Here is a 47,737-nt window from a genome sequence, read left to right as displayed (position 1 = left end):
GCCAACGGCCTTGAGCAGGTCGCCGCCGACCTCGACTCGCAGGGCCACCACGACGCCGCCGACATCCAGCGCGGAGTAGCCGCCCAGAACCGCGAAGTCGCCGACGCCGCCCGCACCTCCAGCAGCGCCCTCAACCGCATCTACTGACCGGAAGGACTCGACCGAATGGCCACCGAACTCGTCCACCGCTACACCTGCACCGTCCACGACGGCGACGGCTGTGACGGGCACTGTCTCGTCACTCCAGAGCTGTTCCTTGGCTGGTTCGCGAACGACATCACGCCCGTCTCCGAACAGCCTGCGGCCACCACGCTGGCGGATTTGGCGGCCCAGATGGGATGCGCCGCCGGGCACTTCGCGGACGCGGGCATCAACCAGGCCGACGACTGGGAGACCGCCGCCACCCTGGTCGGCTCGGCCGCCGACGCCAACGGCATCGAACAGCACAGCCTGCTGAAACAGGCCAGCCGTCTGCTTCACGGTCACACGGACGCGGTCGACGAGTACCTCGACATGGTCTGACCGCCCCGGGGGCTCGGCACGGTGCCGACACGGCCGGGCCCCCGCCCCCCAACCATCTGGCCGCCGCCGAGACCCGCCCACCACCAGGGCGGGTGTCGACCCCGACCAGCCGGCCGGGACAACCCCACCACGGAGGACCACATGAACCCCAGCACCATCCGCAACAACGGCGGCGACGACGAGACCCCCCGCATCCCCCTCGACGAAGTCTGAGCCGCCCCGCCCGGCCGGACCCCATCCGGCCGGGCACCACCCCGCTGGACTCGCCGGAAGCCCGCCGGCCGACCCCCCCCCCGGCCGGCGGGCGCCCCGCAAGCCCAGCACCCCCACCACCCCGCACCACCCGAGAGGAGCCGACCCCCATGCAGACCACCCAGGGCCTCCAGCGCGCCGCCCGCGAATACCGGGCCGTCGCCGACCGCCACGAAGCAAACGGCCGCCACCGCCTCGCCCGCAACTTCCGCGCCCACGCCGCCGACTGCGACCGCCGCGCCGAAGAACTCCGCCCCAAGACCGGCACCGAGTTCGCCAAGGCCCACGGCAACGACTCCAGCACCTGGACGGCCGCCGACTTCGAATCCGAGCTCGTCTTCGCCGAAGCCGACGCCCAGGTCGCCTACGCGTTCATCCAGGCCCGCCTCAGCGCCAAGACCGCCACCCCCCAGCTCACGCCCGCCGCCTGACCACCGAAAGGACCACCGCCATGGCCCGCAACCTCGACGAATTCGCCGCAGACCTCAACAAGGTCACCGCCCAGGTCATCGCCGCCGCAGCCGAAGGCGCCAAGGCCCGCGACCTCAGCGCCGCCATCCACAACGGTGACGCGGCCGAAGCCCGCCGCATCGCCTCCACCATGTCCACCGCCCAGCTCCAGCGCATCCAGCGCAAGAACTCCTGACCTAGCCCGCCCGCCGCTCCGACGTACCGAAAGGACACCGATTCCGATGACCACCGCCCCGGCCGGCCCGCAGCCGCCCACCGCCCCCGTGTACGGGGCCTGGCAGCCCCTGCCCAACGCCGGGGCCACCCCCCACACCGCCCCCAACCCCATGTACGACAAGCTCCTCTACGGCAAGAGCCCCTCCGACTGGGCCATCCGCATCGTCCTCGTCCTCGTCATGACCGCCGCCCTCGCCGTCGGCACCTGGTCCATCTACACCCTCCTCACCCAGCAACTCGCCGCCCCCCAGCCCATCGCCATCCTCGGCTGCGGCATGTTCGACATCGCCGCCCTCTTCTTCGCCCTGCTCTCCCAGAAGTACGCCGTCACCACCGACAGCGGCCTCGCCCCCCGCGCCGCCATGCTCGCCATGATCTGCACCAGCGCGTGGGTGAACTGGCAGCACGGACAGCTCGAGCAGTGGGGCACGGTCGGCTCCGTCATCCTCGCCGCCGCCCCGATCATCGCCGAGCTCGCCTTCGAGATGTTCCACCGCTACGCCCACCGCGAGACCCTCCGCCAGCTCGGCCGTGTCGCCCAGACCCTTCCCGTCCTCGGCAAGTGGGCGTGGCTCGCCCACCCCTGGCGGTCCCGCAAGACGATCGACGCCCACATCAAGGCCGCCCTCACCGAGCACGAGGCGGTCGCCAAGCGGCGCGAGGAAGTCTCCGACCGCCGGGCCCGCCTGATGGTCCGTCTCCCAATCGCCGCTCCCGAGGTCTCCCTCGACGCCTTCGAGACCACCACGGTCTCCCTCGAGCGGCTGGAGACCAGCCCGCTGGAGACCGGTCTCCGCGAGACCAAGTCTCTGGAGACCAGCGAGACCCCGGTCTCCCGCAACCGTGAGACCGCCGAGACCGAGACCGTCCGCGAGACCCGAGGCCGGTCTACCGAGACCGAGACCACGCGCCGGGACAGCGAGACCGAGACCGGTCTCCCGGTCTCCAACCTCCGGTCTACCCCAGAGACCACCGTCCGCGAGACCACCGCCGCCGTCACTCCGATCGGAGACCGCGAGACCGAGACCAACAAGCTGCTGGACCTCATGAGGTCTCGCGGCGGGGCGATGCAGGTCTCCCTCAACGACGCGATCGAGACCACCGGGCGCCCCAAGGCGACCGCCGCGAAGCGACTGAAGACCGCACGAGACCAGTACCTCGCAGAGACCGCCTGAGACCGAGACCAGGGAGACCAGAGACCGTGACCGAGACCCGCAGCACGCCGCGCCCGCGGACGGACACCCCGCCCGCGGTGCCGACGCGCGTCCCCGCCCCCGCTCCGGCGGTCTCCCCGGCGCCCGTTCAGGCACCGCCCGGTCTCCTCGACCCGCCCACCTGGGGGCAGCGCCTCATCCCCCGTACGGTTCGCGACGGCCTCGAGGCCCTCGGCTGGTGGCAAAACCCCATCCCGCAGAAGCCGTCCGCCCACCTCCGGCAGGTCCTGGCCGCGCTCGAGAAGTACGGCTGGTGCAAGTCCCTGGACGTCGCCCCGACGGGCCGCATGTGCATGCGCGGCGCCCAGAGCATGCTCCAGCGCGCCGGACACGTCACCCCCGCCGCCCGCGAACGAGCCGTCCACTACCTCCAGCTTTCCCTCCGTGAAATCGGCGTTGACCAGCCGTTTTTCCACTGGAACGACCTCGACGAACGCACCTTCACCCACGTCCGCCAACGCATCAACCGGGCCATCCACCTCGCCGAGACCTACGGAGAATGACCATGAACGAGTACAACGACCCCAACCACGCCTTCGACGGCATCGTCAACCACAGCTTCCAGGCAAACCCGCAGGCCAACGCCCCGCAGGCCTCCTACACCGACCCCCACCCCTACGGACCCCCGGCCCACGGACGCCCGGTCAAGACCGGGCTCACGCCCCGCGGGAAGGCCGGCATCGCCGTCATCACCGCCGTCCTCGCCGGCGGCGGCCTCCTCGGCTACCAGCACTACGCCGCCACCCAGGCCGCCAACGAGGTCAAGGCCAAGGAACTCGCCATCCAGCAGGCCCAGATCGACCTCCAGCGCCAGAAGGCCCTCGACAAGGCCAGCAAGGAAGCAGCCAAGACCGTCAGCGTCCAGGAAACCGCACGTCAGAAGCAGATCGACGCCTGCGTCCAGGACAACAAGCAGCTGGTCGGCAAGCAGCTCGGGCAGACCCTCGCCGGCGTCATCTCCGACTGCCAAAACCAGTACCCGGCCACCAGCACCGCGACCGGCAACGACCTCCAGGAGACCGCCTCCAGCCAGCCCACCAGCAGCGGGGGAGGAGCCGGCGAAGGCCTCCTCATCGGCGCCGGCGTCCTCGTCATCGGCACCATTCTGTTCGTCCGCAAGGCCACCAAGCCCGCCCCGCAAGCCGCCCCAAACGGCTACGTGATCTACCCGAACCCCTACCAGCAGTGACCGTGAGTAGTTGCTTCCTGCTTACTGCTGACCAAGGAAACATCCACAACCCCCACGTGGAGACAGTCGGCAACAGCGGAACGCGGATTTTCCCAGCAGGCAGCAACAAGGCAGCAACTACCGAGAGTGAGGACGTTTTCTGATGGCGAGTGACACGGTTCCAGCCTCTTCCGGCGCCCCCGAGCCGCCCGCGCACACGCCTACCAACGGCATTCCCCAGCCCGCGGCCGCGGGAGGCGGATGGCTCGCCGGCGCCCTCGCCGCCGTCGACCCCGCCCGCCCCACCTTCGACCTCACCCCCCAGACTGCCGCCGACGGGCACGACAACGGCGCGTCCATGCTCGGGCCGGGTGGCTCCAGCGCCGACTTCCACGACGGCGGCACCCCGGCAGCCGACGGCGGCACCAACAGCACCAGCGCTGGCGGCCACGACAAGGGCGTCCTGCGCGCGTTCGCGCACGCGGCGATCGAACGCTGGCGCCAGGGCGGCCAGGCCCGCCTCAAGGCCCTCGACATCCAAAAGGAGAAGGCCAAGGCCCTCCAGGTCAAAGAGGCCCGCACGAGCACCGTCAACCGCTCCGAAAAGCTCGTCGGCGGCACCACCGGCACAAACACCAGCAACAACGCGTCCAAGGGCAGCGACACCAAGACCTCGGCTGTGAAGAAGGACCACGTCAGCGGCGGCAAGTCCAATGGCAGCGGCACGGGAGGCGGGGCGGGCCGCGGCAACGGTTCGGCAGGCGGCCGCGGATCCCACGGGTCTGCGGGCTCCGGTGCGGGCAAGCAGAACGCCGGGCACACCGACCCCAAGAACGCCCCGGGAAAGGGCGGCACGGGCGCCACGGGCTCGAAGAACGGACCCGCCGGAAGCAGCGGCAGCAGCGGCTCGGGGGCGGGCAAGGCCGGCCCGCAGGGCAACGCCGGAAAGCCCGGCAAGGACGGCAAGACCCCGGCCGGCGGGGGCCCGAACGGCTCCGCAGGATCCACCAGCCCTGCCAAGCAGCCCGGGGCCACCGGCAAGGACACCAAGCCCCCGGCCAAGACGCTCCCCAAGGACACCACCCGCGAGCGGCCCTGGGAGAAGACACCCAAGACCTCCGACCCGAAGAAGACCCCCAGTACGCCCGGAGGACCGGGCGGCCCCAGGGGAGGTGCGGGCACCAACACCGGACCCGGGAAGGCGCCCACCCCCGGCCGCGACAAGCCCGTCGACCTGAAGAAGAACCCCGACACCAAGGGCGGCGACAAGACCACCACCAAGCCCGGCACCGGCAGCACAGACCCGAAGAAGGCCCCGGAGCCCGGAAAGACCGACCCCAAGCATGCCTCCGCCCCCGGTGGGACGACCGTCAACACCCAGTCCGCCCGCGAGGCCGGCTACCGCGACGGCACCCGCATCGGTCGTGTCGAGGCCAAGGTAGGCGCCTGGCGAGACGGAGTCGCAGACGGGCGCAGCGACATCAAGGAGGCGGCCGCCAAGGAGAAGGAGCGTCTCGACAAGGCCCGCCAGCAGCGCAAGCAGACACCACCCGCAGCACCCACCCCCACGCCCACCCCGGTCCCACCCAAGCCGACCATCCCCCCGAAACCGTCCACGCCCCCGCCCCCGCCCGACCCGCGCACCATCCTCATGAAGCCGAAGGAGACGCCGGTGACCGCACCCCCCGCCACCCCGGTGCAGGTGAAGAACACCAACCCGACCCACCTCGAACTCGGAGGCGGCGCCGACCGGCAGTTCATCTCCCGCGGCGAAGTCCGCAACCTCGCCGGCCACCAGCGCAACCTCGCCGGACGCAAGGAAACCCTCACGAAGATCGCCGAACGGGCCAAGACCTACCAGGCGCACGCCCAGCAGCAGACCAAACAGATCACCAACTACCTCGAGCAGGCCCGCAGCGCCAAGAAGAAGGGCGGCGAGAAAGTCATCGCCGAACTCGCCCGCCTCGAGGAAGCCTCCAAGCTGCAGGAGGCCAAGGCCGCCGAGGTCGTCAAACGCGCCGACCGCGCCGCCGACGCCTGCTCGGCCGTCTCCGCGAACCTCGACGTCCGCTACGCAGGCATCTACCGCGCGGCCGCCGACTCACCCGACGGCCCCGCCGAACTCAACTACTACCGCGACCTGGGATACGCCCATGCCTGACCTGACCTTCAGCGGCCTCCAGGCCGCCACCAAGAAACTCGCCCAGGACGTGGCCCGCTCCGCCGACGCCATCCGCACCGAGGAGAAGGCCATCAACGCCGAGGCCGACGGCACCGCCCGCGACGCCGAAGCGATTGCCGCGATGCGCGTCGACAAGGCCAGCGTCAGCGAAAACCACGAACTCGCGAAGATCATGCGCGGGCTGTCGGCCGCGGTCATCGAACACGCCTCCGCCGCAACTGGCACGGCCAGGCAGGCGAAAGCCGTGAACGACCAGAACCAGGCCAGCCACGCCCAGATCAACGAGGAAGTCCACCGCTCCCCGGTCGGTGCCGAAATCTACGACGTCGACCGCCGCTGGGTCATGGCCGAGTAACCGGCCCGCCCCCTCCACCACTCGCCCCACCCCATCCCGACCGACAGGAGAACCCCGCACGATGAGCACGCAGGCCACCACCACACCGCGCAGCCCGGCCACCGAACGCGCCATCGCGGCCGCCACCAGCGCAACCCCGGTGGCCGTCGGCGTCCTCGCCCCCTTCTGCGACAGCGGCGCCTCCGCCTTCCTGGGGCTCGCCTACGGCGCCGCCACCACCCTCACGTACGCCAACTACACCAACCGCATCTCACCCGCCCTCGCCGCACACCTCCCGGCCACCGACATCCTGTACGCCCACCGCACCACCCTCGGCATCTCCACCCTCACCACCGGCGTGGCCTACGCCCTGGGCACCCTCGGCGGCGCCGCAGTCACCGACGCCCTCATGGCCGGCTGGCTCGACCCCACCAACCCCATCCCGTTCATCGAATCCCTCGCCTGGTGGGGCGCATGCCTCCTGGTCCCCTACAAGCTGCGCCGCATCCTGTGGCCCCGCCGGATCCGCCGAGCCCTCCGCGGCGCCACCGTCCCGCCCAAGCCCCAACTGCCGCCCGACGTCGCCGACATCCACGCCCGATGGGGCCGCTACATCTCCCACCCCGCAACCGGCCTCCACAAAGGCCAGGTCCTCACCGTCACCCACTACCTGGCAGGCGTGCGCTGGCAGGGCACCATCACCGCACAGACACCCGGCCAGCCCGTCAACGTCACCCGCGAGACCGTTTCCGGCGTCTACAGCAAGGACCCCGCCTGGATCCACATCAAGCCCGGCGCCCACGCAGGACAGGCCCACATCACCGTCAACCTGGCCGCACCCGCAGAACTCGACACCTCCACCCTTAAGGGCGCCTGGACCAAGTGGGCCGCCCGCGTCGGCGGCGTCATGGCCGACACGCACCTCGAAGACGTCCGCCCCGACCCCCACACCGGCGGCGAAGTCGCCTACGTCATTGCCGGCGAATCCCTCAACAAGCTCCCCGTGCCCGACCGCGCCGAACTCGCCGGAGCACTCCGCAAAAACACCCTCCTGTGCTCCTACAACCCCGTCAAAGGCGAGCCCCGCAAGGGAGAAATCCGCATCATGAACCACAACCCCCTCCAAGAGGGCGTGCCCTTCCCCGGCACCCACGTCCTGAAAATCTCCGAAGGCGGCTACGTCCAGGTCGGCCGGCACGTCTCCGGCTACCCCGCCCGCATCCAGTTCACCGACCCCGTCCTCGGCGCCAAGCACCTGTTCATCGCGGGCGTCACCGGATCCGGCAAGGGCGGCCTCGTCCAGATCGTCGCCCTCGCCGACCACGTCAACGGCCACGCCATCCTCTACGCCGACCCCAAGGGCTCCTCCAACCCCGACGTCGAGGACATGGCCTGCTACAGCGGCCTCGTCGACGGCGTCATGGGCACCCTCCGCATCGCCTACGCCCTCCTAAACTGGCGCATGGAAGAGTCCTCCCGCCTGCGCATGAAGAACTTCCAGCCCACCCCCGAGCGGCCCTGGGTACGCGTCATCCTCGACGAAGCCCACGTCCCCCTGTCCGAATGGGACGAACACAAGAAGGAAGCCGGCATCATCGTCGAAGCCCTCGCCGCCAAGGCACGCTCCCAGGGCATCATCCTCACCATCGTCAACCAGGCCGTGAACGCCGACAAAGTCGGCGGCTCCACCGCCCTGCGCATGAACGTCATCCAGGGCGGCAGCCTCGTCATGCTGCGCTCCGACTCCGGCCAGCAGCACCTCGTCACCACAGGCTTCGAAGGCGTCGACCCTGGCGACATCCCCGCCGCCTGGGACGTCGACCGCCCCCTCGTCTACGACGAGACCATCCCCCTCCAGGACCCCAAGGCCACCTTCGGGCTCGGCTACACCCTCGGTCCCGGCGGAGCCGCCGAAATGATGCGCACCTTCATCCTCGAGTCCGCCGCCCCCCACATCGACCACGACCGGATCGCCTACCCCGCCGACTGGCCCGACTGGGACAACCGGAACGACATCGCTGCCACCTCGATCCTCGACGACGGTGAAGGAGGCGAAGACGGCGAACTCGGCACCCTGTTCGGCGGCTTCGAACTCACCAAGAAGCCTGAAACCGCCCAGGACAAGATCCTGAAGGTGTTCCAGTCCATGAGCGACCCGCTCGGCCAGGAGACCACCTACATCCATCGGGACGACGTCAGCCGCATGGCCGGCATCGAAGGCTCCACCCTCAACCACAGCCTCGGCGCCCTCACCAAGGCAGGAAAGATTCACCGCCAGCCCAAGGACGACACCGGAAGGGACGTGCGCGGCATGTACGGCATCGGCGCAGGCCCCGCCACCACCACCGACCAGGAAGACGAGGACAACGCCTCATGACCAAGAAAATCACCATCACCGACACCCACGGCACCACCACCGAAACCACCGTCTCCGACGACGACGCCGCACGCCACTACGAGAACCTCCCCTTCGAAACCGACCACATCACCATCGTCACCGTCACCAACGACTAACCCCCCGCCCGCGGCAAGCGGGGGAAGGCGGCTCGGACAAACCCTGAAACATGCGGCAGCATCAACACCAGCAGCCCGGATGCCAGCCAAACCCCAAACGCCGGCACCCGAGCACACCACGGCCCCCTCCGCGCCCCCCGTCGCAGAGGGGGCCGACCCACACCCGGAAGGACCCCATGAGGACCAAGACCCGGAAAGCCCGCATCGCCCTCCTCATCGCCCTGGGCTGCGCAGCACTCGCCATGGTTCCCTTCTGGGGCGATCCGAACACCCCGGTCGCCATCGCCGCATTCACCGCCTGGGCATGCCTGATCATCGCCATGTGCAAGGTCAGGTAACCCGGACCGGTCCACGCCGGATTCGCGCGCGTGAGGCGCAGCAAGCCGGAAGTTACCGGCTGGTTCGAGTGCGACCTGCGGAAACGTGGCACCCGGCGGGCACACTGAGGGGGAGGGGAGGTGATTCCCGTGCCGGGAAACCGAGGAAAGATGCGAAGCCAGGCGCAATGGCGCTTCCTCTTCGCGTCGAAGAAGCCGTTCGCCCGCAAGTGGGCTCGAGCCCGTAAGCGCACGTACGGCAAGAAGACCGACTACCGGACGCTACCCGCGCGCCGCGGCGTTCGACGCCGCTGAACCGCGCAAGCCCCCGCCCACCCACACCGTCAGGCCGCCGCCCCTTGCGCCTGCTTCGGGTCGGGTTCGCCGTCGCCCGGTTCCCCGTCCGCGGAGTCTTCCGGCGCGCCGTCCGCCGGGTCCGTCGATGTCGGATCCTCCGGGGTCTGCACGCCGCTGGTGCCGAACGGGTCGCCGGCCGGGATCGGATTCGCCGCAGCCTTGTCCGCCCGGATCCGCGCGACTTCCTCCGCCACATCCTCGTCGTCCCACTCCGGATGCAGCTGCTTCACCTTCATCCACGTCGAGATCGCCCCAGCGGTCTCGAGGAACGACAACGTCCTGGCCGTGGCCTCGGGGTCCGGCTGCACCGCCTGCGGCCACGACGCGGTCAGCTCGACCGTCGGGTCGATGCCCTTCGCCCCGCAGTGCACCGCATCCACCCACAGCATCGTCGTCAGGACCTCCAGCAAGGCCGGCCGCTGGTACAGGATCTTCAGGCCGCGGGTGGTCAGGGACTGCTTCTCACGCGCCGCGACCTCCGTGGCCGTCACCGCCACGTTGCCCTCGTCCCCGAACGACTGCGCCGAGTACCCGGCACTTGAGAGGATCTGCCCGCGCAGCGCGTTGCAGGTCCGCTCGTGCTCCTCCACCCTGATGGCGAACTGGTTCATGGCGATGGACGTGGCGCCGGAGCCGTCGTCCAGCATGTTCAACTGGACGAACACCTCGCGGTCCACGTCGAACAGGCCGCCCCCGCCCGGGCCCTCCGTCTCGAGCATCGACTGCGGCACCATGATCCGCGCCTTGCCCAGTCGCAGATCCCGCATCCACGACGTCCAGGCCTCATCGAGCGACCCCATCAGCGGTTCGATCCCCGCGAAGTCGGAGCGGCCGAACGGCTTCGCCTCCGGCACGTGATCCCACGCCCGGTTCGGCCCCACATTCGGCATGTACGACACCAGCAGCCGCTCCACACCCGTCGCCTGCCGGCCCATGTCGTCGACCCGGCCGATCAGATACTCCGTATCCGGATGATCGTCGAACGCCATCATCATCCCGAGCTTGTCCGGACCCCCCTTGTACAGGCCGTACTCGATACTCCCCGGCTCATGCCGCTCCAGCAGCCGCCACACCTCCGTCCCCCCGTTGATGGAGTCCAGCTCCCGCCACACCGTCGCCGCCGCCAGCAGACCCCAACGCCACTCCGGCACCACCGCATCCGGCGCCAGGACATCCAGCCACGGCCGCGGCCGCAGCGTCGTATCCCACACCACCCGCACATACACCCCCGACAGCGCCGCCGCCTGCTCCGCGCCCTCCCGCATGCTCGCGTGCCCGCGGTCGTCCAGATACCGCTTGATCTGATCCGTCGTCGCATCAGCGACCGTCACGTCGGAGGTCGAGTCGGTGTCCACCGTCACCGTGGGGATGTCCGCCCACAGCAGGTTCGCGGACAGCTCGGCGATGTCCGCGGCGATCGGCACGTGCAGCTTCGCGTGCGGCTGCCCCGGCGTAATCGGCTCCCCCCAGAACATCCGCGCCAGCCCACCCACGATCCCGCCACGGAACTGCGACGGCTTGTTCAGATCGAAGAACGCCCGCGCCTGCGGATTCTGCGCGTACGAGTTCGGGCCCCCGTACACCTGCGCCAGATGCGCGGTATCCCCGCCGTACCAGGCCCGCCACACCTCCATATCGGCGAACGGATCGTGGAACTGGATCGGAGGCCAGGGCGTGTTCCCGGACGGCGGCAGCGGCATGATGGCGGTTCCTTCCTACGCGGCCATGGCCAGCTGGCGCTGCCACAACGCTCGAGTGGTGTACGTGACGTACCTGGTGGAGTCGATCCCGTGGTCTGCGACCTTGATGGGCTTGTCCTCGCCCTTCTCCGCCGCCTTGTCGTCCCAGGCGTAGCCAGGCATCTCATTGATGAGGCCCTTGCAGGAGGAGTGCACGAGGAGCTTCCCCGCGGACAGCAGGCTGGACATGGTGCGGATACCGTCCAGGACCGCGTTGTTCGCCGGAGTCGGAGTCAGCCTGTCGCGGCGCAGCTGCGCGCTGAACGAGGCCGCAGACGGGTCCACGGTCACGAACTGCGGGCGCACGGCGCCGATCCCGGGAACGTCCGCGAGCCAGTGCCGCAGGCGCTCCGAGTACTCGAGGTCCGTGAGCTGGCGGCGCTGCTGCCGGCCGTCGTAGCGCCACTCCGAGGCGATGTACAGGCGCCGGTCGCGACCAAGGCCCATCAGCGTGGCGTGGAACGGGTTCGTCTGCCCGTAGTCGACGCCCACGCCGATCCACTTAGCGATCTCCGGCAGCGTGTCGGTGATGTGCCGCTCGTCGTCCCACATGTCGAAGACCGCGCCCTCAGCGGCGATCCACTCGCCGAGGACGAAGCGACGGAACCAGAGCCCCACAAATTCAGCTCGAATCGCGGCCACGTACTCGGGGGCCAGGGATGGGTTGTCGTCCAGCGTGTAGTGCCAGTAGCGGATGCCGAGTTCGTCACGGCGGTCGATGAAGTCCCGCTTCAGCCAGTGCGCGGGAGAGCCCGGATTCGTAGAGGCGAAGAGCTTCGCGCCAGGAACGGACATACGCCCCAAAAGTTGCGTCCAGAACTCTTGTGGAACAAGTGTCGCTTCGTCGACAAGAGCCCCAGCGCAGGTCATGCCACGCAAACGCTCCTCGGCCCGGATATCGTTCGCCCCGATGACGCGCACCGACCGGCCCAGAATCGTCGCCGTCGGCGCACCGCGCGTGTAGTGCACGTGCTGCGCCAGCGGTCCGAACAGGTTCGGATCCTGCAACGGGATGAACACGTTGGACGCGGCCGTGTTTGTCGTCTTGGCAACCACCGCCAGTTCGCCGCCCAAAGGGGCACTCGCTACGTAGATCAGCCAACGCAGGAGGGTTGAGATGGTCTTCCCGGCCCGGATGGACCCGGAAGCGATGTTGATTCGTGCCGTGCTGTTGGCGACGAAGTCCATCTGCTTCCGGGACATCCCGAGGTCGGCGACGCTCATCCGGCGAGCCTGTCGAGCATGAGCGTCAGGACGGACCGGCTGCGCTTCTTCGAGTTGCACGGCTTGCAGACCGGGGCCAGGTTGCTCCAGATGTCAGAGCCGCCCTCGGCGATGGGTGTGACGTGGTCGATGGCCACGCTGGCGGCACCGCAGTACACGCAGGGATCACTCTTGATGATCTGCCGGTATGCGGCCGACTCACTGTGATCGGCGTCCGTCATCGTGGCGTTATTCAGTGCGAGACGCGCCTTGCGTTCCACCGCGTAGAAGTTGGGGGTCGGCTTGCAGGCGACGCAGTGCCGAGTACTGGCCCTCCCCGGGAACGTGCCCTGGCAGCCTTCGCAGGTGAACTGCGGGGCGAGGACCCCATGCCGCCGCAGGTAGGCATAGTGATTGGGGCACAGGCCCTTGGCCCGCTCGGGGGTTTCGCATCCGTCGACCGAGCAGACAGGCTGGCGTTCATCGCGGGCGACCTGGTAGTGCCAGCTGCAGAACCCTTTGGCGACGTGCTTCTTGCTGCAGCCCTCGACGCTGCAGGACCTCTTGCCGGGCGGCCGCGTGTCCGCAGGGCGGGTAGTCCTGCTACGGCTCGTAGGCCTGCGCCGGGTGGCAGATTGCTGCGCCCTCCCCTGATGCCAGTGAGACGGGCAGAGCCCCTGGTCTGCCGAAGGTAGTCCGCAACCGTCGACCGTGCAGGGTGGAGTCGGAGGGCGCTTCCGGACCGGCTTGTCGATGCTTCCGTGGGCCAGCCAGCGGCCATAGTGCAGGGTGCACCATCCACGGGCGTAGTGGATCCGTTCGCACCCGGGCGCGCTGCAGGTACGCTTGGTCATGTCGGCACTCCTCGAAAGTGTCGTCCACGCCCCGGGACTGTTAGCGCAGCCGCCGGGGTTCCGTATGGGGTTTGTGCACCCAATTCTACTGGTCAGGACGGGTGTTGGCAGGCGAACGATCACAGCCCACCGTCCTCCGGGCCGTCGTTTTCGTCGCTCTGCTGCACGATTGCCGCGATGCCCTCGGCGAGCTTGCCGAGCATGGACTTGGCGTCGTCAGCGCCGCTGCCGACTTCGGCCGGCACCAGCTTCAGGACTCGGTCGATTGCGATCCCTGCCGTCGACATCAGCGCCCGCTTCTCCGCTGCTGGCGCCTCGTCGAACTCGTGCTCCTCGTATGTGTTGTCCTTGCCGCCGAAGGAGTACACGGTCGTCGGCTCCCACAACTGCTTGCGCAGCTTCTCCGCATCCCCCAGCAGATCCTCAGCCAGCAGCGACTTACGCTCGGCAATGTCCGCCATGCGCGCCTCGGTCGCGGCCTGGATCTTCGTCCGGTCGAAGGTGAGGCCCAGGAACTCGGCCGTACGGGACACCGACACGGGTGGCTGGCCGATCTCGCGGGCGATCCGGTTGCGGCCATAGCCGAGGGAGTGCAGTTCGCGAATCTTGTCGTGGAACTCTTCGGGAAGAGGCCAGGGAGCGGGCATCATGCGGTCCTTCGGGCTTGGGCGGGGATCGTGGCGCGCAGGCCTGCGCGGGCGCGCTGCTGCAGCAGGACGGGCAGCGACGGGCCGGAGGCGCGCCAGGAGGGGTGCCACGGGATCACCGTGCAACGGCAGTGCGGATGCCTTGGGGGCCCGGCGATCGGGGTGAGGAACACCGTGCGCTCGGGGGCGAGAGACAGGCCGCCGGGGAACATGCCGCCCGGCCGGATCGAACGGCCCGCATACGCCGCGCAGGCCGGGCAGGCGCCGGGTTCGGCCACCCACAGCATCCGCACCCCGGGGCCGAGGTAACGGGCCACGACCAGGGCGGCGTTGGCGGCCGCGGAGGTGATGGCGACGGCGACGCCGGCGGTGATGCGGGTGACCGCCCGGCGGGCCCGCGTGAACACCGACTTGAGGCCGCCGAGCCCGTAGGCGGTGAGCGCGGCGGTGGTGAGCAGGGCGAGGGCGTGGGAGTGCTCCTCCTGCACGGCGGCCGGGATCGCTCCGGCGGCCCGGTCGGCGGGGGCTCCGGTCTCCGGGGGGATCGGGGGAGGGGCAACGCCGCGGAGCATTCCGACGATCCTGGAAGCGTGCTGGATACCCAGGGAGGCGGCGGTGAACGCGGCGCGCTGCGCCTCGGCCATTGCGTACGCGCCCTGTCCGTGGAATGCGGCGGCGAGGGCTTTGCGGATGTGCTCGATGAGCGCTGCGAGTTCGGCCGGGTTCGGGATGTGCTGGGTGGCGGTGGTGGCCATGGTCCAGCGGGTGGTGGCGTCGGCCTGCGCGTCGGCGAGGGCCTTGGCGAGGGGGCGGGCCGCGGTGGCGGCGTGGCGGTGCTCGAGGGCGCGCAACTGGGCGGGCTGACGCTGTGCGGTGTCGGCGATGCGTTTGGTGGACTCCACCACACCACCCCCTCTTGATCCGTGAAATCAAAGGCTAGCTTGCGCTTACACCTTTGATTGTGCAGCATAGGGTCTGGGTTTGGGTTAGCATCCATGCCAACGCGCAAGCGGCCAAGGTGCCGCACCCTGCGCGCAGGCAGCCCAAGGAGGCCCCGATGACGACCCCCGCCCAGCCCGGAAGCACACCGACGGACCCCGGCACCCAGCCGGCCACCCCGCCCGCGCCCCAGGCCCCCGCACCGACTCCGCCCGAGCCGGCCGCACCCGCAACACCCCCGGCACCTCCCGCTGAACCCGCTCCGGCCACCGAGCCGCCCGCCGAACCAGGGGCCAAGGCGCCCAAGTTCGAAGGCGACTTCGACCCCGCGCGGTTCGAGAAGCTCGTCGAGAACCTCCGCGGCGACGTCGCAGCCGAGAAGGCCAAGCGCGAAGCCGACGCGAAGGCGCTCAAAGAGCAGGCCGAACAGCAGCAGGCCGACCTGATGAAGAAGGTCGCCGCCGCGTTCGGCCTCGACACCGGCGGGCAGGAGAAGCCGCCCACCCCCGAAGAGCTCACCGCGAAGCTGGCCGAAGAGCAGTCCCGGACCAAGGAGTTCGAGGCCGCCGCCCGCCAGACCCAGGTGGAGCTCGCCGTCTACAAGAGCGCGGGGAAGTACGGCGGCGACCCGGATGCCCTCCTGGACTCCCGGGGCTTCGCCCAGGCCATCGCCAAGCTCGACCCGTCGGCTCCTGACTTCGCTGCCAGCGTGGAGCAGGCCGTAAAGGCGGCGGTGGAGGCGAACCCGAAGCTCGGCCAGGCCAAGCCCGCCGAGCCGAAGCCCGCAGTCCCCGCGGGGGGTGCGCCGATGGACGGGGCCCCGGGTCAGAAGCGGCAGCTGGGTGCCGAGGACGTCAAGCGGATGACACCCGAACAAATCACCAAGGCCGTAGCAGAGGGACGCCTCAACGCGTATCTGGGCAGCGGCCGGTAGGCCACTAGGAGCCTCCGTTGTCGATCAACAACTTCAAGCCGGAGATCTGGTCAGCGCAGCTGCTCATGGCCCTCCGCAACAGCCTCGTCTACGCCCAGCCTCAGCTCGTGAACCGCAACTACGAGGGCGAGATCAGCTCTCACGGTCAGTCGGTGCACATCACGACCATCGGCGACCCGACGATCTTCGACTACGACGCGGGCGACACGATCAACTACGAGGACGTCGAGACCGCGGGTACCGACCTGGTCATCGACCAGGCGAAGGCCTTCGCGTTCAAGATCGACGACGTGGACAAGGCGCAGGCCCTCCTCGACCCGATGCAGCAGATGGCCCAGAACGCCGCCTACGGCCTGCGCGACAAGGCCGACGCCTACGTCGCCAGCCTCTACACCGGCGTCGCCTCCGTCAACGTCATCGGGTCCACCGGCTCCCCGATCGACACCCACACCACCCCCACGAACGCCTACGACAAGGTCCTGGTGCCGCTCCGCACCCGTCTGAACCGGTCGAACGTGCCCAAGGAAGGCCGCTACGTCGTCGCCTCCCCGGAGTTCACCGGCTCCCTCCTCGAGGACTCCCGGTTCGTGAAGGTCAACGAGTCCGGCACCGAGGAAGGCCTCCGCAACGGCATCGTCGGCCGAGCCGCAGGGTTCGACATCCTCGAGTCGAACAACACCCCCGTGCCCAGCGGCGACACCCAGGTCATCCAGGCCGGCTACCCGGGCGCCATCACCTACGCCGACCAGGTCCTCGAGACCGAGGCGCTGCGCCTGCAGTCGACCATCGCCGACGCGATCCGCGGCCTGCACGTGTACGGCGCCAAGCTCCTGCGCCCCACCGGCCTCGCCATCGCGTTCATCGACCCCGCCTAAGCCCCCCAGGGCACTCACCACCAGCTCAGCGTGCGCTGATCCCCTAGGAGGCTCCCCATGGCGCGCACCGCCCTCAGCTACACGTCTTTCACCCCCAACAGCCACACCACCGACGTCGCCGGAACCACCATCGACTCCACCCTCGTCACCAACGGAGTCGTCATCAACGGCGTCGACCCCGAGCACACCGTGCTGCGGGTCACGAACACCGCGACCGGTGCGAAGAACCTCATCGTCCGCACCGGATCCGGCACCCAGTCGTGGATGGCCGGGCAGGGCGACCTCACCGTCTCGGTGGGCGCGAACACGGGCAAGGAGTTCATCGGCCCGTTCACCAGCGCCCGGTTCCAGCAGGACGGCTCCACCCTGTACGTCGACTTCGAGTCCGGGTTCACCGGCACGATCACGGCGTTCAAGATGCCGAAGGCGTGGAACTGACCCATGGCCTCCCGCGAGTACGAGGGGACAGGTGGTCTCCGGCTGACGCTGGATGACCCGCTGTCCCCGGAGATGGCGAAGCAGGTGGCCACGGGCCGCCTCCACCCGGTCGACGGCAAGAGCGTCGACGTGCAGGCCGGGAACAAGGCGCTGGTCGTCGTGGACGGCAAGGACGCCGACACCGTGAACCGGGTCGGCGACCACCGTCGCGCCCCCGGCGAGAAGCCCGGCGAGGACGCGCACCCGGGGGAGTGGGCCACCTACGCGGTCGCTCTCGGCATGAACGCCACCCACGCCTCCACGCTGTCCGCGGCCCAGATTCAGGACTGGGTCGCCGAGCACGAGGCCAAGCTCGGCGAGGGTCAGGAAGCTCCGGTGCCGAACGAGGACGCCGAAGCCGCGGCCACCCCCGCCAGCGAGCTGCCGGACCGTCCCGCGAAGAACGCGGCCGTCGCCGACTGGCGCGCCTACGCCATCGCGCTCGGCATGGACCCCGACCAGGCCAAGGACGCCACCAAGACGGAGTGCCAGGACTACGCGCAGGTTGTCGAAGACGCTCGCGACAGCGCCCAGCCGGCCGGCGACAACGAGGCGGGGGAGTAGCAGACATGGCGTACGCGACGGTCAGCGACCTCGAGGCATGGCTCACCCCCGAGCCTGCCCCGGCGAATGCGTGGAGGCTGCTTGAGCAGGCCTCCGACGCGATCGATGCCGCGCTGATCGGCGCCATGTACAACCCCAACGACCCCCAGGTGCAGGAAGTCCTGCGCAAGGCGTGCGTGCGGCAGGTGCACTGGAAGATGGAACGCGGCGACGAGACCGGCGCGGAGAGCGACATCCAGTCCATGTCCGCCGGGTCCCGGTCCTTCACCCGCCGCACCGTCGGCGAAGGCGCAGGCGCCACACCGAAGATCGGCCCGGAGGCCGCGACGGTGCTGCGTAACTCCGGGCTGCTGACCATGTGGCCTCTGGTGAGCGGCTGATGCCCGGGCCCATCGGACGCCAGTCCGTCACCATCCTTGAGGCCGCCCTCGTCGACGGCGACTACAACACCCAGGTCCGCGACTGGGACCACCCCACCCGGACCGCCATCTCCGGCTGCACCATCGACTACACCTCCAACTCCCGCACCCGGCAGGCCGGCGACCAGACCACCACCCGCGCCCTGCTCCTCATGCCGCCCCGGGCCATGACCATCACCACCGGCATGCGCGTGCAGTGGGACGGACGCACCTGGGAGATCGACGGCGCCCCCGCGCACGCCGAAGGCGCCGGCCCACTGTCCGGGCAGGTCGTCAACCTGCTGGAGGTGAAGGGCGGATGAGCGGCAGCGAGGTCACCGTCGACGTCCAGCTCGATGAGGACGCCATCCACAACTTGCCGCACACGCGGGTGGTGCAGGCCGACTTCGAGGCGCGCATGGACCGGGTGGTGGACGTAGCCAAGGCGACGGCGCCCATCCTCACCGGCCGCTACATGGAGTCCATCCACCGGGTGGAGGAGCCGGGCCCGGACGGCGAGGTCTACGTCGAGGCCTCCGTCGATTACGCGTACTACGTCGAGCACGGCACCCGGCAGGTCGACCGCAACGGCCACTCCATCCACCGCCCCCACTACACGCTTTCCCACGCCCTCGATGCCGCGGGTGGCGATCACTGATGAAGGAGCACCGCCATGGCTGACCCCTCCGCGCTGGTCAAGATGAAGCTGGTCTTCTGGCACAAGGACAAGAAGCCCGGAGACATCGTCGAGGTACGCCGCGAGGACGTGCGCTCCTGGTACGGGTTCGCCGAGCTCGTCGACGACGTCGAGCCCGCGAAGGCCGACGAGAGCGCCGACACCGGCGCGCAGAAGACCCCCGACAAGGCCGACGACGCCGCGCCCGCACCGGCGAAGACGGCAGCGGCCAAGACCAGCGGCGCCAAGGCGTAGCCCGTGTCGACGCCGGTAGCGCTCCCCGACGGCAAGCAGGTCGGCATCGACCTCCTGCAGGCCGCCCTTGACACGTCCGCCTACGTCGTGGGCGAACTCCCCGAGGGCGAGGAGTTCAACCGGCTGCTCGCCGACCGCGGCGCCATCGTCCGCCTCCTGCGTATCGGCGGCACCGCCGCCCTGCGCGGCTGGGCCGACAGCAGCGCGATCGACCAGCCCCGCTTCTCGATCGACTGCTACGCCCCCGCCAAACCGCAACTGGGTGCGGCGATGCGGATGGCGCTGCGGGTGCGCGGCGAGTGGGAGCTGCTGCCCGGCCAGGCCACCGCCGACGGCATCGTCACCGGCACCAGCGAGGAGACCGGCCCGCAAGACCGCCCGGAAGAGCCCAACACGGGCGTGCGCCGGGTCGGCATGACCCTGGGGATGAGCGTTCGCCCACCCCGAACGACAAGCTAGGAGGCCCGTCGTGGGCAACGCAGACAACATCAAGATCGGCGTAAAGGGCAAGGCGTACGTGGCCCCCGTCGGCACCACCTTCCCCACCGGCCCGACCATCGCCTGGGGCATGGGCTGGGTCGACCTCGGCTACATGCACCCCGACGGCCTCGAGGAGGCCCTGGGCGAGGACCGCACGGAGATCCAGGCGTGGGGTGAGGAGGCCCCGGTCAAGACCCGCGTGAAGTCCCGCGACGGCTCCTTCAAGATCACATTCCTGGAGACCACCGCTGCCCTCCTGCAGCTGTACTACGCCGTCGAGGCCGCCGACATGACCTCCGTCTCCGCCGCAGTCGGCCCGCCGGCCGTCCCCCAGTACCTGTCCTTCGGCACCGGGCAGGCCTCCCCGGGCATCGAGCGCGCCCTGGGCATCGACATCATCGAGGGTGACGAGATCGAACGCATCATGATCGCCCGCGTGGACGTGTCCGACCGCGGCAACCGCAAGCGCTCCGCCGACGACGCCAGCTCCTTCGAGCTGACGTTCAAGCCGCTCGCCGCCCCCTCCGGCGGCCAGGCCGTCCAGCGGTTCATCACCAACGTCTCCCTCACCTAACCCCCAAGCCGGTGGCCCGCGCGCGCTCACATCCCTGGGCGGGGGCGGCGCTTGCGGGCCACCACTGAACGCCCCCGCCCCAGCCCCTGCCCAAGAAGAGGAATCCCCGCCGTGTCCAAGCCCAACCGCAAGGTCATCCGCCTCCAGCAGATGCGCGCCCAGCAGACCCAGGCCGCTGGCCTGAAGTACGTCGACGTCGTCTTCACCAACGAGGACGGCGCCGATGAGATCTGCTCCCTGCTCACTCAGGACTACTGGCCTGTCGAGATCGTCGAAGAGGCACAGAAAGCCGAAGGCGACGCCAACATCGCCGTCCTGCGGCAGATCGCCGAACCCCCGCAGGCCTTCGACCGGCTCGTCAGGGTCGCCAAGCTCACCATCGGTGAACTCAAGGCGCTCATCGAGGAGATGGACGGCGAGGCGGGCACCGACCAGGGGGAAGGCTCTGGCTCCTCCAGCTCCTCCGAGAGCACGCCGGAGCCGTCCGAGCCGACCTCCAGCGCTACTACCCCGGCCGCCGCCTAGAAGAGTTCTGGGCCCTGTCCTGGGGGGAGGGAACGATGACCTGGTCCGAACTGCGGGACCTCGTCAACGCCTTGCCCGAGGACTCCGCCACCAAGGCAGCCGCAGCCGGCGACACGGACGGCTACCGGTGGTCGCAGCAGACCTACCTGTCCGCGACCACCGTGAACCTCCTTCAGCTGATCGCGCAAACCCTGTGGAAGGCCCACCTCAAGGGTGATCCACCGGCCATGACAGCGGTGGAGCCGCCCAAGCTCGCCGCCGACGAGCAGCGCGAAGCGCTCACCGAGGCCCGCAACGCCCGCAACCGGGCCGTCCTTGAGCGCCTCGCCCCGCAACAGGTCCCGGTGGACACGGCGAAGCAGCAGGCGGAGATCGACCAGTGGATGGCCAGGATCCGCGAACTCGAGGCGGCCAGACCACACCAGCACCAGATGCAGGACTAGGGAGGGAGGGCAGCAGTGTCGGATGCCACGCTGGTCGGCTCCACCCGGGTATCCCTGATCCCGGACATGTCGCAGTTCGGCGACCGGCTCCGGATCGAGCTGCCCTCCGCCATCCGCGAACCCGCCAAGGCGGCAGGCGGCCTGGCCGGGGACGCGATCCGCAACGCCATCAGTAAGAAGCTGGCCAAGCCGATCGGCGTGAAGGTCAAGGCCGCCCTGGACGACCAGGCGGCCCGCACCGGCCTGCAGCGGCTCACCCAGGATCGCACCATCAAGGTGGTCGCCGAACTCGACGACAAGGCCGCCAAGCTCGGCCTGGACCGGCTCACCGCCGACCGCAAGGTCACCATTCGGGCGGAGCTCGACGACAGCGCAGCCAAGGGGAAGCTGTCCGCCCTGTCCGGGCAGCACACCGTCGACATCCTCCCGAAGATCAAGGACGCGGCGTACCAGCAGGCGAAGAAGCAACTGGACCGGCTCACCGCGGACCGCGTCGTCAACATCCGCGCGAGCGTGGACACACGGGTCGCCGCCAACGAGATCCAGAACCTGATCCGGCGCCGCGTCGTCCGCATCGGCGCCGACGTCGACACCCGCGTCGCCGCAGACTCCCTGGCCAACCTCACCCGCCGACGCACCATGACTATTCAGGCCCGCGCCGACACCACGGCTGCCGATGTGACCCTGCGCCACGCCACCCGCGACCGCACCGTCACCATCAGGGCCAACACACGCGGACTCGGGTCACTGACCAGAGACCTGACGGGGATCGGCGGAGGAAGCGGCAATAGCGCAGGCGGTGTCGGCCTGCTGTCCTCCCGCCTCGCAAAGCTCGTCGCACTCGCGGTGGGCGCATTCCCGTCTATCGCCTCCCTCGGCCAGGCCCTCGCGCAGATGGGCCCCCTCGCCGCGACCGCCGCGCCTGCCGTCGCCCTGCTGGGCACGGCGTTCGCCGCCATCAAGGTCGGAACATCCGGCGTTTCCGACGCCATCAAGGCCGCCTTCAAACCAGCCGCTTCCGAAGCCACCAAGGCGGCCTCGGCGACACGGCAGGTGGAAAACGCCCAGCGCTCCCTCGCCAAAGCGCAGCAGGCCCTCAAGGACACCCAGGTCCAGGCCGCGCAGCAGGTGAAGCAGGCCCAGCAGCAGGTTGCCGCCTCTGAGCGCGACTTGACCGCCGCGCAGCGCGACGCCCGCCAGGCGCAACTGGATCTGACCGCGGCCCGCCGCCAGGCCGTCCGCGACCTGCAGGACATGAACAACAGCCTCACGGACTCCCGGCTGTCCGAACAGGCCGCCACGCTCGCCGTGCAGCAGGCCGAGGAGGACCTCGCCCGGGTCCGCTCCAACCCCACATCAACTCAGTTGCAGATCCAGCAGGCCGAACTCGCCAAGGAACAGGCCGTCCAGGCACTGTCCGAGCAGCAGCTCGCCACCCAGCGCCTCACCAAGGACACCGCCGCAGCGAACAAGGCCGGCATCGAGGGATCCAAGGCGGTGGTGCAGGCCAAGCAGCAGGTCGCCTCAGCGGACCAGCAGGTCACCGACCGGCAGCAGGCCCTCGCGCAGGCGCAGGCCGACGTCATCAAAGCGCAGCTGCAGGGTCAGCGGCAGATCCGCGACGCGCAGCAGAACGTCGCCGACGCCGTCCGCCGGGTCGCCGAAGCCCAGCAGTCCGCCGCCGCACAGACCAGCAAACTGGACACCGCGCTGGCGAAGCTGTCCCTGAACGCGCGCGCCTTTGTCGGCGACCTCCAGGCCATGGCCCCGGCCTGGAGGAACATGAAACTCGACGTCCAGGACCGCCTGTTCGCCGGCATCGGCAGCCGCCTCCAGCAGGTCGGCTCCCAGATCCTGCCCACCGTGCGCACCGGTCTGGTCGGCACGGCGGGCGAGCTGAACCTGGTCGGCAAGAACGCCCTGACCGCGGTGGCGAACCTGCAGAGGACCGGCATCCTCAAGAAGATCTTCGATGGGGTGCAGACCTCGGTCCGCAACCTGGCCCGGGTGCCCGGGCAGCTCATCACCGCCTTCGGGCAGCTGACAATCGCGGCGCAGCCCGCGTTCGACCGGATCACCGCCGGGACGGCCGGGCTCGTCGACAAGGTGATGGGCAAACTCGCCAAGGCCCTCAAGTCCGGCGGCCTCGAGGACGCCATCAACACGGCCCTGGATGTGGCCGTCCAGTTCGGGAAGGTCCTGGGGAACATCGGCGGCATCTTCTCCGGGATCTTCAAGGCCGCCAGCGCGGCCGGCGGGGACTTCTTCGGGACGATCGGCGCCGCCCTCGCCGAGATCCGCCGCGTCATCGAACTGCCCGAGGTGCAGAAGGCGCTCACACAGATCTTCACCGCGATCAACGCGATCTCGAAGCTCGTCGCCGGAGCGCTCGGGCAGGCCATCGAGGCGGTGCTGCCGGTGCTGGCCGCGCTGTCCCCGGCGGTCACCCAGGTCGCCCAACTGTTGGGGCCGGTCGTCGGGCAGGTCATCAAGGCGCTGGGGAAGGCGCTGATGCCGGTCGCGCAGGCCCTGGGCCCGGTCCTGGTGCAGGCCGCGAAGGCGGTTGCCGCGCTGGTGGTGGCGATCGCGCCGCTGCTGCCGCCGCTGGGCGAGCTGATCGGTGCGCTGCTGCCGGCGATCACCCCGATCCTGTCCACCCTGACCACGGTGTTCACGGCGCTGGCCCCGGTCATCGCGCAGATAGCGAAGATGCTCGGCCCGGTCCTGCTGCCCATTATCAAGGGCCTGGCGGACATCATCGCCCAGCTCGCCAAGCAGTACGCCAAGGCATTCCTCGACATCCTGACGGCGCTCCTGCCAGTGATCCCGCAGCTGATTCCTTTCGTGACGCAGCTGGCGACGTCGATCGGGCAGATCCTGAGCGCGCTCGCCCCGCTACTGCCGCAACTGCTGCTGCTGTCGGTGCAGTTCGTCACCCAGCTCCTTCCGGCGATCATTCCGCTGATCGGGCCGCTGACCCAGCTGACCCTGCTGATGCTCCGGCTCGCGACCCTGGTCATCCTCAAGATCGTCATCCCCGCCCTGGCCAGCCTGGTGACATTCATGGAGGGCCTGCGCAAGGCGCTCAAGCCGGGCATCGACGCGGTGAAGTGGCTAACAAAGGGGATCGCCGACGCCTTCTCCTGGCTGTACGACTTCCTCCTTGGCCATTCGGTCATCCCGGACATCGTCCGCGGCACCACCAAGTGGTTCACGGACATGTGGCACGGCTCAACCCGCATCTTCGGCAACCTCAAGAGCGACGCCATGAAGGTGTGGAAGAGCTTCCTGGGCAATGTGCGCTCGACCGCATCGGATACCTGGGGGAAAGTCCAATCCGGCTGGGGGACCTTCGCCGACTCCCTCACCGAATCATTCAAGATCACCGTCAAGAGTCTGGGGAAGATCTGGGGCGGCATCCGCGACTACGTGAAGGGCCCCGTCAGGTTCTGGATCGACGTCGTCTACAACCAGGGCATCACCAAAGTCTGGAACGCCACCGCGGGGAAGATCCCCGGCGTTCCCAGCCTGCCGCACATCAGCCTCCCGAAGGGCTTCGCCCGCGGCGGCATCAACGGCCGGGCCCGCGGCGGGATCCTGCCCGGCTGGTCCACGTGGCGTGACGGCGACGACCAACTCGTACCCATGCGGCGCGGCGAAGGCGTGTACGTCTCCGAGGTCATGCGCGACCCCTACGAGCGGCAGCGCCTGTACGCGCTGAACGCGGCGGCGATGCGCGGCCAGCACCCGGCCGTCGCCCGCGCCCAGTACGGCTTCGCCGGCGGCGGCATCCTCGGCGGCATCGGCTCCGCGATCGGCAGCGTCGGATCGTCCATCGCCGACGGCGTGGGCAGCGTCCTGAAGAAGGGCTCCGACGCCGTGCGCGGCGGCCTCGCCGACGTCGCCTCCGCCGCCTTCAAACCGATCAAGAAGGGCATCAGTAAGGCCCTCGGCGCCAACACGAGCACCTACCCTGGCATGATCGGGGCGGCGCCGCTGATGCTCATCGACCGGGCCATCGACTACATCCGCGGCGTCGACGTCCCCGACGCCTCCGGCCAGTGGATCAAGCCTGTCAATGTGAAGTTCGGGACGCCGTTCGGGGTGAGAGGGCCGCGCTGGTCTTCCGGTCGGCACACGGGGCTCGACTTCCCTGCTCCCGTCGGGAAGAAGGTCGTCGCCGTCGACAACGGCACCGTCAAGTCGGTCACCGACGGCGGCTCGTACGGCAAGCACGTCCTCATCAACCACGGCGGCGGCCTCGCCTCCCTGTACGCGCACATGTCCGCGATCGCCGCCAAGGCCGGCGCCGGCATCAAGCAAGGCGCGCGGGTCGGCGCGGTCGGCGCGACCGGCAACGTCACCGGCCCTCACCTCCACCTCGAGGCCCGCGTCAACGGCAAGCCCGTCGACCCCATGCCGTATCTCACCGGCGGCGGGGGAGGAGACGGCGGGCACGGCGTCGCCCGCTGGCGGGGCGTCGTCCAGCAGGCCCTCGGCCAGGTCCACCAGTCCCTCTCCCTGGTCAACACGACGCTGCGCCGCATGAACCAGGAATCCGGAGGCAACCCCAGGGCCGTCAACCTGTGGGACTCCAACGCCCGCGCCGGGCACCCGTCGGTCGGCCTCATGCAGGTCATCGAGGGGACCTTCCGCTCGTACGCCGGGAAGTACCGCAGCAAGGGCCCGTTCATGTACGGCGTCAGCGTGGACCCGCTGGCCAACATCTACGCCTCCATGCGGTACGCACTCGCCCGCTACGGCTCCCTGGCGGCGGCCTACAACCGGCCCGGCGGATACGCCCGCGGCGGCATCCTCGGCGGCGGCATCCGCATCGGCCGCGGCCTGGACCGCGGCTACGCGGGCGGCGGCATCATCAAGGTCGGCGGCAAGCGCATCGACACCGGCCCGATCGCGGCCGCGGTCGGCGGCGACTTCCTCAAGCAGCTCCAGGGCACCGCCGCCGCGATCAGCGTCGCCATGACGCAGGTCGCCACCGCCATCAAGAACGCGTTCAAGGGCGTCAAGACCGACCTCGACAACCGGCTCCTGGCCCAGATCAAGACGTCGAACGCGAAGCTGACCGCGCTGGCCAAGCAGCGCGACGACATCGCCTCAAAGATCACCGCAGCGAACACGCTCGCCGCGGACTCCACCAGCCAGGCCATCGGCTTCGCCCAGCTCACGAGCCTGCCCAACGGCGGCAACACCTTCGACGCGGGCGGCATCCTCTCCGGCCTCACCGTCCGGTTGGGCCAGATCAAAGCCTTCGGCGCGAACCTCAAGATCCTCGCCAAGCGGGGCCTGTCCAAGACCCTCCTCCAGCAGATCATCGCCGCCGGCCCGGACCAGGGCGCCGCCTACGCCAAGGCACTCGTCGACGCCACCCCCGCCGAGTTGAAGAGCATCAACGCCGTCCAGGCGCAGATCGCCACCGCGTCCACGCAGTACGGCAAGGACGCCGCCGACGCCATGTATGACGCCGGCGCCCAGTCCGGCAAGGGCTACCTGGCCGGGCTGAAGGCGCAGGAGAGCGCCATCACCAAGGCGCTGGTGGCCCTGGCGAAGAAGATCCAGAAGACGCTGAAGGTAGAGCTGAAGATCAGCAGCCCGTCTCGGATCACCCGCGCCCTGGGCAGGTTCACCGGCCTCGGTTTCGCCTACGGCTTCCGTGACGCCATCCCGGAAACCGCGGCCGCCGCCGCGCGCCTGGCCGCCACAGTCCGCACCTCCGCGGCCGCCGCTGCATCCCGCGTGGAGAACAACACCACGTCCACCGCGTACGGCGACCGCATCCTCAACTACAACGCGGCCGTGCGTGAGGTCGCCTCCCGCCAGTCCATCCACGACGCGCTCGCCCTCGAGGACGCGCTGCACCGGCCCGTCATAGTGGGAGGCTGACCGTGCCCATCCTCGTCCCCGCCGTCGTCGTCCCACCCGTCGAAGTCCCGTGGCCCACCCGCATCAACGAGATGCCCACCGTGTCCTTCACGGATCCTGCGGGCGCCGTCACCAAGTTCTCCGACTGGGCCAACGGCTGGGTTTTGCAGCCCGGCGCCAAGGGCCTCGACATGCCCGCCTACACCTTCACCCAGGACGAATCCCCGGGCATCGACGGCTACGCCATCCGGCAAGTCCGCGCCCAGGGCAAGGAGATCGCCCTCCCGATCGCGTTCTGGGCCGACGACTCCCGCGCCGCCTACCTCACCCGCCGCCGCACCCTCATCCGGTCACTGAACCCCAAGCGCGGCGAGGGCACCCTGACCGTCGCCCAGTCAGACGGCACCGCCCGCACCATCGGCGCCCGCTACAGCGCGGGCCTCGAGGGCGATGAGTCCCTGGACGCGGCCGGCGCCCGCTGGTGCATGGGCGTGCTCACATTCGCCTGCCCATCGCCGTTCTGGCTCGGCCCGGAGAACACCACCGAATGGCGCTCCGCGGTGTCCGGGACGTTCTTCCCCATCCTGCCGCTGGTCGTCGGCCCCTCCCAGGTTCTCGGGTCGGTGACGGTCGACAACGACGGCGATGACGACGCCTTCCCCGTGTGGACCATCACCGGCCCCGCCACGGCGATCAGCCTGACCAACGTCACCACCGGCGAGGTCCTGGTGCTCACCCACACCATCACGGTCGGCGACACGGTCGTCGTCGACACCCGGGAGCGCCAGCAGACCGCCCTCCTCAACGGCACCACCAACCTGTGGGGCGACCTCTCAGACGCCTCCACCATGTGGGCGCTCGAGCCCGGTTCTAACGACCTCACCCTCACCGTCACCGGATCCACCAGCAACACCCGTGTGCGGATGACCTACCAGCCCCGCTACCTCGCCGCCTAGGAAGGAGGAGAACACCTGTGGATGCGAGCGCCCTGCGCGTGTACGTACGCGACGCCAGCCTGGCCCGGCTCGGACAGATCTCCGAGTACACCCAGCTGACCGTCGTGCCCCGGTTCAACGCGGTCGGCGCCTACACCCTCGAGATCTCCGCCGACTCCGACAAGGCGCCCCTCCTCGGCGAGGGCAACGGGCTCATCATCCGCACCGCGGACGGCGACACCGTCATGTCCGGGCCGATCCGCACCGTCGACTGGTCCCGCTCCTCCAGCGATGGCGGCTCCGGCAAGCTCACCGTCGGCGGCGTCGACGACACCAGCCTCCTCGCCCAGTACACCTGCTGGCCCAGCCCCACCGCCGTCATCGGCTCCCAGACCGCCGCCGTGTACAAGCTGTCGGCGGTCGCCGCGGAGACCGGCATGCGCACCCTGGTCAACGTCAACGCCGGCCCGGGCGCGCTCGCGAGCCGCAAAAACCCGCTGCTCACCCTCGCCGCGGACGGCGGCCGCGGCGGCACCATCACCCGGCAGGTCAACCAGTTCGACAACCTCTTGGCGGTGCTCGCCGACATCGGCAACGCCGCCGGGCTCGGCTTCCGCGTCGTGCAGTCCGGCACCACGCTGCAGTTCCAGATCTACACCCCGGCCGCCCGGCCCGCGGCCCGCTTCTCCTTCGCGCTGGGCAACCTCACCGACGCCTCCTACACCACCACCCCGCCCACCTGCACGAGGGCGATCGTCGTGGCCGGCGGCGGCACCTCCCCGCGCGTGTGCAAGACGTACGACCGCACCGACCCGCTCTTCCCCGGCCTCGTCATCGAGCAGTTCGTCGACCTGACCTCCGTCGACACCGCCTCCGTGGACCTGGCCGCACAGCAGGACCAGGCCGGCGGGGAGGCCCTCACCAACGGTGCCGGACAAGGCTCCCTGTCCATTTCACCGATCGACATCCCCCAGCTGCGCTACGGCCGCGACTACAGCGTCGGAGACACCGTCGCCGCGGATGTGCGCGGCTCCTGGTACACGGACGTCGTCCGCGAAGTGCAGCTGACCTCCACCGCCGCCGACGCCACCAAGGTCACCGCCACCGTCGGCGGCGACAGCACGGGCACGTCCACGGTGGCCCGGATCTACTCCTACCTCGCCCAGGTCAAGAAGGACGTGGCGCGGCTCAAGACAAGGAAGGCCGCCTGATGGCTGAATTCAGTGCGCCGTTCGACGGCTCCTCCATCGCCACCGAACTCCAGTGGTCCCGCATGGCCCGCCGGTGGGGCCTGGACGGCGTTCACACCGAAGACCCCTCCACCACCGCGCTGAAGGTCACCGCGTCGGGCACCACCACCGTCGCCGTCGCCCCCGGCATGGCCTTCGTGAACGGGTTCTTCTACCACCTGGACGCCGCCAAGAACCTCACCGTCACAGCGAACGCCACCGGCGCGGCCCGCGTCGACCTGGTGGTGCTGCGCGCCGACCAGGCCGCGAACTCCGTGACCGCCGTGTACAAGACGGGCGGCACCACCGCTCCGACCCTGACCCAGGACGAGACCGGGGTGTGGGAGATCCCCCTCGCCCAGTGCACCGTCGCCGCCGGCGCGTCCGTGGTGACCGCCGCCAACGTGATCGACAAACGCTATTTCACCGGCCGTGGCGTCGTCCCCAGCATTGCCGGCGGCCGGCGTCCCAGCATCAAAAACCAGCTGTTGATCGAGGGCACCGACCTGTATGTCGGGGATGGCGCGGACTGGCAGTGGCTGGCCTCGGCCGGGCTGAAGGACTTCACCTACGCGCCCTCGTGGTCGGCAAACGGCACTGCCGTCAACTTCGGCTGGGGCAGCGTGAACATCGGCCGCGTTCAGGTTGTCCGCAAGCGCGTCGATCTCACCCTCCAACTGGAGCCGACCGGTAACCCGCCGGAGATCGCCTCCCCGCTGCAGGTGTCCCTGCCTCCCGGCCTCCCGGCGACCAGCAGCCACCGGTCCCTGTTCATCTGGAACTTCACCTCAGGCAACGGCGAGGGCAGCGCGTGCGGTGTCGGCATGGTCTTCCCCACCGAGTCGACCTCCGTGATCGGGCGGCTGCGCTACCCGGTCGCCAACGGCAACACCAGCACGGCCATGCCGAACAGCTTCTCCCTGATGAACAACACCCCGTTCAACATCCGCTCCGGCGACGTCCTGACGATCGACGGCTCCTACTGGCTCGACTGAGCTGCAGAAAGAGAGAAACCACTGTGGCCCGACACGCCTTTGGAAACAGTCCGGCGGACTACGCCATGGAGAAGGTCGGCACTCAGCTCGTGCTGCGGCCGGCCGCCGTCGGCACCGTGTGGGATGCCGCATCCGCTGGCACGCAGCTCACCGACCTCACGGACTTGACTGGTACTCCCATCACCCAGGTCACCGCGGACGGCGACGGCCGCGTGGCGTTCTTCGGGCCCGACGGCGTCACCACCTGTTACGTCGACTTCGGCTACGGGCACCGGGACACACTGGCCGCCGTCGACCTCGGTGCCGTCCTCGCCTCGTTCATGGCCGAAGGCGGCACCCCAGGCGGCTGGGCCCAGCTGAATGGCTCCGGCCTGGTACCCACCTCCCAGTTGCCGAAGCAGCTGGACTGGTTCATCGTCACCGACCCTACGTACGGGGCGGTCGGTGACGGCGTCCACGACGACACCACCGCCATCCAGGCGGCCATCAACGCCTGCCCGCCGGGCGGCGTCGTCTACTTCCCGCACGGCGTGTACAAGACCACCGCCACCCTCGACTGGCGCAACGGCGTCACCCTGCTCGGCGCACACTCCAATTTGATGGTCGGCCCGGGCATGACCGGCGTGGAGTACCCCTGCTACATCCAGCCCGCCACCCCGTTCACCGGCACCAGAGTGATCCAGATCGTCGGTGACGCCACCGTCACCGGGCACCCCGACATCTCCGGGGAACAGCGGATGCTCAATTTGATGTTGGACGGCTCCCAGCTCACCGGCACCACCATCGACGGCATCTACGCGGTCGGCAACGTCCAGAACGTCATCTTGAACAACGTGTGCGTGCGGCAGATGCCCAACAACGGCATCGTCACCGCCTCCCGCACGGACGGCAAGTGCCCGTTCTCGTGGCGCCTGCACCACGTCATGGTCGACAACTGCCACTCAAACGGCATCCTCTTCGTCGGCAACACGGACCTCACCCTCGACGACGTGCAGGTCATCGGCTGCTACGCGCAGGGCATCGTCCTCACCAACTGCACCAACACCCAACTCTCCTTGTGCCGGGCCGAATGGTGCGGCTCCCACGGCTTCCGCATCACCGGGGCCTGGGGCAACTGGACCGGCTCCGGCGGCATGCTCATGAGCAACTGCTCCACCGACCGCAACGGCGGCAACGGCGTCCTCATCGACGCCACCGGCGCCACCCCGATCCAGATCGACAACCTGCTGACCCGCCGGGACGGGCGCAACGGCGGCGCGGGCGGCGGCGGATTCGCCGGCCTCAACTGCAACGCCGCCACCGTGCCCATCGTCGTCGGGCTGGTCACCTGCTACCCGGGCATCGACGACACCGGAACCGGCACCAACTCCCCGCAGTACGGGGCCCGGTTCACCGGGTGCACGTTCGTGGCGGTCGCTGCCGGGTTCCTGCACGCGGCGACGGCCGGCTGGTCGGACGGCGGCGGCAACGCGGTCCTGCGCCGCGGGCTCAACATCGCCGAGCGCACCGGCACCACGGCCGCCCCGGTCGATGCGCTGGCCCCGCCCACGGATGTCGGCGGCAACCTGAACGTCGGCGGCTACCTCGCCACGTCATCCGGCCAGTCCAACGGACAGTGGAACATCTGGTCGGCCACTGCGAACGCGTTGAACCTCGGGTCGGCGGGCGGCGGCGTCGCGATCAAGGAAGGAGCCAACGCCCGCATGGGCACGGCGACCCTCAACGGCACCACCGCGGTCACCATCGCCAACACCTCGGTCACGGCGACCAGTCGGATCCTGCTGACGATCCAGGCCCCCGGTGGCACCCCCGGCAGCGCCTACGTATCGGCCCGCACCCCGGGCACGTCGTTCCAGATCAAGTCGACCAACGCCGCCGACACCAGCACAGTCACCTACGTCATCTTCGAGCCGGCCTAGGAGGGGATGACGCATGCCGCTGATCACAGAGGGGGACACCCCCGCTGTTCTGCCCGTGGCGGGCATCGTGGCCGCCCCGCCCGGACTGCATGTGGACGCCTACGCGCCCTCCACCATCACGGGCGTTCCCACCCCGTCCACGGTCGTGGCGTGGGCCCTGTTCGTCGATCCGGCCGCGGTGGGCGGCATGCGCCTGGACCCGGTGTTCCTGGCCGCAGGCCGGGCATGGACCCCGGATCAGTTCCGGGCCGCCTACGGCCTCGACATCGACCTGAAAGTCGTCTAGTCGTCGTCCTGGGCGACCGTGTGCCTCAGCCGGGCGTGCACGTAGTCGACCAGGCCCAGCAGCCGGTGGAAGGGGACGCGGCCGCCGCCGTCCGGGAGGAGCGTGCCGACCTGAGTGAAGGCCTCGTCGCCGTCGAAGCGTTGAGATGCGGCGATCACCATCCACTCGATGGGCACGCCCTGGAACTCCTCGAGGCGGCAGACCTCTTCGACGGCTTCCTCAAGACGCCGGTAGGCGGCCTTCTTCTCGGCGTCGAGGTCGGTCACGCGGCGGCGCCAAGCTGGGGGGCGGTGGTGCGGTTCTCGAGCTGGTCGACGGCAGCCTCAAGGGCTGGGCCGTCGATGCGGTCCCACCAGGCGCCGTGGCGGACGATGTTGACGTCGGTGAGGCCGGTCAGGGCGGCGGGGCCGGAGGCGTACAGGAGGGTGCGGTCGCGGGGGCTGCGCCGCTGGAGGCGGCACCAGGCGTGGAACTCCTGGAGGTTCCGCGCGAGGACGACGGTACGGGCGGGATTCCTGCGCATATCTGGAGCGTAGGTCGGTTCGGGCGGAGTGTTGCCCCTGCTGGTGGCGGGCCGCCTTCTCCACGCCCCAGCCCGCCACCCGGCCTCCCACCGAGCAGGGGAACCACCCGCCACAATAACGGCTAGCCTTTCAATCAATGAGACGTACGGGTCAAGAATTTAGATTCGAAGGCTAGGTGTGCTGGTGGTTCACACATCCGCTCCCGCCCGGTACCCGCTGGGCAAGCTGCCGGCGCAGCCCGCGCGCCCCCACCTCAAGCTGTCCGCCACGCTACGCGAACGCCTCGCCGCCCCGCCATCCTCCTGCGACTGGCAGTCCGACAGCATCCGCTGGCCCATGTACGCCAACGACTGCGTGGGCGACTGCACTTGCGCCGGCGTCGCCCACATGGTCAACCAGCTCACCTTCTACGGCTCCGGCACCGAAGTGACCCCCGCGGAAGACTCCGTGCTGCGCATGTACTCGGCCATCACCGGATACGACCCGGACAACCCGGCCACCGACACCGGCGCCTACTGCCAGGACGTCCTCAAGTACTGGCGCACGGCAGGCCTCGAGGGCCACCGCATCGCGGCCTACGCCGCCCTGGACGTCGCCAACCTCACCGAAGTCAAGCAGGCCATCGCCGCCTTCGGCACCGTGTACGTCGGCATGAACTTCCCCGACTCCGCCATGCGCCAGTTCAACGCCGGCCACGTGTGGGACGTCGTGCGCAGCGCCCGCATCGAGGGCGGGCACTGCGTCATCGTCGGCGCCTACGGCCACGGCCGCTTCGGCCTGGTCACCTGGGGCCAGGAAACCGAGATGACCGAAGCGTTCTGGAAGCGCTACGTCGACGAGGCGTGGGTGTGCCTGGACGCCGACGGGCTGACCAAGGCCGCCGCCTACTTCACTGGCGCGCCCTCCTTCTACGAGCTGGGGGAGGAGTTCGCCGCCCTCACCGGGGAGCCGAACCCGATACCCCGGCCCGATCCCATGCCGGAGCCGGCGCCGGACATCACCGCGGAAGACCTGGCCGCCCAGATCCGGGCCCTCCTCACCGAGAGCGGAGTCTGACCATGTCCACCACGCCGATGACCGCGGATCAGAGACTGGCGGCCTACAAGGCCGAGGGGTTGAGCATCCACGAGTATCCGGGCTGGCGCACCCACAACCGGGATGCGGCGACGGGCAAGACCTTCGGCCCGGTCATCGGGGTGCTCATCCACCACACGGCCGGGCACAACGACAAAGACATCTGCTACAAGGGCCGCACGGGCCTGCCGGGTCCGCTGTGCCACAACTGGCTCGGTAAGACGGACGGCCTGTGGATGATCGGGCAGGGGCGCGCCAACCACGCCGGACTGGTCGACGCGGACGTGATCGCCGCCATGGTCGCGGAGAAGTCCCCGCTGCCGAAGGACGACCAGGCCGACATGGACGGCAACGACGTCCTGTACGGGCTGGAGATAGAGAACCTCGGCGACGGCAAGGACCCGTATCCGGCGGAGCAGTACCGGCAGGCGGTGCTGTGGGCGGCCGCGCACTGCCGCTGGCACGGCTGGACAGAGAAGTCGATCGCCGGGCACAAGGAGGTCCAGCCTGGGAAGATCGACCCGTCGTTCGACATGGACGTCTTCCGCGCGGACGTGAAGAAGCAGCTCGCCATCAAGCCCGGCGGCGGCACCACGGTGACGCCGAAGCCCACCCCGTCCCTGCCGCGCGTCGACCTCTCGCGCCTCGTCACCGCGGCGAAGACCGACCCGGGTGCCAAGCAGGGCCACGTCACCTACATGGCGGGCACCAACCTCGTTGAGGCCGCCCTGGTCAAGCTCGGTTACCTCGCCAAGACTTACGCCGGCGACGGCTCCTTCGGCACGTCCACGGTGGCCGCCTACCGCAAGTGGCAGCTGCACCTCTACCCGGGGGCGAGCACCAAGCCGGGCGGACCCGCCGACGGCATCCCCGGAAACGACTCCCTGTCCAAACTCGGCAAGCAGACCGGCCTGTTCGGAGTCATCGCGTGATCGTCAACAACACCGGCCGCGTCGTCCGCATCTACGCCGAGGACCGGCCCGACGGCGTCGACGACATCGACTTCAGCCTGCAGCACGTCATCGACCCGACCCCGCCGGCCGTCACGCTCACGCCGCTCCCGACGGTCACCCTCTACGAGGACGACATCCCCATCGAGCTGGTCGAGTTCGGGCACGCCGAACAGCTGCCGCTCGCGCAGGACGGCATCCAGCGCATCGTCCCCCTCGAAGTCGCGCTCGCCCAGCCGCGCCGCGACGACCTCCTGGTCACCTACCGGGATGTCACCACCTCCGACGGCACCGTCATCGGCTGCCGCGAACTCGCCCAACCCATCTGAGAGAAGAGACCCCCGTCATGAAGATTTTCGGCCGCGAACCGGTGGCGATACTGGCGTTCATCGCCATCGCCCTCAAGCTGCTCGCCGCCTACGGCTGGCACGTCTCCGCCGACCAGCAGACCGCCATCATGGCCGTCCTGTCGTGCATCCTCGCCGTCGCCGAGGCATTCATCCTCAAGACCGGTGCCGCGTTCGCTGCTCTCGTGAACCTTGCCCACGCCGGCATCGCCCTCCTGATGAACTTCGGCCTGCACCTGAGCGCGGAGCAGCAGTCGCTGTGGATGACCCTCATCGAGGGCGGTCTCGCCCTCGCCGTGGTGCGCCCGCAGGTGACCGCTCCGATCACCGCCCTGCGCATCGAGCAGTCCAGCCTCGTCAAGGCCGCCTGACCGGACCTTGTTACCGATACCCCCCACCGGAGCACGACATGGCCGAATCTGCTGACCCGAACCTGGTCACGCTGGGCGAGTTGGGTCGGCAGATCGGCCGCTTGGACAACCGCTTCGCGGAACTCAACTCACGCCTCGACAAGGTCGTCAGTCTCGATGTCTACGCGATCCAGACCACGCACGTGGAACAGCGCCTGGCCCAACTCCAGGCGGACATCCAGCGCGCCATGGCCGAACGCAACAAGCTCGAGGACGACTTCGAGGCGTACCAGCGGGCCGAGCGTGACCGGCGGGAGGAGGAGCGGCAAAAGCGCCTGTATCAGGCGGTCGTCCCGGTGCTCCTCGCGTTCTTGTCGGTGGCGGTCGCCGTATGGGCGGTGATCTCGAAGTGATGGGTGCGCGGCACAAGCCAGCCCGGAAGCCGCCGCGGCTGCCCCGGGCCGAATACCTGATCGCCGTCACGCTGGCGTTCGTGGTGCTCCTGCTGGGCTGGCTGTCCGTCAAGGTGGTGTCGCAGGACCGGGACCTGCGGGATTCGAACGCGGCCCGGGACGCGCTCGCCCGCCAGGTGCAGGCCCTCGGCGGGACGCCGGTGGCGGGGCCGCCCGGCTCCCGGGGGGCCCCCGGAAAGACGGTCGTGGGCGCGCGCGGACCGTCCGGGCCCCCGGGGCCGTCGGGCGCGTCCGGGAAACCGGCGCCGACCATCACGCCGTCTCCTGGCCCCTCGGGCCCGTCCGGGGCGCCAGGAGCGGACTCCACCGTGCCGGGCCCGACCGGCCCGGCAGGCCAGGACGGTGCCAGCGGGGCGCCCGGCAAGGACGGCAGCAACGGCTCACCCCCGTCTGAGTGGACGTACACCGACCAGGACGGCAACGAGTACCGCTGCACTCCGGTCGACAACTTCGACCCCGACAATCCGCGCTACCACTGCACGCAGACCTCCACGTCCAGCCCGGAGCCCTCGCCCACGCCCACCCCCAGCAATCAGCCCTCTCCGTCCGACACCCAGTCGTCGGGGCTGCTGCCGCTGAATCTCCGCCGCCGCACCTGAGGAGCCCCGCCATGCCCTTCCCGACCGGCACCCCGACCAAGCGCGTGCACCTCACGGTGACCAGCCCGGTGGGCGGAGGCGCCGCGACCGGCAAGGTCCGACTGTCCCCGAACGTGCCCGCGATCGTCCTCGACGGCGCCGACGCCCAGTTCACCGGCGCCGGCACCTACGGCTTCGACACGCAGGGCCGCCTGGTGGACAGCGACGGCACCACGCTCGGCGTGGAGCTCCTCGACAACACGGCGGCAGGTTCCAACCCGGCCGGCTGGCTGTGGCACGCCATCGTCTCCGTCGACGGGCAGTCCCCGCACTCCTTCTACTTCACCCTCGCGGGCACGTCATCGCCGGTTGACCTGACCGAGCTGATGCAGATCGACCCAGAAACACCACACTACGTGGCTGTTCCAGGTCCGGCCGGGCCCGCAGGCCCCACAGGCCCGCCGGGCTCCGGTGGTGGCGCGGTCGACAGCGTCAACGGCGCCACGGGCGTCGTCGTCCTGGACGCCGCCGACGTGGGCGCCGACCCGGCAGGCGCCGCCGCGACCGCACAGTCCGCTGCCATCGCCGCCGCGGCCGCGGACGCCACCGCCAAGGTCACCACGCACACCGCAGCATCGGACCCGCATGGGGACCGGGCCGCAGCAGCGTCCTCCCTTGCCGGGCATGTGGCCGCCGCCGACCCGCACGGCGACCGGGCCGCGGCGAGCAGCGCGCTGGCCGGACACGTCAGCGCCATCGACCCGCACGGGGACCGCGCCTACACCGACACCCAGCTCGCCACCCGCGTCCCCACCACTCGGCAGGTCACCGCTGGCACCGGCCTGACCGGCGGCGGCACGCTGGCCGCCGACCGCACTCTCGCCGTCGCCTACGGCACCACCGCGGGCACCGCCGCCGCCGGCAACGATGCTCGCCTCTCGGACGCGCGCACCCCCACCGCGCACGCCACCAGCCACCAGGCGGGCGGCAGCGACGAGCTCACCCTCTCCCAGGCCCAGATCACCGGCCTGGCCAGCGCGCTCGCCGCACTCTTCCCGAAGACGGGCGGCACCGTCACCGGGGACCTGACGGTCGACGGCCACAACCTCACGGTGAAGCGCGGCGACGGCCTGGGCGCCTACCGTTTCCGGGTCACCGGCGGAGGCCTCGACCTCGAGGTCGGCGGCATGGACGTCATCGTGTCCACCTGGTCCGGCGCCGATTTCACCGGCAGCCAGGCCAACGTGCTGCGCCTGGAACCCGCCGGCCCGCACCTGATCGGCCGCACCCAGTTCGGCACGAACGGCTACGACGACGTCCACGACATCGACCCGGCCACCGGCGTCGCCAGCCTGGGCGCGAAGAACGGCTCGCTGAACCTGCGGTTCTGCGGTCGCCGCACGGCCACCGGTGCCCCGACGACGGGAACATGGGCCGTCGGCGACGTCCTCCAGGACTCTGCGGGATCGTGGTGGTTCTGCACCACGGCGGGCACCCCCGGCACGTGGACCAGCCCGCCCGCGACCCCGACCGCGCACGCGGCCACGCACGCCACCGGCGGCAGCGACCCCGTCACCCCGGCTGCGATCGGCGCGGAAACCTCCGGCACAGCGGCTTCCGCCGTCTCTACACACACGGCCGCCACCGATCCACACGGGGACAGGGCGTACGCCGACGGGAAGCTGGCCAAGACAGCGAACCTAAGCGACCTCGGCTCCGCGTCCACCGCCCGGACGAACCTCGGCCTCGGCGGCGCCGCCCTCCTCGGTGTCGGCACCAGCGCCGGGACCGTCGCCGCCGGCGACGACTCCCGCATCACCGGCGCAGCCCAGAAGGCCTCCAACCTCTCCGACCTCGCCTCCGCCTCCACGGCGCGCACGAACCTGGGCCTGGGCGGGGCCGCGCTGCTGAACGTGGGCACGGCCGCGGGCACGGTGGCCGCCGGGGATGACTCCCGCATCACCGGCGCGCTCCCGGCTGCGGGCGGCACCATCAGCGGCAACTTCCAGGTGGCAGGGAACGCGCTCGGCATGGACACCCCGGCCAGGCACGGGGTCGCCGCCTGGTGCTACGACCCGGCCGTGGCGGTTAACAGCACGCAGCTGACCGCGGGCACCCTGTACCTGGTCCGCGTGGACATCGCCGCCGCCCTGAACGCCACGAAGTTGTACTGGTGGGTGGCGAACACCGGCTCCGGTGCCACCACCAACCAGAACTTCGTCGGCCTGTACGACTCCAGCGGCACGCTCCTGGCTTCCGCGAACGTCGATGCGGGCTTCTCCTCGGCCACGCTGAAGACCACCACCATCACGTCCACGGCCTTGACGGCTGGCTCGTTCTACTGGGTCGGCCTGCTCTTCAACGCGAGCGTGACGCCGACGCTGACGCGGGCGTCCGGATGGACCGGCGTGGACGCGGCGGCGAACTTGGGCCTGTCCGCTTCGGCTTACCGGTTCGCGAAGAACGGCACCGGCCGCACCTCGCTGCCGTCATCGCTCACCCCGTCATCGAACGTGGGCAGCGATATCGCCGGGCCGTGGGTGGCCGTGGGCGCCTGACCAGGTACACAGCCCGGACGTACGTACGATGGGCGGCATGACGAGCCCCACTCCGAGACCTCCTGTGCCTACGTGTCCGCCTGCGCAGGTCGGCCCGTGCGCGGGCTGCGGGCATCCCACCCAGAAGTACGGGCCCGGCGGCTGCCCGCTGTGCGTGGTGTGCCTCGCCCCAGTCCGCGCCCGGCAGGCGAAGAAACCCGCGTAGGGTGCATGACGACGCCCCGCCTGCTTACCTCAGGCGGGGCGTCGTGCTGTTGCCGCGCTACTCGGTGATGCGGATGGTGGTCTGGTCGCCAGGGCCGTCAGTGATGTCCACCCGCGCGGTCTGGCCGTCGATGTCGCTGGTCCAGTACGTGGCCTCACGCTGGTTGAGCGGATTCGTCATCAGGTGCGCAATGACCTTCCGCAAGCGGGCGTTCTCCTCCAGTAGCTCCGCCTCACGGCAGGGCGCCATCTCCGGCGGCTGGGGGCGGCTGCTGCGCTGGCGGGGCGCCGACGGGCCCGGAGAGTCACGCCACGGCATGAGGACGCACACCTGCGCCTTGCCGTACCGGCCGTGCCAACTCCGGGGCATGCCAACAGATCCCACCCGGAACTGGCCGCCAAGGTAGTGGCGCAGGCCGTCCAGCCGGTCGCGATCCTCCCCTTCGGGGATGCTGGGATCCATCGTGGCGTGCACGTACGCCGTTCCGTCGTCGCGCTCGATGACCTTCCAGGAGCAGAGCGGCATCCACGGCTGATGGGACAGTGTGTGCGCGGCCTCTTCGGCCTCCTGCTTGTTTGCGTAGCGGGTCGCCACGGTCGTGCTCCTCACTTCTCGGTGGTGCGGCGCTTGCGGATCGGCGCGCTGAGGGCGTCGGCCAGTGCCTGAACGCTGTCGGCAGCCTCCGTGACGCGCGGATTGTCGGGGCGGCCCTTGTCGGTCTTGTCGATGGCGGTGAAGAAGGTCTGCACGAGGTCATCCGGCATCCGGTAGCCGACGACCTTTCCGAAACCGGGTCCCTGCGCCTCGATGGGGGCGGGCATGTTCTCCGGCCACAGCCCGCGCATGAACCCGCGCCGCAGCGCCCGGCTCAGAGCAGCGCTGTGGCCGCGGAGGCTGGAGTTCTCGTCGTCGCGGAGTTCTTCGGCAGGCACGTACCCGTCGCGGATGACGGCCTCCTTGACGATGCGGCGGGCGCGGGCGGGCAGGGACCGGTAGTACGACTCGGCGCGCTCCACGGTCCAAGTGGTGTCGAACTCGACTTGGCCCGCGTGTTCGGCGAGCAGGGCGAGCAGTTTCGTCTGGAAGTCGCCGGACGGCTGGTCGATGGTGACGGTGATTCGCATACGGCTCCCCGTAGTAACTAACGCGGATAGACGTTGGTCTTACGAGTAGAGGATGCCCGGACAGGACTCGTTAGTCAACGGTCTATCCACGTCTATCAGTTGACCGTTTTCCGCGCGCTGCCACCGGGCGGCGTCTTGATGGGGGATAAGCTCACCTCCCCCAAGACAAGATCCTGACGGGGGTGGGTCCGTGCACGCGAGCCACGACGACGAAGCCACCGCGCACCTCCTGGTCGTGGCCGCCTTCCACGACCAGGCCGCGAAGGCCGACGAACACGGCGACGTCTCCATCGGCGAGTTCTCCCGCGCCGTCCTGCGCCGCTTCGACGAACACGGCGAACTCCAGGGCCGCCTGTACGACGTCGTCCGCATCTACGCCCAGAAGCACGCCACCGTGGAGGAGCAAGCCGCGCTGGACCGGTGGATCCGGGAGAAGACCCAGGGCTGACCCGGGATATTCGACCTGTATCCGAGGCCAGACGGCCTCAGGCCATGGCCTGCTAGGCTCAGGTTGTGCCCTCCGGGGTATCGAGAGGCCCGCATGGCGACGTTGTGAGAGATGGACGCCCTGTGGGCCTCGGTGTTTCCTCCTTCGACTGCGCCGGGCGGCCAGCGAACCCCCTGGCTCCGGATAATGAGGCGATACCCGGAGCCGTCGGCGCAGGATCCCGCCGAGGGATGCGCATAACGTGTGTTCGGCGCTGCGGAGGGATGCCGGAGTGATCACCCTCGTATAATTTCCCTTATACGTACCTGACGTCAGGGGAGGGGATCAGTGCAGAACAAGGTCAACCTGATCTGCGCATGCGGCGCCCAGAGCACCCACTGGTGCAGCGTCAGCTGGGACGGCCTCAACGTCGCCGACTCCGCCTGGCACACCGTCTGGCTGCACGGCGACTGGCGCGAGCTCACCCGCCACATGGACGCCGGCCAGCGCACCCTCGCCGCCGACGCCGTGGCCCGCCACAGCCGCCGCCTCGCCCTCCAGGACGGCGACGGCTCCCACACCGAACCCGCGAACCTGCGCTGGTGGCTGGCCCCGGCATGAACGAGCCCGACGAAGAGGTAGTGGACGCCGAGCTGGTCGACGACCGCCTGCCCGCCCTCACCCAACCGCCTTCCCCGCAGCCGCTGGTCGACCGGCACACCATCCTGCGCCCCGGTGAACTCCCCACCACCGGACGGCCGACGTACACCGAGCGGGACTTCTACGTGTCCCCCGAGACCGCCAAGCGCATGGACGAGGCGTCCGCGCCGCGCAACACCGACCGCAACTACCGCTCCCAGCGCGGCATGTTCCAGGCCTGGTGCGACAAGATGGGCCGCGTCGCCGTCCCGTGCACAACCGCCACCTACGTCGAGTACATCGCCTCCCTGATCGCCCAGGACCGGTACAGCCCGAACAGCCTGAAGGCCCACAAGAGCGCCGTGCGCTCCATGCAGCCCGAGGACGCCAAACCCGGCACGAAAGTCGTCAACGGGCTCATCAACGAGTACGCCAAGACATGGGGCAAACGGAACCGGGTGAAGAAGGCCCCCGCCATCACCGACGCCATGTTCCGCGCCATGGTCGCCTCCTGCGACCTCAGGCATCCCATCGGCATCCGCGACCGCTGCGCGCTCGTCCTCGGCCGCGGCGCCCTCAACCGCAGGATCGAACTCGCCGACCTCCTCTGCACGGACATCGACGTCGACGACGACTTCGTCACGCTCGACATCCGCTTCGACAAGACCCACCAGGACGGCGACGGCGAACCCACCCACATCCCCGCCGACCCCACCGAACGCCTCCTGTGCCCCGTCGATGCCACGCGCGCGTGGTTCGCCATGCTGCACCGGCTCGGCGTCCGCGACGGCGCGTTCTTCCGCGCCCTCACCACGGCCGGCACTCTCCAGAACCGGGCCAGGGCCACCCAGCGGGGCGACCACGTCTCCGGCGACGCCATCAACGACTGGGTCCGCGGCCGCGCCCACAAGGCCGGCCTGCCGAACTGGCAGGAGGTCACCGCGCACGGGCTGCGCCGCGGCGGCGCCCAGGCCATCGCGGACGCCGGCGGAGACCCCACGAAGCAGGGCCGGTGGGCGGCCGGGTCGGCCGTGGTGAAGAAGGAGTACCTGGACCGCGCCCAGTCGCGGGCGGAGAACCCGTGGCTGAAGGTCCAGGAGAAGCGCCGCACCGCCGACTAGCTGGCCGCAGCTGGCGACTCTGCTCCTGGCCCGCGCTGGTGCCGTCCGTCCTCGGTGACGACGACCACGGGCGGGCACGGCGGGCAGGAGAACAAGTCCAGGGAGCCGATCCACCGCCATCCCGCGTCCCACAGCGGCGAGAAGTTGCCGTCCTCGGGAACCTGGGCGGTGGCAGAGCAGCGGGTGCAGGTGATGGTCGTGCGCGCGGACATGAAGGCAGGCTATCCCTCTGCTTCGGCGGTCCGGACTGCGGTGTGGGCGACGGCGTCCGCGGTCACCGGCGGCGGCACCTCCCCGGTGCGCGTGTCCCGCCGGTCGGCCAGCAGCGAATGCGTGGCCGCGATCTGCCCCACCACCCGGTTCACCCACCGGAACTGCAAGGCCTCCCGGCGGTCGTTGAGGAGCAGCGCGTACTCGCCCGGGTCGGCCGGCTCCGGGCGTACCTCCAGATACGCCTTCAGCGCTTCCCCGGTGAGCTGGTTCAGGACGAACTGCTTTCCGGTGTTCTCGTGGTCGTCGGGGGCACGCACCTGCCAGGTGCCGTCGGGCTGCGGGTACAGGTGGCGGGTGTCGACCCGGATGACCTGGGAGGGGCGCATGCCCTCGAGGAGGAGGAACACGGCGAGCTGGTCGCGCTGCCAGTGCTTGGAGCGGGTGGGCCCCCAGGAGCCGATCGCCTGCAACAACGCCTGGCGTTCCATCTCGGTGAGCCGGTTCTTCGCTCCCGCCGGCCGGGGCACACCACTGCGGAGCACGGCCAGGTTGGGGGGCATGCCGATCAGCCGGTAGCGGACGGCGGCCTCGTAGAACTGGGTGAGGGCGGTGATGCGGCGGTCGTGGGAGCGGGCCACGTCGGGGTGTTCGTCGGCGAGCAGCGCGAGGGTGTCCGGGGTGAAGGCGCGCCCGTGGAGGAACGGGGCGAGGGAGGTGTGGCCGCCGGCCCACGCGGCGACGTCCTTCGGTCGGGCCGTGAGTGCGTCGATGGGCGGGGTCTGGGCAGCGCACCAGGTGAGGAAGTGGCCGACCTCCCGCTGGTATTCGATCTGCGTGGAGGGGCGCAGCCCTGAGCCGGTGAGCCATTCGGTGAGCAGGGTGGCGGCGTCCATGGGTTCATGATGCCGGGAATCCACGAACGATCAAGTCACAAAACTTCGGAGCTACCTCCGCCCAGGAGGCCGTGGGGGCGATGTGGGCGGGTCCGTGCGGGGCGGGGTCGCGCGCACTGCTGGTTGGTGGTGGGGTCCCGAAGTTTTGTGATGTTGCAGGTCAGGGGGTGGAGAGGGGCTCGGCCGGGCCCCTCCGTCAGGCTGTGAGATCACGCTATGACGGATCGGAGCGTTTGTCTGAGCAGCCTTCCCCCGCTCTCCCCCGGCGTCAGGGATGAGCCGCCAGGCGGAACCGCTCGCCACCCTCTTCACGGATCCGGCGCACAGACACCGCCTCGGCCTCGCTTACCTCGGCCCCCATACAGCCGTCGCCGGCGTAGGGGCCGTGCATGAACACAGGGCCAGACGGCCTCAGTTCCCATCCCGTCGTCTTCCCGCACGCCGGGCAGGGTCGCCACTGCACGATCCGTCCCTCCTCCCGTCCCTCCTCAGTCGTCAGCGGTGGGCAAGCAGGTACGGATACCGCGAGCTGGCACCACGCCGCTCCACACGAGACCACCCGGCATCCGCCAGGGTGTCCGCGTAGGCGTTCACCATCCGGTGCCGAGCAGCGGCCAGTTCGTCGTCGCTGGGCCGCTCCGGGTCCGTCAGATCGGGCGGCGGCGTGGTGTGGCAGACGCGAGCCGTCCCGCCCAACCCGCCGGTGACCGCGAAGCCGGCAACGATCGCCTTGCCGTAGTCGTCTCGGATCACCGGGCGCTGATGTGGGGTCAGGTCACGCACCGCTGCTTCAACGATGTCGCTGGACGTCATACCGGAGATTCCTCCTGAGCTGGGGTTCTGAACGGGCCTTGATCGGTGGTGAGGTCCGTGGCTACAATCGCCGTCATCTGACGGGTACGCCCGTGAGGCGGCCACCAACTCCGGTCCGGAGCGGTGGCCTTCGTCATGTCCGGGGTCAGTCGTCGAGCGGAGTCCGGCGGATCATCCGCAGGGCGTCGCGGATCATCCGCAGGGCGTCCTCGCGCATGTGGCGCTTCACATGCTCGGGAATCGGCTTGCCGTTCTGGAGGGCGCGCAGGGAGTCCACGGTGTCGGCGTGCTGGCGCTCCAGTCGGGCACGGGTTCCCTTCCAGCCGTCGACGGCCTGTTCGGCGCCGAGGAGGGTGAGGCCGCCGTTGCTGGCTTCCGCCAGAAGGTGCGCGGCTTCGTCCCGGGTGATGTCGCCGGCGTCGACGCGGGAGCCGTAGAACTCGATGTCGTCGATCAGGGCCATGGGGCAAGTCTCCTATGCGGCGAGGTCGGTGTCTGCGGCGGTGAGCTTCCGGCGGGGACGGTAGTCGCAGTCGTCCTTGTCGCGGGCGAGCTCGTAGTAGAAGAGGGCCTGGGCATCGTCGGCCGGCGCGGGGGCGGGACGCTCGTAGGTGGTGGGCGCGGGCCGGGTGAGGACGTACGCCATGCGGTGGACCGTGTAGGCGGAGATCCGGTGGAGCGTGAAGGCGCGCTCGGCGTCGGTGGGGTCCTCGGCGTGGGCGAGGCGACACATGGCGTGCAGGCGGATCTCGCCATCCTGGGTGGTGCTGAGCTCGAAGGGCTCCACCGTCCGGACCGTGGTGACGCCGTCTCGGTCGGTGTATGTCAGCGTGACCGCGTAGCCGTGGTCGATGGCGCGGTAGAGGTCGGCGAGGGTCTTGGTGCGGCTCTGGGCTGCGGTGTGCTTCATGGTGGGGTCCCCCTCGCTTGCGGTGTGTTCTCACCGTAGACCACAAGCCATTGCAATGCAATGGGCATGCGGGTACTGTTGTGGTCATCGGGGCACCCGCCCCACCCGACACCCCCATGGCATAGCAATGTGGAAGAGAGGATGATGGTGTGGCCAACGCCCCCACGCGCCCGCCGAACCGAGTAACCGAGGCAAGGCGGCGCCCTTCGAGAGGACCCCGCCTCGTGCCGCTCAGCCGAGACGACCAGCAGCGTGTCACCCGTATCCGGGAGGCCGCCCAGCATCTGCGTACGGGTGGCCCGGCCCGCCCTGACCTTGCCGAGCAGGTGGACTTCCTCCTGACGGATGAGGGCCGCCGGTTTGTGGGACGGCTGTCCTGGCAGGAGACGGTGCAGCAGAAGCCGAACCTGGCGCTGGAGATGCCGGAGTCGCTGCGGGATGAGATCAAGGCGAAGGCGGCGAAGGCGGGGGCGAGTTTGGAGGCGGAGGCGGAGCATGCGCTGTCCCGTTTCCTGGCGGGTGACTTCACGCCGGCCCGGCCGAAGAAGTACAAGCGGGGTGAGGCGCCGAAGAAGGCGAATCTGAACGTGCGCGTGGACAAGGAGTTGCGTCAGCGTGCGACCGCACTGGGTCAGCAGTTGCTGGAGGACGGCGAGTTGGACTGGGCGCCGGGCATCACGAACATTCTCACCTCGTATTTCACGGACCGGGTGGAGGAGGACTTCCGTAACCCGGTGAAGAAGCAGCAGGCGCAGTAGCGCGTCGCGGCCGGCCGGGTCTGGATGCCGACAACCGGGCCGGGCGGCCGCCCCGTACATCGCACAACCTCACAGGAGAAGACCTCACATGGCGAATGCCACGGAGGCCCCCGCCGGCACGATGGCGGAGGGCCCGACCTCGCACACCCCAAACCAGGCCGTACGGCCCGCGAACACCTTCGGCTACACGCGTGAGCAGCAGATTGAGGCGCTGCACAAGCTGCGGGAGCCGTTCGCCCCGGCGGAGATCCGGTACCTGCCGCGCGTGTGGTGCAAGGCGTGCAAGAACGCAGGCTGGAACGGCTGCCAGAACCACCCCGTCAGCAAGTGCGGGAAGTGCAAGCAGAAGATGCCGAACGGCGGGCACATCGACCTGGCGTATGTCGGGCATGCGGAGGCGACGAACCGGCTGCTGAATGTTGACCCGTTCTGGGACTGGGAGCCGCTCACGGTGGACGAGCGGGGGCTTCCGCAGGCTGACGGCTACAAGGGTCTGTGGATCCGGCTGACGGTGTGCGGGATGACCCGGCTCGGGTACGGGCACGCGGGCGACAAGACGGGCGGTGACGCCATCAAGGAGGTCATCGGCGACGCGATCCGTAATGCGGGGATGCGGTTCGGGATGGCGCTGGACCTGTGGACGACGTCGGACCTGGAGATCATCGAGTCCGGTGGCGCTTCGCTCGAGCAGGACCACACGGAGAAGCCCGGTACGCCGGACACGAAGCAGGCTCCGTCTGGCCCGAGTGAGCATCTGGCGCGGCTGTTGGGCCAGGTGTCGGACTGCTGGAAGAGCGACAACGTCCTGATCTTCAATCAGATCGGGGAGGACGGCGCCAAGCACGGGGTCCTGGATGAGGAGTTCACGACGAAGGACGGCGCGGTGACGACGTTGCGGAAGGTGTTGGACGGACGGATCGCCGAGATCCAGCAGCAGGGGAGCTCCGCCTGATGGCCCAGCCAGTCGCCGCGGGATCCGACGTGCGGTTCGTGAAGGCCCTTCGGACGGGCACCGTGCATCTGGTGATCCTGCCGCCTGGAGGCGACGACGATGACGCTGGCGAGTCCATTCCGATGGACGGCAGTGGCAGGGCCCTGGCCAGCCTGCTGGGTACGCCTACCGTCACCCGCTGCGGACTGAACACCTTCCCGCGCAACCCGAGTGCCGATGCCCGGCACGGGATGACGTACCGCTTCCACGACTCGCAACTGTGCGCAGCCTGCTATCGGACGCTGACGCCGGCGGACCAGCATCTGGCGTTCGAGCACGGCCAGCCTGACGACGCCGGCGACACCGCCGACGCCTGATACCTCGGGCCGCGGATCGCGCGGCCCCACAAGTCCCCTTCCTGGGGCACATCGCACCACCTCACCCATACCGGCTATCGCCGAACGGAGCCCTGTCA

General features: G+C 69.7%; 56 protein-coding genes. 42 read left to right on the top strand and 14 right to left on the bottom strand.

The genetic code is table 11. The annotated features are described in order from the left end of the window. The first annotated feature begins 165 nt into the window (after positions 1–165). The 11 genes from ACWC1K_RS45765 to ACWC1K_RS45715 all read left to right on the top strand — a co-directional run bounded on the left by ACWC1K_RS45765 (position 166) and on the right by ACWC1K_RS45715 (position 9,211). The gene (locus tag ACWC1K_RS45765; protein WP_450839604.1) at positions 166–522 is read left to right on the top strand and encodes a hypothetical protein; all 357 of its coding nucleotides are present in this window, start codon (positions 166–168) and stop codon (positions 520–522) included. A 362-nt stretch (positions 523–884) separates the two neighbouring features. After that, entirely contained in the window at positions 885–1,205 is a 321-nt protein-coding gene (locus ACWC1K_RS45760; protein ID WP_450839603.1) for a hypothetical protein, read from the top strand. Between the two features lie 20 nt (positions 1,206–1,225). After that, the gene (locus ACWC1K_RS45755) at positions 1,226–1,420 is read left to right on the top strand and encodes a hypothetical protein (RefSeq protein WP_450839601.1); all 195 of its coding nucleotides are present in this window, start codon (positions 1,226–1,228) and stop codon (positions 1,418–1,420) included. Positions 1,421–1,466: 46 nt separating this feature from the next. Next, positions 1,467–2,636 carry a hypothetical protein gene (locus ACWC1K_RS45750; RefSeq protein WP_450839600.1) on the top strand — a complete coding sequence of 390 codons (1,170 nt, stop codon included), beginning with the start codon at positions 1,467–1,469 and terminating at the stop codon, positions 2,634–2,636. A gap of 26 nt (positions 2,637–2,662) precedes the next feature. Then, the gene (locus ACWC1K_RS45745; RefSeq protein WP_450839599.1) at positions 2,663–3,178 is read left to right on the top strand and encodes a DUF6197 family protein; all 516 of its coding nucleotides are present in this window, start codon (positions 2,663–2,665) and stop codon (positions 3,176–3,178) included. A 2-nt stretch (positions 3,179–3,180) separates the two neighbouring features. Continuing rightward, entirely contained in the window at positions 3,181–3,864 is a 684-nt protein-coding gene (locus tag ACWC1K_RS45740; RefSeq protein ID WP_450839597.1) for a hypothetical protein, read from the top strand. 142 nt (positions 3,865–4,006) lie between these two features. Continuing rightward, entirely contained in the window at positions 4,007–6,004 is a 1,998-nt protein-coding gene (locus ACWC1K_RS45735) for a hypothetical protein (RefSeq protein ID WP_450839596.1), read from the top strand. Continuing rightward, complete coding sequence (locus ACWC1K_RS45730; RefSeq protein ID WP_450839594.1) at positions 5,997–6,380, top strand: hypothetical protein; 384 nt, start codon at positions 5,997–5,999, stop codon at positions 6,378–6,380. The genes ACWC1K_RS45735 and ACWC1K_RS45730 overlap by 8 nt, the downstream gene beginning before the upstream one ends. 61 nt (positions 6,381–6,441) lie before the next feature. Further along, positions 6,442–8,736 (top strand): type IV secretory system conjugative DNA transfer family protein, encoded by a 2,295-nt coding sequence (locus ACWC1K_RS45725; protein ID WP_450839593.1) that lies wholly within the window; start codon positions 6,442–6,444, stop codon positions 8,734–8,736. Beyond that, entirely contained in the window at positions 8,733–8,873 is a 141-nt protein-coding gene (locus tag ACWC1K_RS45720; protein WP_450839591.1) for a hypothetical protein, read from the top strand. The genes ACWC1K_RS45725 and ACWC1K_RS45720 overlap by 4 nt, the downstream gene beginning before the upstream one ends. Positions 8,874–9,049: 176 nt before the next feature. Then, complete coding sequence (locus tag ACWC1K_RS45715; RefSeq protein ID WP_450839589.1) at positions 9,050–9,211, top strand: hypothetical protein; 162 nt, start codon at positions 9,050–9,052, stop codon at positions 9,209–9,211. A gap of 323 nt (positions 9,212–9,534) precedes the next feature. Here the strand turns inward: ACWC1K_RS45715 and ACWC1K_RS45710 are convergent, their stop codons facing one another. From ACWC1K_RS45710 to ACWC1K_RS45690, 5 genes are all read right to left on the bottom strand, one after another. Next, entirely contained in the window at positions 9,535–11,247 is a 1,713-nt protein-coding gene (locus tag ACWC1K_RS45710) for a hypothetical protein (protein WP_450839587.1), read from the bottom strand. 15 nt (positions 11,248–11,262) lie between these two features. Continuing rightward, positions 11,263–12,510 carry a PBSX family phage terminase large subunit gene (locus ACWC1K_RS45705; protein WP_450839585.1) on the bottom strand — a complete coding sequence of 416 codons (1,248 nt, stop codon included), beginning with the start codon at positions 12,508–12,510 and terminating at the stop codon, positions 11,263–11,265. Then, positions 12,507–12,731 (bottom strand): HNH endonuclease, encoded by a 225-nt coding sequence (locus ACWC1K_RS45700; RefSeq protein WP_450839583.1) that lies wholly within the window; start codon positions 12,729–12,731, stop codon positions 12,507–12,509. The genes ACWC1K_RS45705 and ACWC1K_RS45700 overlap by 4 nt, the downstream gene beginning before the upstream one ends. Positions 12,732–13,462: 731 nt before the next feature. Then, on the bottom strand, positions 13,463–13,990 hold the full coding sequence (locus ACWC1K_RS45695) for a hypothetical protein (protein WP_450839581.1): 528 nt from the start codon (positions 13,988–13,990) through the stop codon (positions 13,463–13,465). Further along, the gene (locus tag ACWC1K_RS45690) at positions 13,990–14,892 is read right to left on the bottom strand and encodes a hypothetical protein (protein WP_450839579.1); all 903 of its coding nucleotides are present in this window, start codon (positions 14,890–14,892) and stop codon (positions 13,990–13,992) included. The genes ACWC1K_RS45695 and ACWC1K_RS45690 overlap by 1 nt, the downstream gene beginning before the upstream one ends. Before the next feature lie 155 nt (positions 14,893–15,047). Between ACWC1K_RS45690 and ACWC1K_RS45685 the strand changes: the two genes are divergently transcribed. The 18 genes from ACWC1K_RS45685 to ACWC1K_RS45600 all read left to right on the top strand — a co-directional run bounded on the left by ACWC1K_RS45685 (position 15,048) and on the right by ACWC1K_RS45600 (position 32,374). Next, positions 15,048–15,863 (top strand): hypothetical protein, encoded by an 816-nt coding sequence (locus tag ACWC1K_RS45685; RefSeq protein ID WP_450839578.1) that lies wholly within the window; start codon positions 15,048–15,050, stop codon positions 15,861–15,863. Positions 15,864–15,880: 17 nt separating this feature from the next. Further along, positions 15,881–16,738 carry a P22 phage major capsid protein family protein gene (locus ACWC1K_RS45680; protein WP_450839576.1) on the top strand — a complete coding sequence of 286 codons (858 nt, stop codon included), beginning with the start codon at positions 15,881–15,883 and terminating at the stop codon, positions 16,736–16,738. Positions 16,739–16,795: 57 nt separating this feature from the next. Continuing rightward, positions 16,796–17,176: a hypothetical protein gene (locus ACWC1K_RS45675; protein ID WP_450839574.1), complete on the top strand. Its 381-nt coding sequence runs from the start codon at positions 16,796–16,798 to the stop codon at positions 17,174–17,176. A gap of 3 nt (positions 17,177–17,179) precedes the next feature. After that, a complete protein-coding gene (locus ACWC1K_RS45670; RefSeq protein ID WP_450839572.1) occupies positions 17,180–17,779 on the top strand; it encodes a hypothetical protein in 600 nt (199 codons plus the stop codon). A 5-nt stretch (positions 17,780–17,784) separates the two neighbouring features. After that, complete coding sequence (locus ACWC1K_RS45665) at positions 17,785–18,159, top strand: hypothetical protein (protein ID WP_450839570.1); 375 nt, start codon at positions 17,785–17,787, stop codon at positions 18,157–18,159. Then, a complete protein-coding gene (locus ACWC1K_RS45660; RefSeq protein WP_450839569.1) occupies positions 18,159–18,500 on the top strand; it encodes a hypothetical protein in 342 nt (113 codons plus the stop codon). Before ACWC1K_RS45665 ends, ACWC1K_RS45660 begins: the two co-directional genes overlap by 1 nt. Next, positions 18,497–18,835 carry an HK97 gp10 family phage protein gene (locus ACWC1K_RS45655; RefSeq protein ID WP_450839567.1) on the top strand — a complete coding sequence of 113 codons (339 nt, stop codon included), beginning with the start codon at positions 18,497–18,499 and terminating at the stop codon, positions 18,833–18,835. Before ACWC1K_RS45660 ends, ACWC1K_RS45655 begins: the two co-directional genes overlap by 4 nt. A 15-nt stretch (positions 18,836–18,850) precedes the next feature. Then, positions 18,851–19,108, top strand: a complete 258-nt coding sequence (locus ACWC1K_RS45650; protein ID WP_450839566.1) for a hypothetical protein — start codon at positions 18,851–18,853, stop codon at positions 19,106–19,108. 3 nt (positions 19,109–19,111) lie between these two features. Next, entirely contained in the window at positions 19,112–19,567 is a 456-nt protein-coding gene (locus ACWC1K_RS45645; protein ID WP_450839564.1) for a hypothetical protein, read from the top strand. Positions 19,568–19,577: 10 nt separating this feature from the next. Beyond that, on the top strand, positions 19,578–20,162 hold the full coding sequence (locus ACWC1K_RS45640) for a phage tail tube protein (protein WP_450839562.1): 585 nt from the start codon (positions 19,578–19,580) through the stop codon (positions 20,160–20,162). 111 nt (positions 20,163–20,273) lie between these two features. Further along, the gene (locus ACWC1K_RS45635; protein WP_450839560.1) at positions 20,274–20,687 is read left to right on the top strand and encodes a hypothetical protein; all 414 of its coding nucleotides are present in this window, start codon (positions 20,274–20,276) and stop codon (positions 20,685–20,687) included. Positions 20,688–20,722: 35 nt separating this feature from the next. Further along, on the top strand, positions 20,723–21,130 hold the full coding sequence (locus ACWC1K_RS45630; protein WP_450839559.1) for a hypothetical protein: 408 nt from the start codon (positions 20,723–20,725) through the stop codon (positions 21,128–21,130). Between the two features lie 15 nt (positions 21,131–21,145). Continuing rightward, positions 21,146–27,031: a peptidoglycan DD-metalloendopeptidase family protein gene (locus ACWC1K_RS45625; protein ID WP_450839557.1), complete on the top strand. Its 5,886-nt coding sequence runs from the start codon at positions 21,146–21,148 to the stop codon at positions 27,029–27,031. Between the two features lie 2 nt (positions 27,032–27,033). After that, positions 27,034–27,966: a phage distal tail protein gene (locus ACWC1K_RS45620; RefSeq protein WP_450839555.1), complete on the top strand. Its 933-nt coding sequence runs from the start codon at positions 27,034–27,036 to the stop codon at positions 27,964–27,966. Between the two features lie 17 nt (positions 27,967–27,983). Then, a complete protein-coding gene (locus ACWC1K_RS45615) occupies positions 27,984–29,156 on the top strand; it encodes a siphovirus ReqiPepy6 Gp37-like family protein (protein ID WP_450839553.1) in 1,173 nt (390 codons plus the stop codon). Next, positions 29,156–30,169 carry a hypothetical protein gene (locus tag ACWC1K_RS45610; RefSeq protein ID WP_450839552.1) on the top strand — a complete coding sequence of 338 codons (1,014 nt, stop codon included), beginning with the start codon at positions 29,156–29,158 and terminating at the stop codon, positions 30,167–30,169. Before ACWC1K_RS45615 ends, ACWC1K_RS45610 begins: the two co-directional genes overlap by 1 nt. Positions 30,170–30,234: 65 nt before the next feature. Further along, positions 30,235–32,088 carry a glycosyl hydrolase family 28-related protein gene (locus tag ACWC1K_RS45605; RefSeq protein WP_450839550.1) on the top strand — a complete coding sequence of 618 codons (1,854 nt, stop codon included), beginning with the start codon at positions 30,235–30,237 and terminating at the stop codon, positions 32,086–32,088. 13 nt (positions 32,089–32,101) lie between these two features. Beyond that, positions 32,102–32,374 carry a hypothetical protein gene (locus ACWC1K_RS45600; RefSeq protein WP_450839548.1) on the top strand — a complete coding sequence of 91 codons (273 nt, stop codon included), beginning with the start codon at positions 32,102–32,104 and terminating at the stop codon, positions 32,372–32,374. Here ACWC1K_RS45600 and ACWC1K_RS45595 read toward each other — a convergent pair. Both ACWC1K_RS45595 and ACWC1K_RS45590 read right to left on the bottom strand, forming a co-directional pair. Next, the gene (locus ACWC1K_RS45595) at positions 32,371–32,640 is read right to left on the bottom strand and encodes a hypothetical protein (RefSeq protein WP_450839547.1); all 270 of its coding nucleotides are present in this window, start codon (positions 32,638–32,640) and stop codon (positions 32,371–32,373) included. The two genes, ACWC1K_RS45600 and ACWC1K_RS45595, sit on opposite strands and share 4 nt — an antisense overlap. Next, entirely contained in the window at positions 32,637–32,897 is a 261-nt protein-coding gene (locus ACWC1K_RS45590; RefSeq protein WP_450839545.1) for a hypothetical protein, read from the bottom strand. Before ACWC1K_RS45590 ends, ACWC1K_RS45595 begins: the two co-directional genes overlap by 4 nt. A 184-nt stretch (positions 32,898–33,081) precedes the next feature. Here ACWC1K_RS45590 and ACWC1K_RS45585 point away from each other — a divergent pair, with 184 nt between their 5' ends. The 7 genes from ACWC1K_RS45585 to ACWC1K_RS45555 are packed head-to-tail and all read left to right on the top strand — an operon-like array spanning position 33,082 to position 39,228. Beyond that, a complete protein-coding gene (locus ACWC1K_RS45585) occupies positions 33,082–33,954 on the top strand; it encodes a hypothetical protein (protein ID WP_450839544.1) in 873 nt (290 codons plus the stop codon). A gap of 2 nt (positions 33,955–33,956) precedes the next feature. Beyond that, positions 33,957–34,904: an N-acetylmuramoyl-L-alanine amidase gene (locus ACWC1K_RS45580; protein ID WP_450839542.1), complete on the top strand. Its 948-nt coding sequence runs from the start codon at positions 33,957–33,959 to the stop codon at positions 34,902–34,904. Further along, positions 34,901–35,251, top strand: a complete 351-nt coding sequence (locus ACWC1K_RS45575; RefSeq protein ID WP_450839541.1) for a hypothetical protein — start codon at positions 34,901–34,903, stop codon at positions 35,249–35,251. The genes ACWC1K_RS45580 and ACWC1K_RS45575 overlap by 4 nt, the downstream gene beginning before the upstream one ends. 17 nt (positions 35,252–35,268) lie before the next feature. Next, positions 35,269–35,640, top strand: coding sequence for a hypothetical protein (locus ACWC1K_RS45570; RefSeq protein WP_450839539.1), 372 nt, complete (start codon positions 35,269–35,271; stop codon positions 35,638–35,640). A 38-nt stretch (positions 35,641–35,678) separates the two neighbouring features. Beyond that, positions 35,679–36,032: a hypothetical protein gene (locus ACWC1K_RS45565; protein WP_450839537.1), complete on the top strand. Its 354-nt coding sequence runs from the start codon at positions 35,679–35,681 to the stop codon at positions 36,030–36,032. Continuing rightward, positions 36,011–36,691, top strand: a complete 681-nt coding sequence (locus tag ACWC1K_RS45560; protein WP_450839535.1) for a collagen-like protein — start codon at positions 36,011–36,013, stop codon at positions 36,689–36,691. Before ACWC1K_RS45565 ends, ACWC1K_RS45560 begins: the two co-directional genes overlap by 22 nt. Positions 36,692–36,702: 11 nt before the next feature. Then, complete coding sequence (locus ACWC1K_RS45555) at positions 36,703–39,228, top strand: hypothetical protein (RefSeq protein ID WP_450839533.1); 2,526 nt, start codon at positions 36,703–36,705, stop codon at positions 39,226–39,228. Between the two features lie 262 nt (positions 39,229–39,490). Here the strand turns inward: ACWC1K_RS45555 and ACWC1K_RS45550 are convergent, their stop codons facing one another. After that, entirely contained in the window at positions 39,491–40,027 is a 537-nt protein-coding gene (locus tag ACWC1K_RS45550; RefSeq protein WP_450839532.1) for a hypothetical protein, read from the bottom strand. 11 nt (positions 40,028–40,038) lie between these two features. Further along, positions 40,039–40,557, bottom strand: a complete 519-nt coding sequence (locus tag ACWC1K_RS45545) for a hypothetical protein (protein WP_450839530.1) — start codon at positions 40,555–40,557, stop codon at positions 40,039–40,041. Positions 40,558–40,747: 190 nt separating this feature from the next. Here ACWC1K_RS45545 and ACWC1K_RS45540 point away from each other — a divergent pair, with 190 nt between their 5' ends. From ACWC1K_RS45540 to ACWC1K_RS45530, 3 genes are all read left to right on the top strand, one after another. Next, the gene (locus ACWC1K_RS45540) at positions 40,748–41,005 is read left to right on the top strand and encodes a hypothetical protein (RefSeq protein WP_450839529.1); all 258 of its coding nucleotides are present in this window, start codon (positions 40,748–40,750) and stop codon (positions 41,003–41,005) included. A gap of 327 nt (positions 41,006–41,332) precedes the next feature. Beyond that, positions 41,333–41,605: a hypothetical protein gene (locus tag ACWC1K_RS45535; RefSeq protein WP_450839528.1), complete on the top strand. Its 273-nt coding sequence runs from the start codon at positions 41,333–41,335 to the stop codon at positions 41,603–41,605. After that, positions 41,602–42,744, top strand: coding sequence for a tyrosine-type recombinase/integrase (locus ACWC1K_RS45530; RefSeq protein ID WP_450839527.1), 1,143 nt, complete (start codon positions 41,602–41,604; stop codon positions 42,742–42,744). The genes ACWC1K_RS45535 and ACWC1K_RS45530 overlap by 4 nt, the downstream gene beginning before the upstream one ends. On the opposite strand, the gene ACWC1K_RS45525 is transcribed toward ACWC1K_RS45530, so the two are convergent. The 5 genes from ACWC1K_RS45525 to ACWC1K_RS45505 form a co-directional block, all read right to left on the bottom strand. Continuing rightward, on the bottom strand, positions 42,741–42,956 hold the full coding sequence (locus tag ACWC1K_RS45525) for a hypothetical protein (protein WP_450839525.1): 216 nt from the start codon (positions 42,954–42,956) through the stop codon (positions 42,741–42,743). The genes ACWC1K_RS45530 and ACWC1K_RS45525 overlap by 4 nt on opposite strands. A 9-nt stretch (positions 42,957–42,965) precedes the next feature. Beyond that, positions 42,966–43,850: a tyrosine-type recombinase/integrase gene (locus ACWC1K_RS45520; RefSeq protein WP_450839523.1), complete on the bottom strand. Its 885-nt coding sequence runs from the start codon at positions 43,848–43,850 to the stop codon at positions 42,966–42,968. Between the two features lie 495 nt (positions 43,851–44,345). Beyond that, the gene (locus ACWC1K_RS45515; RefSeq protein ID WP_450839521.1) at positions 44,346–44,663 is read right to left on the bottom strand and encodes a hypothetical protein; all 318 of its coding nucleotides are present in this window, start codon (positions 44,661–44,663) and stop codon (positions 44,346–44,348) included. A 145-nt stretch (positions 44,664–44,808) separates the two neighbouring features. Then, complete coding sequence (locus tag ACWC1K_RS45510) at positions 44,809–45,126, bottom strand: hypothetical protein (protein ID WP_450839519.1); 318 nt, start codon at positions 45,124–45,126, stop codon at positions 44,809–44,811. 12 nt (positions 45,127–45,138) lie between these two features. Then, complete coding sequence (locus ACWC1K_RS45505) at positions 45,139–45,573, bottom strand: WYL domain-containing protein (protein ID WP_450839517.1); 435 nt, start codon at positions 45,571–45,573, stop codon at positions 45,139–45,141. Positions 45,574–45,797: 224 nt separating this feature from the next. Between ACWC1K_RS45505 and ACWC1K_RS45500 the strand changes: the two genes are divergently transcribed. The 3 genes from ACWC1K_RS45500 to ACWC1K_RS45490 all read left to right on the top strand — a co-directional run bounded on the left by ACWC1K_RS45500 (position 45,798) and on the right by ACWC1K_RS45490 (position 47,639). Next, complete coding sequence (locus ACWC1K_RS45500; protein WP_450839515.1) at positions 45,798–46,331, top strand: hypothetical protein; 534 nt, start codon at positions 45,798–45,800, stop codon at positions 46,329–46,331. Between the two features lie 88 nt (positions 46,332–46,419). Beyond that, complete coding sequence (locus ACWC1K_RS45495; RefSeq protein ID WP_450839513.1) at positions 46,420–47,283, top strand: hypothetical protein; 864 nt, start codon at positions 46,420–46,422, stop codon at positions 47,281–47,283. Next, a complete protein-coding gene (locus ACWC1K_RS45490) occupies positions 47,283–47,639 on the top strand; it encodes a hypothetical protein (protein ID WP_450839511.1) in 357 nt (118 codons plus the stop codon). Before ACWC1K_RS45495 ends, ACWC1K_RS45490 begins: the two co-directional genes overlap by 1 nt. The last annotated feature ends 98 nt before the right edge of the window (positions 47,640–47,737 follow it).

Source organism: Streptomyces sp. NPDC001492, from assembly GCF_053597275.1.
The sequence above is the reverse complement of the archived record's forward strand: the minus strand, read 5'-3'. Positions and strand labels throughout refer to the sequence as shown.

What these genes read in the sequence shown, in the direction of transcription:
- ACWC1K_RS45765 (WP_450839604.1), top strand. Translation starts at nt 166, where the DNA reads ATGGCCACCGAACTCGTCCACCGCTACACCTGCACCGTCCACGACGGC.
- ACWC1K_RS45760 (WP_450839603.1), top strand. Translation starts at nt 885, where the DNA reads ATGCAGACCACCCAGGGCCTCCAGCGCGCCGCCCGCGAATACCGGGCC.
- ACWC1K_RS45755 (WP_450839601.1), top strand. Translation starts at nt 1,226, where the DNA reads ATGGCCCGCAACCTCGACGAATTCGCCGCAGACCTCAACAAGGTCACC.
- ACWC1K_RS45750 (WP_450839600.1), top strand. Translation starts at nt 1,467, where the DNA reads ATGACCACCGCCCCGGCCGGCCCGCAGCCGCCCACCGCCCCCGTGTAC.
- ACWC1K_RS45740 (WP_450839597.1), top strand. Translation starts at nt 3,181, where the DNA reads ATGAACGAGTACAACGACCCCAACCACGCCTTCGACGGCATCGTCAAC.
- ACWC1K_RS45735 (WP_450839596.1), top strand. Translation starts at nt 4,007, where the DNA reads ATGGCGAGTGACACGGTTCCAGCCTCTTCCGGCGCCCCCGAGCCGCCC.
- ACWC1K_RS45730 (WP_450839594.1), top strand. Translation starts at nt 5,997, where the DNA reads ATGCCTGACCTGACCTTCAGCGGCCTCCAGGCCGCCACCAAGAAACTC.
- ACWC1K_RS45725 (WP_450839593.1), top strand. Translation starts at nt 6,442, where the DNA reads ATGAGCACGCAGGCCACCACCACACCGCGCAGCCCGGCCACCGAACGC.
- ACWC1K_RS45720 (WP_450839591.1), top strand. Translation starts at nt 8,733, where the DNA reads ATGACCAAGAAAATCACCATCACCGACACCCACGGCACCACCACCGAA.
- ACWC1K_RS45715 (WP_450839589.1), top strand. Translation starts at nt 9,050, where the DNA reads ATGAGGACCAAGACCCGGAAAGCCCGCATCGCCCTCCTCATCGCCCTG.
- ACWC1K_RS45710 (WP_450839587.1), bottom strand. Translation starts at nt 11,247, where the DNA reads ATGCCGCTGCCGCCGTCCGGGAACACGCCCTGGCCTCCGATCCAGTTC.
- ACWC1K_RS45705 (WP_450839585.1), bottom strand. Translation starts at nt 12,510, where the DNA reads ATGAGCGTCGCCGACCTCGGGATGTCCCGGAAGCAGATGGACTTCGTC.
- ACWC1K_RS45700 (WP_450839583.1), bottom strand. Translation starts at nt 12,731, where the DNA reads ATGACGGACGCCGATCACAGTGAGTCGGCCGCATACCGGCAGATCATC.
- ACWC1K_RS45695 (WP_450839581.1), bottom strand. Translation starts at nt 13,990, where the DNA reads ATGCCCGCTCCCTGGCCTCTTCCCGAAGAGTTCCACGACAAGATTCGC.
- ACWC1K_RS45685 (WP_450839578.1), top strand. Translation starts at nt 15,048, where the DNA reads ATGACGACCCCCGCCCAGCCCGGAAGCACACCGACGGACCCCGGCACC.
- ACWC1K_RS45675 (WP_450839574.1), top strand. Translation starts at nt 16,796, where the DNA reads ATGGCGCGCACCGCCCTCAGCTACACGTCTTTCACCCCCAACAGCCAC.
- ACWC1K_RS45670 (WP_450839572.1), top strand. Translation starts at nt 17,180, where the DNA reads ATGGCCTCCCGCGAGTACGAGGGGACAGGTGGTCTCCGGCTGACGCTG.
- ACWC1K_RS45665 (WP_450839570.1), top strand. Translation starts at nt 17,785, where the DNA reads ATGGCGTACGCGACGGTCAGCGACCTCGAGGCATGGCTCACCCCCGAG.
- ACWC1K_RS45660 (WP_450839569.1), top strand. Translation starts at nt 18,159, where the DNA reads ATGCCCGGGCCCATCGGACGCCAGTCCGTCACCATCCTTGAGGCCGCC.
- ACWC1K_RS45655 (WP_450839567.1), top strand. Translation starts at nt 18,497, where the DNA reads ATGAGCGGCAGCGAGGTCACCGTCGACGTCCAGCTCGATGAGGACGCC.
- ACWC1K_RS45650 (WP_450839566.1), top strand. Translation starts at nt 18,851, where the DNA reads ATGGCTGACCCCTCCGCGCTGGTCAAGATGAAGCTGGTCTTCTGGCAC.
- ACWC1K_RS45630 (WP_450839559.1), top strand. Translation starts at nt 20,723, where the DNA reads ATGACCTGGTCCGAACTGCGGGACCTCGTCAACGCCTTGCCCGAGGAC.
- ACWC1K_RS45610 (WP_450839552.1), top strand. Translation starts at nt 29,156, where the DNA reads ATGGCTGAATTCAGTGCGCCGTTCGACGGCTCCTCCATCGCCACCGAA.
- ACWC1K_RS45605 (WP_450839550.1), top strand. Translation starts at nt 30,235, where the DNA reads ATGGAGAAGGTCGGCACTCAGCTCGTGCTGCGGCCGGCCGCCGTCGGC.
- ACWC1K_RS45600 (WP_450839548.1), top strand. Translation starts at nt 32,102, where the DNA reads ATGCCGCTGATCACAGAGGGGGACACCCCCGCTGTTCTGCCCGTGGCG.
- ACWC1K_RS45590 (WP_450839545.1), bottom strand. Translation starts at nt 32,897, where the DNA reads ATGCGCAGGAATCCCGCCCGTACCGTCGTCCTCGCGCGGAACCTCCAG.
- ACWC1K_RS45580 (WP_450839542.1), top strand. Translation starts at nt 33,957, where the DNA reads ATGTCCACCACGCCGATGACCGCGGATCAGAGACTGGCGGCCTACAAG.
- ACWC1K_RS45570 (WP_450839539.1), top strand. Translation starts at nt 35,269, where the DNA reads ATGAAGATTTTCGGCCGCGAACCGGTGGCGATACTGGCGTTCATCGCC.
- ACWC1K_RS45565 (WP_450839537.1), top strand. Translation starts at nt 35,679, where the DNA reads ATGGCCGAATCTGCTGACCCGAACCTGGTCACGCTGGGCGAGTTGGGT.
- ACWC1K_RS45560 (WP_450839535.1), top strand. Translation starts at nt 36,011, where the DNA reads ATGGGCGGTGATCTCGAAGTGATGGGTGCGCGGCACAAGCCAGCCCGG.
- ACWC1K_RS45555 (WP_450839533.1), top strand. Translation starts at nt 36,703, where the DNA reads ATGCCCTTCCCGACCGGCACCCCGACCAAGCGCGTGCACCTCACGGTG.
- ACWC1K_RS45545 (WP_450839530.1), bottom strand. Translation starts at nt 40,557, where the DNA reads ATGCGAATCACCGTCACCATCGACCAGCCGTCCGGCGACTTCCAGACG.
- ACWC1K_RS45530 (WP_450839527.1), top strand. Translation starts at nt 41,602, where the DNA reads ATGAACGAGCCCGACGAAGAGGTAGTGGACGCCGAGCTGGTCGACGAC.
- ACWC1K_RS45525 (WP_450839525.1), bottom strand. Translation starts at nt 42,956, where the DNA reads ATGTCCGCGCGCACGACCATCACCTGCACCCGCTGCTCTGCCACCGCC.
- ACWC1K_RS45520 (WP_450839523.1), bottom strand. Translation starts at nt 43,850, where the DNA reads ATGGACGCCGCCACCCTGCTCACCGAATGGCTCACCGGCTCAGGGCTG.
- ACWC1K_RS45515 (WP_450839521.1), bottom strand. Translation starts at nt 44,663, where the DNA reads ATGACGTCCAGCGACATCGTTGAAGCAGCGGTGCGTGACCTGACCCCA.
- ACWC1K_RS45510 (WP_450839519.1), bottom strand. Translation starts at nt 45,126, where the DNA reads ATGGCCCTGATCGACGACATCGAGTTCTACGGCTCCCGCGTCGACGCC.
- ACWC1K_RS45505 (WP_450839517.1), bottom strand. Translation starts at nt 45,573, where the DNA reads ATGAAGCACACCGCAGCCCAGAGCCGCACCAAGACCCTCGCCGACCTC.
- ACWC1K_RS45495 (WP_450839513.1), top strand. Translation starts at nt 46,420, where the DNA reads ATGGCGAATGCCACGGAGGCCCCCGCCGGCACGATGGCGGAGGGCCCG.
- ACWC1K_RS45490 (WP_450839511.1), top strand. Translation starts at nt 47,283, where the DNA reads ATGGCCCAGCCAGTCGCCGCGGGATCCGACGTGCGGTTCGTGAAGGCC.